Genomic DNA, 56391 nt, shown 5'->3' with positions numbered 1-56391 from the left:
CGCCGCGAGTCTGAACGACGCGTGGCGTGCCGCCGTGGCGGCCCCCTTCCAGTCGTCGTTCGCCTCGCGCTATCCGTTCTCGCCGGCGAGCGCCGACGCGTCCTTTGCCGAGTTTGGGCGCTACGTGCGGCCCGATACGGGGCTCATCAACCGCTTTATCGAGGTCGAGCTCTCTGGCGTACTCAAGCGCCAGGGCGAGCAGTGGGTGCCCAACGAACTCGCGCCCCAGTCGCTGCAGTTCGACCCGAAATTCCTCGCCATGCTGCATCTCGTCGGGCCGATGGGTGCACATCTCTACACGCACGGCGAGGCCGGTTATCACTTCGCGCTCATGCCGCAGCCGACGCCCGGCGTGACGCGCACGGAACTGACAGTCGATGGCCAGCAGGTCGTCTACTTCAACCAGCGCGAAACCTGGACGCCGCTCGCGTGGCCGGGCAACGGCCTGAACGGTCATGCGTCGCTGGACTGGCAGACGCTGAACGGCGGGTTGCGCCTCGCGTTCGATGCCACCGGGGACTGGGCGTTCCTGCGGATGCTGGAGAAAGCCCAGGTAAAACCGCTCGACGATACGCGCTACGAGCTGGTCTGGAATGGCGCGGCGGCCAGCGGCGACGCGCTGGCCGTGTCTGTCGCCAGCGGTAGTACGACGGGCGATGCCGCAGGGGGCGCCACGAACGGCGATGCGGCGGCGCCACTGCGCTACCTGCTGCGCGTGCAGTCGGGAGCCGGGCCGCTGGAGCTGCTCAAGCTGCGCGGCTTGCGCATGCCTGAGCGCATTTTCGTGACGGGCCGTGCCGGCGTGATATCCGGACTGCCTTCCCTGCCACCCTTGCCTGCGGAGTGACAGCCATGACGGCACCATGGAAATCGTTCCAGCACGAAGACGGAAACCCGTTCCTGGGATATTTCGACGCCGAGATGCGCTACCTGCACGAGGCGGGACGCGCGTTCGCTCGCGACCAGCCCGATGCGTCGCATGCCGAGTGGTCGGTACTGGTTCCGAAAGCGCAATGGAAGAAGACCGACCCAGTGAGGCTGGTGGCTGCGGAGCGTAATCTCGACCTCGACAGGGAGCGGCAAAAATGAGAAACCTGTCGTTGCGCATGGCAGCCGTTGCGGGCGACGCAGACGAGAGATCGCGCGCGACGCCAACCGGTCAGTTCTGGCGATAACCGCGCCACGTCGCGCAACGCCGCCTGAACAGAATATTCAATCCGGACACGGCGAACCCGACGATGATCAGCGCGATGCAGAAATAGAGGAGGACCGACAGAACTTCCATATCGTCGGGGTTCGCCATTACGTCTTGACCGAAAATACGCAGCATGGCGCGAAGGAACCTGTCGACAGCGTCCGGAAAAGATCGCCATCGCGTTCGCCCATCCCCACCGCAAAAGGGCTCAAGCCCCGGAAAAATCGGCCGATAACATTACAGATGAGGCCGATGTGCATGCCTCGCCCTGCCCGCCCAACCGATAACGTGACGAATCTCGCCCAAACGCCGCTTTCCGATCGCCTTCGCGCGCTGATCGACACCGTTCAGCACAACGAGCGCACGCTTCGCCGCTTCCAGGACGTGGAGCTGCATCTGATCGGCGCGCAGGACTTCCGGTCTTTCCTCGACACGCTGTTCACCCGTCTGCCGCGCGAATTCACGCTGACAGGCGTCCTGCTCTGGCTCGACGACCGCGCGCCGATGCTGCATGAACTGCTTTCGCCGGAAGCGCCGTACCGTCCTGCCAGCCATCAGCTGAAAACCGCGCGCCATATCGGCGAGGCGGGTGCGCAACTGTGTCAGGGCGGTCGCCCGTGGCTCGGCAAGGCGCGGGAAATGGGCGAAACGGCACGCAACGCGTTCTTCGAGGGCCAGACGTCCGCCGCCAGCGCGATCGTATTGCCGCTCACGACCGCCGGCCGCGCGATGGGCTACCTTTGCCTTGGTAGCGACAACGCAGGGCGCTTTGCGGAAGGCATGGCGACCGACATCCTCGAACGCTTCGCGACGATCGTCAACGCAAGCCTCGATAACGTCGCGCACCGCGAGCGGCTCAAGCAGCTCGGCATGACAGATCCGTTGACGGGTCTCGCGAACCGCCGCTATTTCGACGAGCGCCTGCGCGAGGAAACCACGCGCGCGGCGCGCTATGCGCTGCCGGTCGCGTGTCTTTTCATCGACATCGATGGCTTCAAGCAGATCAACGACGGGCACGGTCATCCGACGGGCGACCGCGCGCTCGTGCTCGTCGCCGCCTGCGTGCGGCAACAGGTGCGGCTCGGCGACACACTCGCGCGTTACGGCGGGGAAGAGTTCGCCGCGTTGCTGCAAGGCGATCTGAAAGATGCGATGGTCGTGGCCGAGCGTGTGCGTCAGGCGGTATCGACGCTCGAACTGCTCGACGACAGCGGCACACGAATCGGACTGACGGTGTCGATCGGCGTGTCGGCGCGCACCAGCAAACGCCGCGACGATCCGTCGACGCTTGGCGTAACGCTGATCGACGAAGCCGACCGCGCGATGTATCTCGCCAAGCGCAATGGGCGCAATCGCGTGCGGGCGCTCCCCGGCAATACGCTGGATGCGCCTGTGCGTTAAGCCAGAGGAACGCGGCACACATTACGCATCAGGCGGCACGCCGAGCAGTTGCAGCGCGCCACCGGTCACCGACGAAAACACCGGACCTGCCACGGTGCCGCCATAAAACGCACGGCCAGCCGGATCGTCGATCATGACGGCGACGATCAGCCGTGGATCGCTCATCGGCGCCATCCCGACAAAGAGCGCGCGATAGCGGTTCTTCGCGTAACTCGCGCCGACCTGCTTGCGCGCCGTGCCGGTCTTGCCGCCCACCCGATAGCCTTCGATTGCCGCCGCGCGGCCGGTGCCGCCAGGCCCCGTCGCCATTTCCAGCATCGAACGGATCGACGCCGCCGTCGCGGGCTTCGTCACGCGATGGCCCGGGCTGCGCGGCGCGGCGTCGATGCCAGGCTGCGCGTGATCGAGCAGCAGCGTGGCCGGATGTAGCGTGCCGTCGCCCGCGTAGGCGGTATAGACCTGCGCGATCTGCAGAAGCGATGCGGAGAGTCCATAGCCGTATGCCATCGTCGCCTGCTCGATGGGCCGCCAGCGTTTGTAGGGCCGCACCTTGCCCGCCGCGACGCCGGGAAACGTCAGTGCGGGCGGCTGGCCAAGCCCGTATTCCTGGTACTTCGTCCAGATCGTTTCCGCCGGCAGGTTCAGCGCGAGTTTCGCGAGCGCGATGTTGCTCGACTTCTGTACCGCCTCGGCAACCGTCATCCGGCCGTGATCGGATGTGTCGTGAATCACGTTCGGCCCGATCCGGTAACTGCCTGGCGCCGTATCGATGAGCGTTTGCGGGCGCACCTTGCCTTCATCGATCGATAACGCGACGACGAGCGGCTTGATCGTCGAACCCGGCTCGAACGTGTCGACGACCGCGCGGTTGCGCAACTGCCGGCCGGTCAGGCGCGTGCGGTCGTTCGGGTCGAACGTGGGCCAGTTCGCGAGCGCGAGCACTTCGCCGTTGCGCGCGTCGAGCACGACGACGCTGCCGGCCTGCGCGCCGTGTTTTTCGACGGCCGCGCGCAACTGCGCGTAGGCGAGTTGCTGGATGCGCCGGTCGATCGTCAGCTGGACTGTCGCGCCGTTCTGCGCCGGTACGAGCGGCCGTGTCTCGGACACCACGCGGCCAAGCCGGTCGCGGATCACTTCGCGCTCGCCCGGTGCGCCGCTCAGCCACGCGTCGGCGGCGAGTTCGATGCCTTCCTGGCCCTTGTCCTCGATGTCCGTGAAGCCCACCACGTGCGCTGCCGATTCGCCTTCGGGATAGAAGCGCTTCGTGTCGGCGATCTGCGTCAGGCCCGCAAGTCCGAGCCGGTCGATCTTTTCGGCGGTATCGACGTCGACCTGGCGCTTGAGCAGCACGAACTGCCGGTCGGCGGTGAGACGTCGCCGCAGCTCGGGAACCGGTATGTCGATCAGCTTCGCGAGCGGCGCGAATGCGGCCTCCTTGATGAGCCGCGGCGTGGCCCAGATCTCGAAGGTCGCGAGACTTACGGCGAGCATCGCGCCATGCCGGTCGACGATACGCCCGCGCGTGGCGTCGAGTTCGATCGTGCGCTGATAGCGCTTTTGCCCCTGCTCGATATAGAAGTCCTGGTTCGCGACCTGAATCCAGAACGCGCGCCCCACCAGCGAGGCAAACGCAACGAAGATGATCAGGAGGACCAGCTTCGAGCGCCACATCGGCAGACGCGAGGCGAGGAGCGGATTCTGCGGTGTGCCCGCATGCGGATCGCGGCGCGGCGGAGTGTGCTTTGAGTTCATCGCACCGATTGTAATGAGATCGTAATATCGATGCCAGCACGATGCGGAAAAGGGTGGGACCGGCGAACGCCGTCCCGGAAGAAGCGGCGCCTGGAAAGCGGCTCCGCAAAAAAGAAAATGCCCGGCCGTAATCTGCTTTAAAAGCCCGGCCGGGCGATTCGTTCTATCACTGCGTCGTCCCCGACGCGGCGTGTTTGCGAGGCGCTGCCGATCTCCGGGCGCCTTCTTTTTTATCCTGCCCTGCGCTCAGGCCGGCAGCGAGAAGCTCGCGATCGCTTCGCGCAACGCGCCGACCTGATCCTTCAACGAATGCGCGGCGGCTGCAGCCTCCTCCACGAGCGCGGCGTTCTGTTGCGTCACCTGATCCATTTCACCCACCGCGCGATTGACCTGCTCGATGCCCGCGCTCTGCTCGCGCGACGCGTTACTGATTTCCTCGAGAATCTCGTTCACGCGACGCACCGACTGCACGATCTCCGTCATCGTCGAACCGGCGTTCGTCACGAGCGACGCGCCTTCTTTCACCGTATCCGTCGACGTTTCGATCAGCGCCTTGATTTCCTTCGCGGCCGTGGCCGAGCGTTGCGCGAGGCTGCGCACTTCGGCGGCCACGACGGCGAAGCCGCGTCCCTGTTCGCCGGCGCGTGCTGCCTCGACGGCTGCGTTCAGCGCGAGGATGTTGGTCTGGAACGCGATGCCGTCGATCACGCCGATGATGTCGCCGATCTGCCGCGAGCTGCTGGTGATCTCGCCCATCGTGCGCACCACATCCTCGACGACCTTGCTGCCGCGCTTCGCGACATCCGCTGCCTGGCCGGCCAGTTCCGCGGCCTGCATCGCGTTGTCGGCGTTGTGCTTCACGTTGGCCGTCATCTCGTCCATGCTCGACGCGGTCTGCACGAGCGCGGCGGCCTGTTCTTCGGTGCGCTGCGAGAGGTCGGTGTTGCCGGCGGCGATTTCCGTTGCGCCGACGTTGATGTTGTCGGTACCGGTGCGCACGCGCGAAACCGTCTCGACGAGACCGTTCTGCATCGTATGCAGCGCGAACAGCAGGCTGCTGTGGTCTTTATGGCTGAGCACCGGCACGGTCGTCGCGAGATCGCCGTGCGCCATGCGCTGCGCGGCTTCGACGGCCACTTCCAGGTCGCCGCCGAGCGTGCGCCGCACGCTGCGCAGCACGAGCATCATCACGATTGTCGCGACACCGCCGAGCACGGCCGTGATCAGCATCCAGCGCAGCAGGTTCACGTAGAACGCGGACTGCACGTCGTCCATATACATGCCGGTCACGATGAACCAGTCCCACGGCGCGAAGCGAAACACGTAGCTTGTCTTCGCGACCGGTGCCTGGCTGCCGGGCTTCGACCACAGATAGTCGACGAAGCCGCCCTGGGCGGAACCGCCGGCCTTGACGATGTCGAGGAACAGATGGTTGCCCGCCGGGTCGGCGAACTGGCCGAGATTCTTGCCGACCAGTTCCGGCTTGATCGGATGCATCAGCATCACGGGCTGCGAATCGTTGATCGACAGATAACCGTCCGTGCCATAACGCATCGCGGCGACGGTGGCGAGCGCCTGCTTTTTGGCTTCGTCTTCGGTGATCGTGTGCTGCTGCGAAAGGGTGTAGTAATGATTGACGATGCTGTTGGCCTGCTGGACGAGAGACGTCAACTGGTCGCGGCGGTCGGTAATCATCGACTCGCGATTCTGGATCGCGCCGAACGCGCCGATCAGGATCAGACCGATCCAGAGTACGGCGATCATCGAGCCGAGCTTTTTATTGAGGGTCATCTTCTGCATGGTGTACGCGTTTTCCGTCGGTCGGAGCAGGCTGGATTGAGAGGCTGGCAAAGCGGACAAAGCGGGCAGAGAGGCGATGCCATGTTCGCGTTTACGGCACCGCGTGTGGTGCGGCGCAGGAAGGGGAAACCCGTAATAAGCAGACAAATATCGAAATTATCCGGCGAGGTGAAATGCAGTTTTGCGCACTACGCGACATTAAACTCTTCGAATACCTGCTGAAGCTGGATAATCGAAATCCGGTTTAATCATGCGCGGTTTTATTCGACTAATATCGCCAGAATATGCCACATGATGCACATAAAAATTACACAATTTTCACCGCAACTCCATCAATTGCCATAAGGCTCGCAGCCGGAAGACAGCGCCGTTTTATTTCGTTTATAGTCGCCACTTTCAGTTCGCGAGACATCGCGTTATATCGTCAGCAGGCGATTGATCGTGGCGAATAAAAAAGCGGATGGGACGCGGGCTTTTTTGCCCATTCTTTTAAACCCGATTTCCTTTCATGCCGGAAAACTCATGCGAGCCATTACTCTTGCCGCGGGGCTCGGCCTGCGCCTCCAGCGGCCGCTCGAACATGCAGCATGAAGAGGCGTTGCACGGTCTGCCGCCCGAAAGCCGTTGTTCAGGCGGTCACCCAGGCCATTCCCCTTCGATATCGCGGACGCCATCTGCGCGCTGTGGATCGAAACCGGTTTTCCCAACGATGTGGCGCGTGCCGGCAATGAAATCCAGCCGCGCCTTCAGAGGACTGTAGGAGTCACACGATGAATGCAAGAGATCCCCAATTCCTGACCGCTTCGCGCAGCGCACGCTTGCGCCAGATGCTGGTGGGCAACGAGCTCGAATTCCTGATGGAAGCCCACAACGGCCTGTCGGCCCGCATCGTGCGTGAAGCGGGCTTTCGCGGCATCTGGGCGTCGGGCCTCGCCATCTCGGCGCAATACGGCGTGCGTGACAACAACGAAGCGAGCTGGACCCAGGTGGTCGACACGCTCGAATTCATGGCCGATGCGAGCGATCTGCCGATCCTGCTCGACGGCGACACTGGCTACGGCAACTTCAACAACGTGCGCCGTCTCGTGCGCAAGCTGGAGCAGCGCGGCGTCGCGGGTGTCTGTATCGAGGACAAGCAGTTTCCGAAGACCAACAGCTTCATCAACGGCGAGCGCCAGCCGCTCGCGGAAATGGATGAGTTCTGCGGCAAGATCAAGGCCGGCAAGGATTCGCAGACCGACGACGATTTCTCGATCGTCGCGCGCGTCGAGGCGCTGATCGCGGGCTGGGGCATGGACGAAGCGCTGCGTCGCGCGGAGGCGTACCGTCAGGCCGGCGCCGACGCGATCCTGATTCACAGCAAGCTGTCGCGCCCCGACGAGATTCTCGAATTCGCGCGCGAATGGGCGGGCCGTGGTCCGCTCGTGATCGTGCCGACGAAGTACTACAGCACGCCGACCGAAGTGTTCCGCAAGGCGGGCATCAGCACGGTGATCTGGGCGAACCACCTGATCCGCTCGGCGACGACGGCGATGCAGGCGGTCGCGAAAGAGATCTACACGCACGAGACGCTCGTCGACGTCGAGGACCGCATCGCGCCGGTCAACGAAATCTTCCGTCTGCAGGACGCCGACGAATACTCGGAAGCCGAAAAGCGCTACCTGTCGGCCTCGCGCGCGTCGGGCGCGGCGGTGGTGCTGGCCGCGAGCCGCGGCGCGGGCCTCGAAGCGGTGACGACCGACCGTCCGAAGGTCATGCTGCCGGTCGCGGGCAAGCCGCTGTTGCGCTGGCTCGTCGACGCGTTCAAGAAGCAGGGCGTGAACGACATCACGGTGGTGGGCGGCTATCGCGCCGACGCCATCGACACGGCAGGCGTGAAGCTCGTCGTCAACGAACGTCATGCGCAAACGGGCGAACTGGCATCGCTCGCCTGCGCGATCGACGGCCTGCAAACCGATACGGTGATTTCGTACGGCGACCTGCTGTTTCGCAGCTACATCCTGCGAGATCTGGTCGAGAGCGAAGCGGACTTCAGCGTGGTGGTCGATTCGTCGCTGACGCAGACCGAAAACAGCAGCGTGCGCGACTTCGCATGGTGCTCGGCGGCCGACGATCGGGGTCTCTTCGGCAACAAGGTGTTGCTGAAGCGCGTATCCAGCGAACAGAAAGATGCGCAAAAACCCGATGGCCGCTGGGTGGGACTGCTGAACGTGCGCGGCGCAGGGCGTGAGCGTCTGAAGGCCGTCGTCGCGAAGCTGCGTGAACAAAAGGATTTCGACACGCTCGACATGCCGGCGCTTTTGAACGCGCTCGTCGAAGCGGGCGAACAGATCGAAGTGCAGTACGTGCACGGCCACTGGCGCGGTGTGAACGATCTCGATGACTTCCGTCGCGCAGGCGATTTCGCGCACGCGCAGACGCCGTTCGCCGTCGGCGGCACGAGCGGCGGGGAGGCGTGATGATCGAAGCCGCGCAATTTGTCGAGGCGGCGCGCGAACGCGGCTTCGACTGGTACGCGGGCGTGCCGTGTTCGTATCTGACGCCGTTCATCAACTACGTGGTGCAGGATCCGTCGCTGCATTACGTGTCGGCGGCCAATGAAGGCGACGCGGTTGCGCTGATCGCGGGCGTGACGCTGGGCGCGAAGAACGGCCGGCGCGGCGTCACGATGATGCAGAACTCCGGTCTTGGTAATGCGGTGAGTCCGCTCACGTCGCTGACGTGGACGTTCCGGCTGCCGCAACTGCTGATCGTGACGTGGCGCGGCCAGCCCGGCGTGCCCGATGAACCGCAGCACGCGCTGATGGGGCCGGTCACGCCGGCCATGCTCGACACGATGGACATTCCGTGGGAGACGTTCCCGACTGAAAGCGACGCCATCGGGCCGGCCCTCGACCGCGCGATCGCCCATATGGACGAAACGGGCCGCCCGTACGCGCTCGTGATGCAAAAGGGCAGCGTCGCGCCTTACGAGCTGAAGCAGAGTGCGGCACCTGCCGCGCGCGCGCCGCGTGCAGCGCGTTCCGTGCCGGCCGGCGTGCAGCGGGACGCGTTGCCGTCGCGCCATGACGCGTTGCAGCGCGTGATCGCGCACACACCGGTCGATTCGACTGTCGTGCTGGCATCGACCGGCTTCTGCGGCCGCGAACTCTACGCCATCGACGACCGCCCGAACCAGCTCTACATGGTCGGCTCGATGGGTTGCCTGACGCCGTTCGCACTGGGTCTCGCGCTCGCGCGTCCGGACCTGAAAGTGGTCGCGCTCGACGGCGACGGTGCCGCGCTGATGCGCATGGGCGTCTTCGCGACGCTCGGCGCGTATGGTCCGTCGAACCTCACGCACGTGCTGCTCGATAACGGCGCGCACGATTCGACCGGCGGTCAGGCGACCGTGTCGCCAGCTGTGTCGTTCGCGGGTGTCGCGGCGGCGTGCGGCTACGCGTCGGCCGTCGAAGGCGACGATCTCGCATTGATCGACGAGGTGCTCGGTTCCGCACCCGCGCAGGACGGCACGCGCTTCGTGCGCGTGTCGATCAGGCGCGGCACGCCCGACGGCCTGCCGCGTCCCACCATCACCCCGCCCGATGTGAAGACGCGCCTGATGCGCCACATCGGCACGGATCAAGGAGTGCATTGATGCTGCTGCTCAATCCCGGCCCTGTCACGCTGACCGAACGCGTGCGCCGGAGCCTGCTGCAAACCGACCTGTGCCATCGCGAGAGCGAATTCTTCGATCTGCAGGAAGAGGCGCGCACGCGTCTCGTGAAGCTGTACGACCTCGACCCGTCGCAATGGCAGGCCGTATTGATGACGGGCTCGGGCACGGCGGCCGTCGAAAGCATGATCGCGGCGCTCGTGCCGGAAAACGGCAAGCTGCTGATCATCGAAAACGGCGTGTACGGCGAGCGCATCACGCAGATCGCGAACCAGTACCGCATCGCGCATGAAGCGTTGAAGCACGACTGGATGGAGGCGCCGGATCTCGGGCGCGTCGCCGCGTGCCTCGACGGCGATCGCGGCTTCACGCACGTCGCCGTGATCCATCACGAAACGACGACGGGCCGCCTGAACGACCTCGCGGCGCTCGGCGCGCTCTGCCAGCAGCGCGGCATCCGTCTGCTGGTCGACGGCGTGAGCAGCTTCGCCGCCGAAGCGATCGACTTCGTCGACGGCGGCATCGACGCCGTCGCGGCCACCGCGAACAAATGCGTGCATGGCGTGCCGGGCGCTTCGTTCGTGATGGTGCGCCGCGCGGCGCTCGCGAACGCGGCAAGCCGCACGTTCTATCTCGACCTCGGGCGTCTCGCGAAACTTCAGGACCAGCGCAACACGCCGTTCACGCCTTCGGTGCATGCGTATTACGCACTCGTCGAGGCGCTGCGCGAACTCGAGGACGAAGGCGGCTGGACCGCGCGTCACGCGCGCTACGCGGCGCTCGCCGAACAGGCGCGCGCGGGGCTCGCCGCGCTCGGGATCGAAAGCGCGGTGCCGCCGGCGCAGTCGTCGGTGGTGTTGCGCGCGTACCGGCTGCCCGCGGGCGTCACGTACCCGCAACTGCACGATGCGCTGAAGGCGCGCGGTTTCGTGATCTACGCGGGGCAGGGCGGCCTGTCGGCGGAACTGTTCCGCATCTCGACGATGGGCAACATCCATCCGGCCGACATCGACCGTCTGTTGCAAGGTTTCGCTGAACTGGCCCGCTGACCGGTTCGTCGAGTCAGTCGTGGCATCCCGGGCTGGCTCAACCTGGACCTGGCCGGCTCAGCGTGGGTCCGTCACCGGATCCTTGCTGGGCGGGCCGTCGGGATGCTGCGGTTCGTCGTTGTGTCCTGGCGAAGGCGGCGCGAGCGGGTCGCCTTCAGGGTCGCGTGTCGGGTCCGCGAGCGGATCGGGAACCGGGTTGGTCTGCATCTGATACGTCATACCTTACCTCGTGTCAGGAAGGCGTCCAACGCTCGCGGTGGCCGTGCCGCCCGCCGATCGCAGGACATCCTGTCTAGCGTAGGCTAAACGCAGGCTGCCTGCAGGCGCTTCTCGTGCGGCGGCACTCATTTCCTCGCATGACGCGCCGGTCTGTGCGTCATGTTCAACTGCCAGTAACGTTCCGGCGCGAATACGTCGTCGCAGCCATGCGGGCCGAACGCCCGCAACTGGCTGGCGTACGCGTTGACCGCGTGGCGCTTGACGATGGCCTGGCGCGCCGGATCGATCGTATGCAGCGTGTCCGGATGCGCGGGCGTCGCGACGATGCCGCGTCGCGCGAGTTCTTCGAGCCGTGCTTCGACGACGCCCGGCTGGCGTCGGTGAATCGCTTCCTCATAAGCGAACCATGCAAGATGCGCGAGCCGCGGCAGCACTTCACAGCATGCGTCCGAGACGAGTTCGTGATCGCTGTGAAAAAGGCCGACCGGCATCAGCAGCGTATTGGCCGTCGAGCCGTAGATGATCTCTTCGAGCGCCGCCGCGAGCGTGCCGACCGACGGCGAATCGAGGTACTGGCCGTCGAGAAACGGCATGCGCACGGGAATCGCTTCGAGCGCGGCGAGCGCGTTGTTGTCCTCGATCGTGCGGGCGTGAATCGCTTCGCGGGCGCTGCCGAAGCCGGACCGGGTGTCCCATTCGGTACGCATCTCGTGCCCGGGCGCCGCGGCGAACACCGTACCGACGGCAGCATCGGGATGTGCCGCCAGGAGCGCGCCGCAACTGAATACGGCGTCGTCGAAATGCGGGGACACAATGAAAAGACGCGGACTGGTTTCGCTCATGGCCTCGTGCGTGATGCGCAGCCAGCGTCGAAGCGGGTTATGCGCGTGCTCGTCAGACGGCTCCGTTCAGCTTAGACCTGATCGGCGAAGCTTGTGTGACCGCGTGAGCGGCGACGGCGCGCGGATCAGGTACGCGCCGGGCCAGTCACACAAGCCTGGATCAGGCATCGATCAAGCCAGCCCCAGCAGATCGTCCGGCGTATCCACGTCGCGCAGAATGCCGGGATCGTCGACGTCCAGCCGCGTGACCTCGTGCCGCCTGAAGAGCTCGCGCGCGCCGGTATCGCCGTCGAGCGCGACGAGCGCATCGAAATGCCCGGCGCCGAATCCCGCGGGATGCCCGCGCTCGCCGTTGTAGAACGGCGCGACGAGCGTGGCGCCTTCATCGAGCTTGCGGGCCACGGCCTCGACGGTCGAGATCGCGATGCGCGGCATGTCGGCGAGCGACACGATCCAGCCCTCGGCATCGCGGCTCGCCTCGACGGCGGCCGCGAGGCTCGCGCCCATGCCGCGTTCGGCGTCGCGCGAGAACACCACTTCGCAGCCCGCGTCGTTCAGCACGCGCGCGAGCGCGTCGGACCCGGGCCGCACGACGGCGAGCACGCGCGGCACGATCATCAGCAGACGGTGCGCGGCCTCGTACGCGACCGGCCGGCCATCGGGCAGACGCGCGAGCAGCTTGTTGCGAATGCCCTCCGGGTCGAAGCGCGACCCATAACCTGCGGCCAGCAGCACGCCAGTGGCGGACGACGCGTAAGCCATGGGAGGCACCGGGGAGAGGAGATGGTCCGATTGTGCGGCGCAACCCGCCATCAGGCAAGCAGGGATGGCGGCGAATGCGTCCGGGACGACGCACGATTCCATGTACCCCAAAAAAAGCGCGGTCATACCTTTCGGACATGACCGCGTGTCAATGCGCTTCAGCGTCGTTTCATGCGCGCTCTGCGCTGCGCATGAAACGACACGTCACGCCTGCGTGGAACCCATGATTACCTTGTCGAGCGTAATGGGCAAATCGCGCACACGCACGCCTGTCGCGTGAAAAACCGCATTCGCGATCGCCGCCGGTACGCCCGTGATGCCGATTTCGCCAATTCCCTTCGTGCCGAGCGAGTTGATGTGCGGATCGACTTCGTCGATAAAGCTGATATCGATCGCATTGATGTCGGCGTTCACCGGCACGTGATATTCCGCGAGATTGGCGTTCACGAAGCGGCCGTGACGGGTGTCCAGATCGGTCTTTTCCTCGAGCGCGGCGCCGATGCCCCAGACGATGCCGCCCATCAGCTGGCTGTGCGCGGTCTTCGCGTTGAGCAGCCGCCCGACGCCATACACCGAGGTGATCCGCGCGACGCGAATCGTCCCGAGGTCGGCATCGACATGGACTTCCGCGAACACCGCGCCGAACGAGTGAAACGAGAACTTCTGCTTTTCGTCGCCGGGTTTGACGCTCGCCTGCGCCTCGATCGGCTGGCCGCCCGCGCGCGCGAGGATCGCGCCGGCCGGGTCGCGCCGCGCCGCGTCCTTCATGCTGATTACCCAGCCATTCTCGACGGTGACTTCGTCGGGCGTCGCGCCGTGCACGGGAGAAGCCGGATCGGCAAGCGCCATCGCGACGAGCTTGCCGCGCACCTGCGTCGCGGCATCGCGCACGGCGGGCGACACGCTCGCGACCGACTGCGAACCGCCCGATACCGGCGCCTGCGGCAGCGAGGAATCGCCGAGCGCGAAGCGGATGGTGCCGGGCGAAAAACCCATCGCGTCGGCGGCGACCTGGGTCATGACGGTGTAGGTGCCGGTGCCGATATCCTGCGTGCCCGAGGCGACCATCGCGGTGCCGTCCGGCAGGATGCGGGCGATCGCCGAGGCCGCGCTGCGATTCGCGGGATACGTGGCGGTCGCCATCCCGAGGCCGATCAGCGTGTTGCCGTCGCGCATCGAACGCGGCGTTGCCGTGCGGCGCGACCAGCCGAACTTCTCCGCGCCGAGGCGGTAGCACTCGCGCAGGCCCTTGCTCGACCACGGCTTGTTTTCCTGCGGATCGACTTCGGCGTAGTTCTTCAGACGCAGCGCGACCGGGTCCATCTTCAGCGCCCATGCGAGCTCGTCCATCGCGGATTCGAGCGCGAACGAACCGGTGGTCTCGCCCGGCGCGCGCATGAAGGTCGGCGTGCCGACGTTCAACGGCACGAGCCGGTGCGTGGTGGACTGGTTGGGCACGGCGTACAGCATGCGCGTGACCATCGCGCAGGTTTCCGTCCAGTCCTCGATAACCGACGTGTTCGCGTACGTGTCGTGACGCATGCCGGTGAGCGTGCCGTCGCTGCGCGCCGCGATGACGAAGTGCTGCTCGGTCATCGGCCGGCCGCCTACCGGGCCGAACATCTGCGGGCGCTCCAGCGCGAGCCGCACCGGCCTTCCGGTCTGCTTCGCCGCCATCGCGCACAGCGTCACGTGCGACCACGACGAACCCTTGCAGCCAAAGCCGCCGCCGATGAACGGCGAGATCACATGCACGTTGTCCGCGCCGATGCCGAACGTCTTCGAGACAGCCGTCTTCGCGCCCGAGACGCCTTGCGTCGAGTCGTACAGCGTGAGGTTCGGGCCGTCCCAGATCGCGAGCGTCGCGTGCGGCTCCATCGGGTTGTGATGCTCCATCGGCGTCGTGTAGACCGCGTCGATGCGCGTTGTGCCGCCGGCGAGGCCCGCGGCGATGTTGCCGCGCAGCGTGTCGGTTTGCCGGCCTTGCGGTTTATCGGGCGCGTGAGCGGTGGACTTCGCGCGTGCGAAGTCGAGCGTCGCCGGCGCGGACTGATAGGTGATGTGCAACTGACGGGCGGCGTCGGTGGCCTGTTCGAGCGTTTCCGCGACGACGACCGCGACCGGCTCGTTGCTGTAGTGAACCTGGTTGTCCTGCAGCAGCGACAGATGACGGCCCGCCGGCGGCGCGAGCGGCGGACGGCCGCCGTTGGGCAGCTTCATCGCGTTCTGGTACGTCATCACGAGGATCACGCCGGGCATCGACTGCACGCGCGCGCTATCGATCGACGTAATGCTGCCGCTCGCGACCGTGCTCGTGACGAGCACCGCGTGCGCGAGTCGCGCGGCGGGGAATTCGGCGGCGTAGCGTGCTTCGCCGGTGACTTTCAGCAGACCGTCGGTGCGGTCGAGCGGAAGACCGATCATGTTCATGCGACACCTCCCGGCTGCTGTGCGGCCAGCCTGAGCGCGCGAACGATGGACCGCTTCGCGAGTTCGATCTTGAATGCGTTGTCGCGTTGCGGCCTGGCGTCACGCAGCGCGGCCGCGGCGGCGGCCCGCAGGTTCGCATCGGTGAGCGGTTGTCCCGCGAGCATCTGCTCCGCCGCGCTCGCGCGCCACGGTTTGTGCGCGACGCCGCCAAGCGCGATGCGCGCGCTCCTCACCGTGTCGCCCTCCATCTGCAACGCCGCCGCGACGGAGACGAGCGCGAACGCGTAGCTCGCCCGGTCGCGCACCTTCAGGTAGTACGCGTGATCGCTGTATACCGGAGGCGGCAGGTCGACGGACGTAATGAGTTCGCCGGGCTGCAATGTCGTGTCGAGATCGGGCCGGTCGCCCGGCAGACGATGAAAATCGCCGAAGGCGATTGTCCGTTCACCGCGCGGACCGTTCACGTGCACCACGGCATCGAGCGCGGCGAGTGCCACGCTCATGTCCGACGGGTTCACCGCGATGCATTGCGGACTGGCGCCGAGAATCGCGTGCATGCGTGTGTGGCCGCCGATCGCGGCGCACCCGCTGCCCGGCTCACGCTTGTTGCATTGAGCGAACGCGGGATCGTAGAAGTAGTAGCAGCGGGTGCGCTGCATCAGATTGCCGCCGACGGTCGCCATATTGCGCAACTGCGCCGATGCACCCGCGACGAGCGCCTGCGTCAGCAGCGGATAGCGCGCTCGCACCGTCGCGTGATTCGCCGCGTCGCTGTTGCGCACGAGCGCGCCGATACGCAGGCCGCCGTTGGGCAATGGATCGACGGTATCGAGCCCGCGGATATGCGTGATGTCGACGAGCCGCACCGGCCGCGCGACGCCGCCTTTCATCAGGTCGAGCAGATTCGTGCCGCCGCCGATGAACGCCGTTCCCGGCTGTTGCGCGGACCGGATGGCGCCGGCGACGTCGCTGGCGCGTTCGTAGGAAATCGCTTCCATGATCGATCTCCTCAGGCCATGCCGTCGTTCACGGCGCGCACCGCCGCGACGATGTTCGGATACGCGCCACAGCGACAGATATTGCCGCTCATGCGCTCGCGGATCTCGTCGTCGGACAGTTGCGGCGGCCGCAGGCGCACGTTCGCGGTGACCGTGCTGGCGGCGCCGGCCCTGAACTCGTCGAGCAGGGCGGTCGCCGAGCACAGTTGCCCCGGCGTGCAGTAGCCGCACTGGAACGCGTCGTGTTTGACGAAGGCCAGCTGGATCGGGCTCAACGCGTTGTTGCGCGCAAGACCTTCGACGGTCGTGATCGCTTCGCCTTCATGCATCACGGCCAGCGTAAGACACGCGTTGATCCGCCGTCCTTCGACGAGCACCGTGCACGCGCCGCACTGACCGCGGTCGCAGCCTTTTTTCGTGCCCATGAGGCCGGCGTATTCGCGCAGCGCGTCGAGCAGCGTGACGCGTGGTTCGACACGCAGCGTGTACGCACGGCCATTGATGTTGAGCGTGACCGGGCGCGCGGGCACGGGCGTGCGGACGGCGGGCGGCGGCGCGGCCGGTTGCTGCTGCGCGCGCACATGTGGCGCGGCGCCAACGGTCGCGGCGGCCGCCGCCGATTGCAGGAAGCGCCGTCGCGACGTGTTCGGATGCGGTGTCGAGTCGGGGCGTGTGGATGAGTCGGTCGATTCCCTGGCGGAATCCGGACGGTCTGGATGGCTGGACATGACGTTCTGCTGGCTCCATGAAAGGTCGATGCAGACTCGCGACACAGCATTGTTTCGTGCATCGGGGGGCGTCGGTTGAGTGAGCAATTTCAGTGCCGCCGGCGATTGGCGCACATGACTCAGGCGCGTGCGTGCGGGGAAGGTGAACGTCGGGGAAAAATGACAACGCGGCGCTCAACGCTGCACGTTGCGCTTAACGAACGACGAAGTAAAGTGCGTCGCAAAACCCCGCCCCGTGTGGCTTTCTGGATGAAAGCGAGGTGTCACACGACGTTTGCGAAGCCTTTCGTTATGGTTGCATCAACATCGACTTTTTCGCTCCGGAATCAGGGGTTCTGGAGCGACGTTCAAGGCACCGGCAAGCGCACGCGAAGGGACCGGTTCGTCGTCGCGTTGTGCGTCCGTGAACCACCCGCGGAGCTGCTTCGCACAGTGAACGGGGTGGCCATGACCGACGCCGGGAAAGGGGTGGGAGGCGTGGAAATTGGATCCCAATACCGTCTCATGTTGTATGACGTCACATAATAAAAGTGACGATCGTGATGCTGAGGAAACGTTGTTTTTTTGCACTTCTGCGAGATAAATAGGGGTAAGTGCCTAATTGAATTTCCGGGATTCCTCATCGATAGTACGTTGTCGTACAACAAGACAGAATTTGAACAAGTGCTTTTCGCACTGACGAAGCCGTCAGTCAATCGCGAAAACCCCGCGCGACTCTGCTTCTCGCACGCGGGCAGCGCCGGCCTCGCGCAGCGTACCGATGTGGGCGCGAAGGTAGCGGCTTCCCGGATGGAAGGAGCGCAAGACGTGCGCGGCAACCGGCGCGCGTCCGCTGACGGGTCCCGCCGGGTGACAGGTAATACGAAGAGACCGGCAATAAGTGTGAAAGGTATGCGCGGGTGGAGGGTCAGCACGAACGAAGCGGCTACCGCCACCGGGATGGACGGCATGAATGAAGCCCAATAACGCGGATCGCGCAGAACGGGATGTTGTGCAGCTGCGGCGGAAAGGCAACAACAATATTTTTACAGAGGAGTCTAAATGAAAAGAGTAATTGCAACCTCGGCCCTGGGTTTGTTCGCGATTGGCGCACAGGCGCAAAGCAGCGTGACGCTGTACGGGATCGTCGATACCGGCATCGGCTATTTGAGCAGCTCGGCGCCGAAGGTCGGTGCGACGAGTGGCGGCCACTCCGTCGTCAAGATGATCAACGGCATATGGGCTGGCAGCCGCTTTGGCTTGAAGGGCAGCGAAGATCTGGGTGGCGGCACGGCAGCGATCTTCACGTTGGAAGAAGGTTTTAACAGCGCAACGGGCGCGCAGTCGACGAGCGGTCTCGCGTTCAACCGCCAGGCCTTCGTTGGCCTGAGCAATGCCATGTACGGTGCGTTCACGGCTGGGCGTCAGTACACGGCGTACTACACGCTCCTCTCGCCGTACAGCCCGACCACGTGGCTGACCGGTGCCTACGGCGCGCATCCGGGCGATCTGGACTCTCTCGATACGACGTACCGCGTGAACAACTCGCTGGTGTATCAGTCGCCGAGTTTCCGCGGCCTGAAGGTGGCCGGTTCGTATTCGGTGGGCGGCGTAGCGGGCAGCCTCGACGCAGGCTCGACGTGGAGCGCCGCTGTCCAGTACCTGAACGGTCCGTTCGGTATCGCGGCTGGCTTCCAGCGTATCAACAACGCGACCAATGGCGGCGGTGCGTGGTCTGCAAATTCCACGACGAACCCGCTTCCCGTGTCGTCGATCAACGCCGGCTACCAGGCGGCGCAGGCGCAACAGCGTGTCGCGGTGACGGGCGGTTACGCGTTCAGCAAGCAATGGGACGTTTCGTTCTCGTACTCGAACGTGCAATACATCCCGGGGACGCAGTCGGGGTTCACCTCTGAAGCGGTCTTCAACACGGCCGGCGCAGTGCTGCACTTCAAGCCGGTTCCGACGCTGGATCTGGCTGCCGGCTACAGCTACACGCGTGCCTCCGAAGCAAACGGCATCACGAGTGCGGCGAGCTACAACCAGTTCAACCTCTCGCAGTACTACAGCCTGTCGAAGCGCACGGGTCTGTACGCGCTTGAGGCTTACCAGCGTGCCAATGGTCAGACGCTGGCCGCAGGTGGTGGTGGCATCATCAACGCGACGGCCAGCATCGGTGACGGCCAGAACGGCACGCCGTCGTCGTCGCGCAGCCAGGTCGGTGTTGGCGTGGGCATCATCACCAAGTTCTAACTGGCTGACGTGCCGGCGGCGATCTCCGGATTGCCGTTACGCGATGAATGGCCCGTCCGCCGTATTCCGGCGGCGGGCATCTGAAGCGGCGTTTCAGCCTGCTTCAGCGATGGAGCGAAGGGGATTCCCTTCGCTCCATTCTTTTTTCTGCCTCCACGTTGGCGCACCAGGGCCACCGCGCATCGTCTGTCTGCAGCGCCTTGCACAGGTCGATGTTCTTCGTGAGCGCCGGTTTGCTCATGGTTATACGTCGTCGTATATCTAGGTTCGACCGATGTAAATTCACCACACTTACGATTTCTTAACGTCGCCGGGAAATAGTGGGAAAGCGGCGACGAAAGTTGCGGCAGTAGGCGGTTATGTTGTAGGATGACCGATATCTAGGGTCTTCATCCAGGGAAAGCGAAATGTCTATTACCGGCGAAATGCTGATTGGCCGCCAAACCGTGCGCGGCAATGAAAAACCTTTGCGTGCATTCAATCCCGCCACGGGCTCCGAGATCGCCGAGCCGGTCTTCGGCACGGGCACGGTTGCGGACGTCGCGCGTGCGTGCGAACTCGCGCAGCAGGCGTTCGATTCTTATCGTCAACTGCCGCTGGCGGTGCGCGCCGAATTTCTCGAACGCATCGCTGATGGCATTACCGAACTCGGCGACGCGCTGATCCAGCGCGCGCATGAAGAATCCGGTCTGCCGAAGGCGCGTCTCGAAGGCGAGCGTGGCCGTACGACCGGCCAGTTGAAGCTGTTCGCACAGGTGGTGCGGGCAGGCCAGTGGCTCGCCGCGACGCTTGATTCGCCGCTGCCGGAGCGCAAGCCGATGCCGCGCCCGGACCTGCGCATGCAGAAGATTCCGCTCGGCCCCGTCGCCGTGTTCGGCGCGAGCAATTTCCCGCTGGCGTTTTCAGTCGCCGGTGGCGATACCGCTGCCGCACTGGCAGCCGGCTGCCCGGTGGTGGTGAAGGCGCATCGCGCCCACCTCGGCACGTCGGAGATGGTCGGTCGCGTGATTCAACGCGTCGCGCAGGAAATGGATTTGCCCGAAGGCGTGTTCTCGATGATCGTCGGCGCCGGCAGTCTGGTCGGCGAAGCGCTCGTCGCGCATCCGGCAATCAAGGCCGTGGGCTTCACCGGTTCGCGTGCGGGCGGCACTTCGCTGATGCGTGTCGCCGCGGCCCGCGCTGAACCGATTCCGGTCTATGCGGAAATGAGCAGCATCAACCCGGTGTTCCTTCTGCCCGCCGCGCTGTCGGCGCGTGGCGAGAGCATCGCGCGCGGTTTCGTCGATTCGCTCGTGCTTGGCGCGGGCCAGTTCTGCACGAACCCGGGGCTCGCGATCGCCGTCGATAGCGACGCGCTCAAGGGCTTCGTGGCAACCGCTTCGCAGGCGCTGAACGCGAAGCCCGCGCAGACGATGCTGACGTCCGGCATCCATGCCGCTTACGAGCAGGGCGAAGGCAAGCTGGCGGCGCTCAAGGGCGTGGAAGCGGTGGCGCACGGCGCCGCAGCGACGGGCCCGACGCAGGCATGTGCCGCGCTGTTCGTGACCGATGCGCAGACGTTCCTCGCCACGCCGGAACTGGAGGACGAAGTCTTCGGTCCCGCCTCGACGATCGTGCGTTGCCGCGACGAGCAGGAAATGCTGGCGGTTGCCGAGCACTTTGCCGGCCAGCTCACGGCGACCGTGCAGATGGACAGCAGTGATCTGGCGGCAGCGAAAAAGCTGGTGCCGGTTCTCGAGCGCAAGGCAGGCCGGATCCTGATCAACGGCTTCCCGACGGGCGTCGAGGTTTCGCACGCGATGGTGCACGGTGGTCCGTTCCCGGCGACGTCGGACAGCCGCGTGACGTCGGTCGGCACGACGTCGATCGAGCGCTTCCTGCGCCCGGTGTGCTATCAGGACTTCCCGGTCGATCTGTTGCCGCAGGCGCTCGCCGATGGCAATCCGCTCGACCTGTGGCGTCGTCGCGACGGCGAAATCACGCGCAGCTAGGCGACTACGCAGTCTGGCTGGCGGTATGAAAAATGGCCGGGAATGAAGCAATTCATTCCCGGCCATCTGCTTTCCGGTTTCTGGATGTTCTGGATGTGTTGCGCCGGTCGCGTGAACCGGCTGTACGGATCAGCCGTTCAGCCGTTCGCTTCGGTCGTTTCGTTCGCGCGCCTCAGGCGTTCGCGGCTGTTCGACAGGTGCATGCGCATCGCGGCGCGTGCGCCTTCGGCGTCGTGACGCGAGATCGCTTCGAGGATGCTTTCGTGTTCGAGGTTCACGAGCGACAGGTAAGCGTCCGGCTCCGCATGCGCGATGCCGGCCGAGTCGAGCCGGTTGCGCGGAATGAGCGCGCTGCCCATCTGCGAGAGGATATCGACGAAGTAACGGTTGCCGGTCGCGCGCGCGACCGAAATATGAAACTGGAGATCCGCGTCGACACTGTCCTGACCGTTCAGGCGCGTTGCCTCGATTGCGTCGAGCGCGGCGCGCATGCGCGCGACGTCGTCGGATTTGGCGCGTTGCGCCGCGAGACCCGCACATTCCGTTTCGAGGCTGATACGCAGTTCGAGGATCGACAACACGTCGCGCAGCGTGGTGGCGGGCACCATGTCGATGCCGAGTTTCTCGCGCGGCGGTTCAAGCACGAAGCTGCCGATGCCGTGCCGCGTTTCGATGATCCGGCCGGCCTGCAGACGCGAAATGGCCTCGCGGATCACGGTGCGGCTCACGCCCAGGGCGACCATCAGTTGCGATTCCGTCGGCAGTTTGTCGCCCGGCTTGAGCGCGCTGGACGCGATCTGCTCCGTCACGTAATTGACCACGTACTCGGCGAGATTGCGGGCGCGTCGTGCCGGCGCCGCGGATGCCAGTGGTGTAGCCATCGTATGCGCCCTCGAATCAGATAGTTGCAGAGATATGCTGCAATTGATTATACCGTCGTCTGATGACTGGCCAGATAAACCGCAACTCACTTGCATGGGGCCGGAGTAAGCGCTGAAGCGCTAACTCCGACCGACACGCGAACTCTGGTCGACCGCAACGAGTTGCATGGGACCAGAGTAACGCGCATGGGGCCGGAGTAAGCGCTGAAGCGCCAACTCCGACCGACACGCGAACTCTGGTCGACAGGTGAGCTTTTCCAGGACCCGCGCACGGCGTCGGGATGACCGCCGCGCGCAGGAAGGTGCGCGCGCCCGTCAATGTGCGCCGATCCGGCGATGCGATTGCCGCGCGCCGGGAACGTCGGTGATTAGCGCGGGCGCAGTTCGACCCGTTTGATGTCCTTCACGATCACGAGATAGCTGAACACGGTGATCAACGCGTTGATGCCGACGAATACCAGCGCGCCGTTGAACGACCCTGTCCGCGCGACGAGATAGCCGATGACGATCGGCGTCACGATGCCGGCCGCGTTGCCGAACATGTTGAAGATCGAGCCCGACAGACCGAGTGCTTCCTTCGGCGACGTATCCGCGACGACCGCCCAGCCGAGCGCGCCAATCCCTTTTCCGAAGAACGCGAGCGACATCAGCGCGACGACGAGCCAGTCGGCCGCGACGTAATTGCAGCCGATGATGGAGACGGACAGCAGCATGCCGCCGACAATCGGGACCTTGCGCGCGAGCGTCAGCGAATGGCCGCGGCGAATCAGCGAGTCCGACAGGAAGCCGCCGAGCACGCCGCCGGAAAAACCGCAGATCGCGGGCAGCGAGGCGACGAGACCGGCATGCAGGATCGTCATGCCGCGCGCCTGGACGAGGTAAATCGGGAACCACGTCAGGAAGAAGTAGGTGAGCACGTTGATGCAGAACTGCGCCAGATAGACGCCGAGCAGCATCCGGTTGCCCAGCAGCTGGCGCACGAGCAGCCAGCCGTCGGTGCGCGCGACGTCTTCGGGCTGGGCTTTCCGGTGGCCGTTCACGACGCCGCCACCCTGCTCGATATAGTCGAGCTCCGCGCGCGAGACGCGTGGGTGGTCGGCGGGGTTTTTCATGACCTTCAGCCAGGTGAAGGCGAGGAGGAGCCCGACGACGCCCATCACCAGATAGACCGCGTGCCAGCCGAACGCGTGCGTGAGCCATGCCATCAGCGGCGTGAATACGACGGCGGCGAAATACTGCGCTGAATTGAAAATGGCCGATGCCGTGCCGCGCTCGGTGGTCGGAAACCAGCTGGCCACGACTTTCGCGTTGGCCGGAAACGCCGGCGATTCGGCGGCACCCATCGCGAAGCGCAGCACGAAGAGCGCCACGACCGCGGCAGCGCCGCTACCGAGCAGGCCGATCGAGCTTTGCAGCAGTGTGAAGAGCGACCAGAAGAAGATGCTCACGGCGTAGACCCGCCGTGCGCCAAACCGGTCGAGGAGCCACCCGGCGGGCAGTTGCGAGAGCACATACGCCCAGCTGAATGCGGAGAAGATGTAGCCCATCCTGATCGCATCGAAGCCGAACTCCGTGCGCATCGCCGAGCCGGTCACCGAGAGCGTCGCACGGTCCGCGTAGTTGAACGTCGTGATGACAAAGATCAGCAGCAGAATCGTATAGCGGACTTTCGTGCGCCTCTCGACGTGTGCGGGGTTCGCTGTGCGGCTCATTTCCATGATGATTTTCCTGACGGTTCAGGCGGGGGCGGGTGCTCCCCAGCTTCGATACGGCGGCAGCCGGCACTGACACGGCCTGCCTTTCGACGCGATCGGCCACGCAGTGCGCGTCAGCCGTGAATCTGGCAAAAACGCCCGGCAACGCATGCGTTGCCGGGCGCTCCTGCTGGCCGCGTGGCGCACGTAACCGTGGACCACGCGGCTGGGCGCTTACTGCGCGCCGAGCTTCTTGATGAGAACGTCGAGCTGGCTCATTTCGTCCTCGGTCAGATCGGTCAGCGGGGCGCGCACCGGCCCTGCGCCGTGGCCGACCAGCTTTGCGCCAGCCTTCACGATGCTGACTGCGTAACCGGCGCGGCGATTGCGGATCGCGAGGTACGGCAGGAAGAATTCGTCGATCAGCTTGCCGACCGTGGCGTGGTCGTTCGCGGTGATCGCGCGATAGAAATCCATCGCCGTCTTCGGGATGAAGTTGAACACGGCCGACGAATACACCGGCACGCCCAGTGCCTTGTAGGCCGCGGCATAGACTTCCGCCGTCGGCAGGCCGCCGAGGTACGAGAAGCGGTCGCCGAGGCGGCGGCGGATCGTCACCATGTTTTCGATCTCGCCCACGCCGTCCTTGAAGCCGATCAGGTTCGGGCAACGGTCGGCCAGACGCTCGAGCATGTCGGCGTTCAGCTTCGAGTTCGCGCGGTTGTAGATGATCACGCCGATATCCGGCACGGACTTGCACACTTCTTCAGCGTGTGCGGCGATGCCTTCCTGGCTCGCTTCCGTCAGATAGTGAGGCATCAGCAGAATGCCGTTCGCGCCCAGACGCTGTGCTTCCTGTGCGTAGGCGATCGCGACGCGCGTCGGGCCGCCAGCGCCGGCCAGAATCGGCACCTTGCCCTTGCAGACTTCCATGGCCGTGCGCACGACGTTCGAGTAGTCGTCATGGGTCAGCGAGAAGAATTCGCCCGTGCCGCCGGCGACGAACAGCGCCGATGCGCCATAGGGCGCGAGCCATTCGAGGCGCGCGGCGTAGGTGTCGGCGCGAAAATCGCCCTGTTCATTGAAGTCGGTAACGGGGAAGGACAGAAGGCCTTGCGAAACGATCTGCTTCAGTTCCTGCGGTGTCGTCATGATTAAGTATCCTGGGCTACGGGGTTCGGTACAGAGATTTCTTATACGTCATCGTACAACAAGAAATTGAGCACGACAACCGGGATTTGGCGGCATAATGGACGACATAGGGTTAATACGGACCGTCCGTGCATCATTTCATGTTGTAGGATGACGTATGAATTGGTTGGCGTAGCAGGCGCAGAGAGCGCCATAAGGATCGATGCAATGGAACTGACTCCGCTCTACATTCGCGTTCACCCCAATGACAATGTCGCGATCGTCGTCAACGACGGCGGCCTGGGTGAGGGCGCGGTGTTTCCCGATGGTCTGGCGCTGCGCGAGCGCGTGCCGCAGGGGCACAAGGTGGCGCTCGCCGATCTCGCGGAAGGCGATGAGGTCATTCGCTATAACGTGGTGATCGGCTATGCGCTCAAGGCATTGCCGAAGGGCAGCTGGATCAACGAACATGTGATCCGGATGCCGAGCCCGCCAGGGCTCGAGGACCTGCCGGTCGCGACCATCAAGGCGCCGGACATGCCGCCGCTCGAAGGCTACACGTTCGAGGGCTACCGCAACGCCGACGGCTCGGTCGGTTCGCGCAACATTCTCGCTATCACCACCACCGTGCAGTGCGTGGCCGACGTCGTCCAGCACGCCGTCACGCGCATCAAGGCCGAGCTGCTGCCGCGCTATCCGAACGTCGACGACGTCGTCGGGCTGGGTCACACGTATGGCTGCGGCGTCGCGATCGATGCGCCCGATGCGATGGTGCCGATCCGCACCGTGCGCAACATCAGCCTGAACCCGAACTTCGGCGGCGAAGTGATGATGGTGAGCCTCGGCTGCGAGAAGCTGCAGCCCGAACGCCTGATGCCGCCGGGCACGATTCCGATCGCGGCGGCGTCCAATACCGCGGAAGTCGCCGACATCGGCGACCTCACGGCCGATTCCAACGGCGACGTGGTCGTGCTTCAGGACGACGCGCACGTCGGCTTCCAGTCGATGATCGACTCGATCATGAAAACGGCCGAAGGCCATCTGAAGCGGCTGAACAATCGCCGTCGCGAGACCTGCCCGGCGTCCGACCTCGTGATCGGCGTGCAGTGCGGCGGCAGCGATGCGTTCTCGGGCCTGACGGCCAATCCCGCGGTGGGCTTCGCGACCGACCTGCTGGTGCGCGCCGGCGCGACGGTCATGTTCTCCGAAGTCACCGAAGTGCGCGACGGCGTCGACCAGCTGACCGCGCGCGCGGCCAACGCGGACGTGGCCGCGGCGATCATCCGCGAGATGCAGTGGTACGACGATTACCTGAAGCGCGGCGGCGCGGACCGCAGCGCGAACACCACACCGGGCAACAAGAAGGGCGGCCTGTCGAACATCGTCGAAAAGGCGATGGGTTCGATCATCAAGTCGGGCAACTCGGCAATCTCGGGCGTGTTGTCACCGGGCGAAAAGGTCCAGCAAAAAGGCCTGATTTACGCGGCGACGCCGGCAAGCGATTTTATCTGCGGCACGCTGCAGCTGGCGGCGGGCATCAACCTGCACGTGTTCACGACCGGCCGCGGCACGCCGTACAGTCTCGCGGAAGTGCCCGTCATCAAGGTGGCGACACGTTCGGATCTCGCGCGCCGCTGGCACGATCTGATGGACATCGATGCGGGCACGATCGCAACGGGCGACGCCACCATCGAAGACGTGGGCTGGGAGCTGTTCCGCCTGATGCTCGACGTGGCGAGCGGCCGCAAGGAAACCTGCGCGGAGAAACTCGGGCTTCATAACGCATTGACGCTGTTCAACCCGGCGCCGGTGACCTGAGCGCCGTGCCGTGCGCGGCTTGACGTAGCTTATGTGGCTCAACGTGGCCTTACCACCAACCAGAAAATAACCAGACCAGATGTCCATCAACCCATTCATGACCAGAAAAACAATCCTGAGCGCGATCGCAGGCACGCTGATCGGCCTTACCGCTTCAGGCGCGAGCCACGCGGCCACCTATGCGTATGTATCGAACGCCGACAGCCAGGATATTTCGGTGTTCAGCCTGAACCCGTCGACCGGGGCGCTCGCCGCGGTGCAGACAGTCGCCGTCGGCGGCACCGCGATGCCGATGGCGCTTTCACCGGATCATCACCATCTGTATGCCGGGTTGCGTTCGAAGCCGTATCGGGTCGTGAGCTTTGCGATCAATCCGCTCGATGGCCATCTGATCCAGCTGGGCACGGCACCGCTCGCTGAGAGCATGGCGTATCTGTCGACCGACGCGACCGGCCGCTATCTGTTTTCCGCGTCGTATGGCGGCAACCTGCTCGCGGTCAACCCGATCGGCGCCAATGGCGTGGCGGGCGATGTGCAGCAGACCATCCCCACCGGCCCGATGGCGCACGCGATCCGCAATGCGCCGGATAACCGCTATGTGTTCGCGTCGGTGCTCGGTTCGGATGCGTGGCTTCGTCTGAAGTTCGACGCGTCGAACGGCCATCTCACGCCGGATGCCGCGTCTGCGTATGCGCTGCCGGAAAAGTCGGGCCCACGCCACTTCGTGTTCTCGGCGGATCATCGCTTTACGTATCTGATCGACGAGCTCGACGGCAAGCTGCATACGCTCGCCTTCGACGCAACCCGCGACACCGTCAAGCCGATCCAGACCATCTCGATCCTGCCGGAAGACTTCAAGGGCGACAAACCGTGGGGCGCGGATCTTCATCTGACGCCGGACGGCCGCTTCCTGTACGCATCGGAACGCACGTCGAGCACGCTCGCGGTATATCGCGTCAATCAGGCCACCGGCAAGCTCACGCGGATCGGCACGTATCCGACCGAGAAGCAGCCGCGCGGATTCAATATCGATCCGTCGGGCAACTATCTGCTGGCAGTGGGACAGCTGTCGACGCAGATGCGCGCATACCGGATCGACCGTAAAACGGGTGCGTTGCGTGCAATCGGCGAGTACCCGGTGGGCAAGAATCCAAACTGGATCGAGATCGTGCAGTTCGACGGCTCGAACTGATCCCGGGAGGCGCATCACGCTGGTACATTCGCGCGCCTGAATGCGCGCGAATGCGTCGAAAGCGATCGTGAATGGCCCGTGCTTCTGACGCACGGGCCATTTTATTTGGCGTCCGAAATATATTCTGGTCAACGACGGCTACAAGGATTCCACCCGCACGCGTGCCGCGTTGACGCGCGCGTACTCTGCACTCAGGGAGCGCAACGATCTCGCGACGCGCGATTCGGCGCTGAAAAGCGCGGCGACCACCTTCAGGCGTGCCGCCGACGAAACAGAATCGTTTCGCAACGCGTCGCAATTCACCGGTCTCGATGAGGACCTGAAGCAGCATCTGGTCGAATCGTCGATGCATCTCGCGTCGATCCTGAAGCAGGCCGGTGACGCGCTGCGTTCGGGCGACACCAACGCCTACGTGCAGATCAACGATCACGACATCACGCTGGCGGGTCAGGCGTATACCGCCGACGTCGAAAAATTTCAGGCGCTGGCGGACTAGCTCTCGAACGATGCCGCCGCGCAGGTCGACACCGAATATGCGCGCGTCGTCACGATGGTCATCGTGGGCGTCTGCGCGTATGATTGGCACCCGCTCCGCGACTGTCGATTTTTCAGGCTTGACCATCCCCGAGATTCACGCGCAATGCTCGATGATCATCGACGCGATGCAGCGGCGCTTACCGCCTCCCGAATATTGCGTGATGGTCGGGCGCTTCGCATCGACGGAAGCGGTGAAGGCAATAGGCGTCGAAGGTTTCATGATGTGGCTGTCGCCTGCTGCGCCGATCAGCAATCACGCCGCGCTGTCGTCGCTGATCTGGCGGCGCTATGTGTCGAGGAAGTACCGCAACGGCTATTCCCTGCGCGCCATCGCAAAGGCGACAGGCTCAAGCAAGTCCGCGCTCGGACGTGTCGCGCAATGGCTCGATGGCGAGTCATCCGGCCTTGAATTGCGCGCGCTGCGCCGCCTTGAACAATCTTTCGTACCGCATGGTGTCTGCGAAGCCATGCGGATGCAGGCATGAAAGAGCGGCATTGTTACGTGCGTCGCTTTCGGATGGATGCAACTGCGAACCATGCAACTCCCAAGACGAGCGCGACGGTTAGCCACGATGCAATGGTGAGAGCAAAGATGCACAGCATTTCAATGTCATCTTCATCGCGTAGCGCCTCGATGCCGCTCGCGCGAACTGCGTCGCGTATCGCATTCCATAACCATTCTGGAATCCATCGCGACGTGTGAGAGATAAACGCGCCAAGGAACCAGCCGCCGATAAGCGATGCTGCGACATACGCAAGCACGCTTGCTATGCGCTGAAGCCGTCTCTTCATCGAACGTCCACCGTACCGTAGGCGCGCATGTCGCTGCCGGGAACCTGCAAAGTAGGCTTGCGGGAGCGAATGAACCGATTAAGCTGATCGAATTCAAGGTGACTGACCACGGTAATACAACCTTCGCTTAGACGTCGCGGTCCCTCCGGGTGCAAACGGAAATTGCCGCGACGGATGCCATTGACCATTGTCGTATCACCAGTCGTCGGATTCCATAGCGCAAACCATGTTGTCCGGTCGGTTGTCCCGTAGCCATACTCCGACCACAGATCACGCGCCCAACCGAGCATTCCGCCTGATTGCCGGTCAACGATATAGTACGTGCCTGGCGGGAGCGGTCCTACGTCTTGTGCGGCTATCGCTTTCGGGTTATCACGTCCCCACTTCTGACCGGAATAGGCGGTGACTGTACCGAAGCCAGAGCAGTGCAACGCAGACGTGGTTTTGCTGTTCAGTCCAAAGGTGCAGCGTATCGGCATCGCGATCCCTTAGATGTAGTTCCAACCATCTTTGAAAACCATGTTGCCGTCCGCATAGGTCCACGTGACTTCCTCGTACATCAGTTCGACAATTTCAAAGTGATTGCGGTGCGCGCTCGCCGTTTCCTTGATGTTCGGAACACGCGGTGACATGCCGACGACTTTGATGTTCTTCATCGACATCGTGAAGTACGCTTCCTCCCTGCCTGCTTCGTTGGTGCGATAGAACTTTAGTTCGCCAGCCTGAAGCGTCAGACCGCACACAACCGCGCGATATAGCAGAGCGGATGAGCGGTCAATTTCCTTTTCGATAGTTATCGGACGATGAGAACGTGTACCCATTAGCTTCCCGGTGTTTCCGTCCGTGGGTGTATGAATGCCATGCGTGAGGCTCAGAACTTCAATGCTCCCCTCGCGGCCTGCTACCGAGCTTGATCCTCGAATGTCTGCACCGCCTTCGTCTTTCAGCCATAAATGCAAAGGGACCGCCATCGAATCTCCGTTCAAAAAAGGTTCCGGCCATGCTGGGGAATCCTCCTTTTAGCACAATGGAAAACGGGAACAGTGAACCATTGTCAAAGGATTCGCGGTATCTTCGCGGCAGGATTTGCAACCGAATCAGGGCGGGCGGCCTCAACTCTGTTTCCTGCCGGCGGCGAGCAACGATGCGCTGAAACGGATGAGGCAAACGGTACGGAGTGGCAGATACATCGTCGGACTCCAGCCACGCTTGAAGACTTTGCGCAGCAATGCAATCCAGCGATACAAGGTGGTGGAACTACTATGGGGCGTTCTATCGAACGGCGATGTCTGCGATCTTCCAATATGTCGATCGGAAGCTCGAGCGCTGGGCCAGACGGAAGTACAAGACACTGTCGCGACACAAACGACGTAGCGCTGAATGGCTACGCAAGATGGCAGCTGTCTGCCCACGGTTGTTCGTTCACTGGCGGGTCGCTGAGGCAACGGTTGGCTGACGGGAGCCGTATGAGGCGAGAGTCTCACGTACGGTTCTGCGAGAGGCTTGAGGTGCAACCCCTCTGGCCTGCTTACCACCCACACAGTCCATGGCAACGCGGCACTTGTGAAAACACCAACCTCTCAGGGGGTGTCTGTTTTTCCCTCCATTTTTCCCACCACCAGGCGGCGGCAGGGATTGGAAGAAAATGGAACAAAATGCAATGCAAGTCTATGATTATATAGCGGTTTTCCGTTGATCCCTGGAGCAGCGTGAAATCGCTATAGAGTTCCAGACCAACATCCTTGCGCTCAATGCCGCGGTCGAAGCCGCGCGCGCCGGCGAGCAGGGACGCGGTTTCGCGGTCGTCGCAAGCGAAGTGCGCAGCCTCGCGCTGCGCAGCGCGGACGCGGCGAGGGAAATCAAGGCGCTGATCGGCGCGTCGGTGCAGGACGTCGAAACCGGCAACGCGCTCGTGACGCGTGCGGGAGAATCGATGCGCGAGATCGTCGGTGCCGTGCGCAACGTCGCGACCATCATGAGCGAGATCAAGTCGGCGACGATCGAGCAGGGCACGGGCATCGAACAGGTCGGGCAGGCCGTGAGCCAGATGGATCAGGTCACGCAGCAGAACGCCGCGCTCGTCGAAGAGGCGGCGGCTGCGGCGAGCGCACTGGAGGATCAGGCGCAGTCGATGACGGAAGCGGTCGCCGAATTTCGCCTGAGGGCGGTTGCGTGATCGTGGAGGATTGAAGTTGCGGCGAACTGTGACCGGGCGACAGGCCTGTCACAGCTCGCCGGCCATTCAGTCGATGCCGTGAAACACGGCGTCATCCGGGCCGAGATACGCGGGCGGACGCCACGCCGCATCGCGCATCGAATGTTGCACGAGCTTTTCGACGCCGAGCAGCACCGCGAAAATCGCCATCCGCACGGGAATGCCGTTGTCCGTCTGGCGGAAAATCGCGAGCCGCGAATCGTGATTCAGGTCGACGCTCAGATCGTTCGCGCCAGGGCGGCTGTCGCGCGGCAGCGGGTGCATGATCAGCGTGTCGCTGCCGCACACGGCATCCACGAGCGCCTCGTTGATCTGGAAGTCCGGCGTGTAGCCTTCGAACGATTCGTCCTTGAAACGCTCTTTCTGGATACGCGTCGCGTAGACCACATCCGCGCCGCGCAGGCCAGCCGTCAGGTCGTGCGTCTGTTCGATCACGTGCCCGTTGCGCGAGATCTGTTCGAGGATATACGACGGCATTTCGAGCATCGGCGGCGAGACCAGCGTGAACTTGATGCCGCGATAGAGCGCAAGCAGCTTCACGAGCGAGTGCACCGTACGGCCGTATTTCAGGTCGCCGACGAGTGCGATATGCGCGCCATCGACGATCTTGCCTAGCCGCGAGAACTCGCGCTGGATCGTGTACAGATCGAGCAGTGCCTGGCTTGGGTGCTCGCCGGGGCCGTCGCCGCCGTTGATCACCGGAATGTTCGTCGCGCGCGCGAATTCGGCCACCGAACCCTGGTCGGGGTGGCGGATCACCAGCGCGTCGACGTAGCCGCTCATCACGCGGCTCGTGTCGTAGATCGATTCGCCCTTGGCCATCGACGAAAACGTGAAGCCGGTCGTATCGCACACCGAGCCGCCGAGGCGGCAGAACGCGGCGCCGAAGCTCACGCGGGTGCGCGTGCTGGCCTCGAAGAACAGATTGCCGAGCACCGCGCCTTCGAGGACGCGCGAGATTTTCCGGCGGCGCGCGATCGGCTGCATGATGTCGGCCACGCGAAAGAGCGCTTCGACGGAATCGCGCGAGAACTGGTCGACGGACAGCAGCTGCGGCCGCCCCTCAAAGAGCATCTGGCTCGCCAGCGATTGTGAGTCTACGCTTTGCGTATAGCTTTCAGTCGGCGCGCCGTTGACCACGATTTCCGACACGAAGCGCTCGACGATCTCCGGCATCGCGCGCGATTCCTGCGAATCGTCGGGCAGGAGCCACGTATCGAGTGCCCGGCGCGATACGCCGATGCGGTTCGCGAAGCTCTCGCGGGTCATGTTCATGCGACGCATCGCGTCGCGCAGGAAGGCTTGCTGTGGAACGCTCATGCGGATCACCCGTCGGTGGTGAGAAAAGCTGGTTATATACGCGGTGCGTATATTAGTTCGACGGCAGGAGAAGTCAAGCTATTTTGCGATGACGACTCACGAAGGCGCCCGCCTTTGCGAGATAGCGCGGTTGCCGGTTACACTGGCGCTCATGCAAATCCGTCCCATCCGCCGCCTGCGTCCTGCCGCCGTCGCTCCTGCGAGCGTCGTCGTGCGCGCCTGCGCGATGGTTTCGGCACTGGCTCAAGCGATCGCGCAAGCCAAAGCAAAAAAACAGCTGCTCATCTGACCGGAGCCTGCTGTTCCGTCAGATGTGTGACGGAACAGCGAGCCCAGGTCCAGCCTCGACGTCCCTTTCCCGCACTGCCTGACGGAATCGATACGGTCACGTTTCGAGGATTAGTCATGTCGATTTTTTCGGGTATCTGGATTCCGCTCATCACGCCGTTCGCCGGTGGCGCGGTCGATCACGACGCGTTGCGCGCGCTCGTCGGTGGTTATGTGAAGGCGGGTGTGTCGGGGTTCGTCGCGCTGGGCACAACCGGCGAACCCGCCGCGCTCGACGACGCCGAGCAGGCCGCCGTGCTCGCAACCGTGCTTGCGGCGGCGGGCGACGTGCCGGTGATCGCGGGCGTGTCCGGCAATCATGCGGCGACGCTGCGCGAGCGCGTCGCGCGGCTCAACGACGAGCCGGTCGCCGGCATGCTGATCTGCGCGCCGTACTACATCCGGCCTTCGCAGACGGGGCTGGTCGATCACTTTGCGTCGCTCGCGGACATCAGCCGCAAGCCGGTCGTGATCTACGACATTCCGGCGCGCACCGGCGTGCGCATCGAGACAGAGACGCTGCTGACGCTGGCCGCGCATCCACGCATCGAAGCCGTGAAGGATTGCGCGGGCTTGCAGGACACCACGCTCACGCTGATTCTCGACGGCCGTTTGCGGGTATTGGCCGGCGACGATGCGAATCTCTTCACGACGCTATGCATGGGCGGCGCGGGCGCGATCGCCGCGTCGGCGCATGTACGTACTGAGCGTTTTGTCGCGCTCTATCGTGCGCTGGCGGCGGGGCGGCTCGACGAAGGGCGCGCGATCTGGCATTCGCTTGCGCCGCTCGTGCGCGCGATGTTCGACGAACCGAACCCGGGGCCGGTGAAGTCCGCGCTGGCGGCGCAGGGCGTCATCGGCGGCGGACTGCGCGCGCCGATGACGCGTGCATCCGCCGCGCTGCAGCAGCGGTTGCGGGAACTGGTCGCCATGTGAGCGCGCGCACTTACATCATTCCGCCCGAGTTCGCGCTTCCCGCGTTGCCGGTTCCGCCGCCCGCCGTTGTGCCCGGCGAGGTGGCGGGCAGCGGCTGCGCGGCGCCGGCTGCCGTGACGAAGGACAGCGTGGCGCTCTGCGCTCCGCCGTCGTCGATCGCGCCGGCTGCCTGCAGCGCGTCGAGATCGTGGTCGAGGCCCTCGTTGTCCGGAACGAACGGGGTGGTCAGAAAGTCAGGCACGGACAGTGTCAGTGCAAAGCGCTGCTGGAGACTGCTGACGACGGCGGTCTGCGCATCCAGCACGTCGGTCTGGTTGCCGAGCACCTGCTGGAACCGCGCGTTGCCCGCGAAGCCGGTGAGCAGCCCCATCTCGTTCGTGCCGAGCTGGCCGCCGAGGTATCCGAGCAGCAGATCCGTCTCGGGCGTGACGTTGAACGTGCCGCCCGCGAACGCGACGGAATGGAACGGGGTGCCGCCGGCCGTGGCCGTGATGAGGCAGGGCGGCACCGCGCTCAGCGTGAGACTGAACTGACCGTTGGCGTCGGCGCTCGCGCTCGCCGATCCGCGCACGCAACTCGCGCTGATTGTGGCGCCCGCCAGCGGCTTGCCGCTCGCGGCCGTGCCCGACACCGTCATGTTTACGGGTGTCGCAGCGGCCGTGCCGGCGCTGACGCCCCCGTCTCCACCCCCGCCGCACGCCGTCAGTGTCGCAAGCAGGGCTGCGCACGATGAAGCCAGCGCGGGGCGTGAAAAGCGCGTGATCTGAATGTTCATGACAACCTGCCACCGGTCGATGAGACGAACGCATCCGCGCGCTGCGGTAGCGGCTACGCCGCCTGCGCGTGGTGGACTATCCGACGTAAACGGCAGGGACGGTGCGCGTATTCCGCATGCGTGCGATTTCTACGTTTCGCTGGTGAGCGGCGTAGCGGGGCTGCTGTTTGCATTGCTGCTCATCGGTCGCCTGGTCGAGAAGCCGTTGCATCGGTTCTGGATGCAACGGCCAGAACGCGAACGCAACGAAATCACAGCCACCGACGACTGATACGCGACGCCTCACGCCGCGTATTCATCGATGCCATTCGACACAAGCCGACACAAGCCGACACAAGCCGCACGCGTTATTCGAATGCCTTGTCGTTCGGATTCGCGTAGAGCTTCTGGAGCGAATCGCTCATCGGGAAATCGAAATTGATGTTCTTCGGCGGCACGGGTTTCATGAACCATTTGTCGTACATCGCCGTGAAATCCGGTTCTTTCATGACTTCGGCCAGCGTGTCATCCACCAGTTTCCTGAACTCGGGGTCGTCCTTGCGCAGCATGAATCCATATGCTTCCGATGACTGCGGCGTGCCGGTGATCACCCAGTCGGAGGGCTTCGCGGTCAGCGTGCGCGTGCCCGCGAGCAGCACATCATCCATCATGTAGGCCACCGCGCGGCCGGTCTCGAGTGTGAGCCGACCCTCGCCATAGTCCTTGGCGCTGATGATCTGCATGTTCATCTTCTTCTCTTCATTCATCTTGCGCAGGATGCGCTCCGACGTCGTGCCCTGATTCGTCACGACGGTCTTGCCGGCGAGATCGGGGAAGTCCTTGATGCCGCTGTCCTTGCGCGTCAAAAGACGCGTGGTGGCCACGAAAAACGTGTAGGAGAACGCGACCTGATTCTGGCGCGACGTCAGGTTCGTCGTCACGCCGCACTCCAGATCGACTGTGCCGTTCTGCACGAGCGGAATGCGGTTTTGCGACGTCACCGGCACGAAGCGCACCTTCAGGTCCGGATGCCTTGTCTTCGCCTTGACGGCCGAAATCACGCGGTTGCACAGATCCTGCGAAAAACCGACCACCTGGTTGTTCGTGTCGACATACGAAAACGGCACCGACGTTTCGCGGTGCCCGATCACGATCAGGCCACTGCTCTGGATTTTCGCGAGCGTGGAAGGTGTGTCCTGCGCGAAAGCGCCCGGCGTAGCGGCGAGACCAGCAACGAAACAGGCGGTGAGAGCGGGCAGTATCGAAGTTTTCATGGCAATTGACGGTCGGTTCTGGATTGAACTGGATGTGCACGGGGCTGAGGGCCAGGTGCCGCGTTTCTCTACATATGTTGCCATGAAAAAATAAAACGCAACATATGTTAAATACCAGGTTGCGTCGATCGAGTCCGGGCTGACGCGTGAGCGGGCCCGCCCGCGCGGGGGAAAAGGAAATCGATTCAGTGAGGGAAACCGCCGCCATGTCGTAAACTGTCGACCAGTCGGGTAGACGAGGCGGCGCCGGGGAGACAGGCCGTCACATCAACGGACATGCCTGTCAAATTCAGACCCGTATTCAGGTTCAGACTTACGTTCAGATCGAGGCGATGTTGAATCCGGTGAGTATTCTTGGCGTGACAGTGTTGTCGGGCGTCATGGCGATGGCCGTGCTCGGTTCGCTGCTGCGTGCCGCGATTCCCGGTGTGGGATGCTGGGTGGTCGCAAACGCGCTTTCCATCGTGGCGCTGATCTGTTTCGCGTCGCAGGGCCATGTACATGCGCTGCTGTCGATTCTTGCGGCGAACGTGCTGCTGGCGGCAACCGCGTTGACTGGACTCGAAGGGTTCCGGCGGTTCCTTGGCCGTACCGGGTTACCGGTAGCGGGTCTCGTGGGTCTTGTGGCGGTGGGCGCGGGCATTGCGTACTGGACGTGGGTGACACCGAACTTCAACGCGCGCGTGGCGCTCGTCTCGGCGTTTCATGCCGGGATCAACGCGACGATCGCCGTCATCGTGCTGCGCAAGCGGCCGCCCGAGCGCGCGAAATACAGCTATTACTTCGTCGCGGTGACGGCTTCGCTGTTCTCTGCCGGGCACGCCGTGCGCGGCATGACCTATGGACTGGGGCTGTTGTCGCAGGCGAGGCTGCTGGAGTCGTCGGCGATCAATATCGCTTTTCTCGCGCTCGGCATTCTTGCGCTGCCGACGTTGTCGATCGGCATGGTGATGCTGGCTCACGACCGCATGGCGGACCGTCTGCGAAAGCTGGCCAGCATCGACGATCTCACGGGCGCCTTCGCGCGCCGCGAATTTCTCGCGAGAGCGGACGCGTTGCTCAGGAGCGCGGCGCGCACGGGTACACCTGTTACGTTCGCGGCTATCGATATCGATCATTTCAAGTCGATCAACGACCGGTGCGGCCACGCAGCGGGTGACAAGGTGCTGATGCACTTCGTGTCGATCGTGATGGAGGTCGTTCGAACCGGCGATGTGTTCGGCCGGCTCGGCGGCGAGGAATTCGGCGTGGTGTGTCCAGCGACGAGTGCAGGAGAAGCAGTGGTCCTGCTGAACCGGTTGCGCGACCGGCTGGCCGCGTCGGGGTATCAATCGGGCTCGGGCGCGGTGCTGCACTATACGTTCAGCGTGGGCGTCGACCAGTATCGCGCGGGCGAGCCGCTATCCGCACTGATGGCGCGCGCCGACGCCGCGCTGTATCTCGCGAAGGCGTCGGGACGCAACCGCGTCGTCGAGGCGCTTCAGGCGGGAGTCGGATGAGCGTGCATCGAGTGCAGGTCAGGCACGGTTTGAGCAGACGCTACGCGCCAAGCAGCACGCCCGTGCGCAGCGCGCGTGTCCCTGTCACACGTCCGAGCGGCGCGCCCGCGGTCGCGAAGCGGATCGCGCGCCGCATATAGAAAACGCCGTCCGTATTGCTGCTGATCGTGGTCGTTTCATCGGTTAGCGGATCGACGATGTCGAAGAGCGCATCGCCTGCACGAATGGTGTCGCCGATCTTCGCGCGATGCACGACGATGCCGCTTACCGGCGCATAAAACTGTTCGCTGCCGGCGAGCGGCGTGGCAGGCGAGCGCAGCGGCGGCAACGCCTTCGGCTCACCGCGAATCGCGCCGCGCGAAACGAGGTAATCGACGATCGCGTCGGCATCCTGTTGCGCGATGGCGTAAGACACATCGCGTTGCCCCCGGCATTCCACCGTGACCGCAAGCGTGCCGTTCGGCACCGGCCTGTCCGCCGGCATCTGTTGCTGCAGATTCCACCAGATGAGGCTGTGCGCCTCGTCGAAGGCCTGGGCGCCGGAGTTCGTCGCGAGCAGCGATGCTTCGGCGCCGAGATAACGGGCAAACGGTTCGATCGACGGCCACGCGGCTTCGGTGGTGTACACGTGCATCACGGCTTCGAGCGAACAATGCAGATCGATGACGAGATCCGCATCGAACGAATGTTTGAAGAGCGCGAGCTGCAACGATTCGAATTCCGTCAGCGGCTTTTGCCGCGCCAGTTCTTCGCGCAGCAGATCACGGATGATGTCGCGATTGCGGATCGCGTCGGCGCCCAGCAGATCTTTCGCGCGTTCAGCGAGCGTCGGGAACTGCAGGAAATGCCGGTTGAAGTTCCTGCCGCTCGCGAGATCGAAACGGCCGATGAACTGCCCCATCACGTACTGCCCGAGCCCAACCGGATTCGCGACGGGCACCAGCACGATTTCGGCGCTCAGCGCGCCGCGCGCTTCAAGTTCGAGCAGGCGGCGTTTCAGCAGGACCGCCGTGAGCATCGCGGGCGTTTCGTCCGCGTGCAGTGAAGACTGGATGTAGATCTTCCGGTCGCTGGCCGGTGAACCGGATCGCGCCGAAGCTGACGCGGACGCCGGTGCAAAGTGAAAACTCACCAGCTCGCGTTGCGTGCCGACGGCGGGTGAAAGAAGGGACGTGGTCTGTTTTTGCATGCGTGTTCCGGTCAGGAGAGGAGGGCGCTCATTCGCCGTACGGGTCGAAGTCGAAATAGCGGTGGGCGATCTGCGTGTACGTGCCGCCCTTGCGCATCGATGCGATCGCGCCATCCACGGCTGCTTTCAGCGCCGTATCCTCCTTGCGCATGCCGATGCCCACGCCATGATCGCCCATCGAGAGCGGCTCGCCGACAAACGCGAAGCCCTTGCCGGCAGGCGTGCGCAGAAATCCGAAATCGGCTTCGACGGTGCCGAGCAGCGCGGCGTCGAGCCTGCCGTTGACCAGATCCTGAAACACTTCATCCTGGCTCTTGTAGGCGGTCACGCGCACGCCTTGGGTGGCCCAGTGCGCAAGCGCGTAAGTCTCGAACTGCGTGCCCGACTGCACGCCGATCTGCTTGCCCGCAAGGCTCGCGGGCGTGCCGTTGAACGGCGCACCCTGACGCGCGATGAGACGCGACCTGAACTGGAACAGCTTCGACGAAAACGCGATCTGCTGCGAGCGCTTTTCGGTAATCGCCATCGACGAAAGGATCGCGTCGATCTTGCGCGCCTGCAATGCGGGAATCATGCCCGAGAACTCCAGTTCAACCCACTGGCAGTGCGCGTGGATACGCCGGCAGATTTCGTTGCCGAGATCGACGTCGAAGCCCTTGACGCTTCCGTCGGGCGCTTTGGCGTCCATCGGCGGATAGCTCGGGTCGATGCCGAGGCGAATCGAATCGTTATCGCGTGCATGCGCGCTGCCGACGAGCGTCAGCGCGGCGACGAGGATCGCGAGGGATGTCTTCTTCATGGCGGCCTTGTTCACGATGCGCCGCGGTACGTCACGGTACGCGCGGTGTTGTGTGATGTGGTGTGGGTTCCCGGGGAGATGTGAGCGCATCCTAAGACGCGCCGATGAATCATGAAAGACCACTCCGGGCTATCATGATCACTTTATGTGATCACGGACTGGCAAGCCATGGCGCTGACACTTTCGCAGTTACGTGTGTTTTCGGCGGTGGCGCGGCATGGCAGCATCCGTGCGGCGTCGCGCGCGCTGGGCATTGCGCAAAGCGGGGTGACACATCAGGTGCAGAACCTCGAACTGATGCTCGGCGCGACGCTCTTCACGCGGACCAATCGCGGCATCGCGCTGACGGCGCTCGGTCAGCGTCTGTTGCAGCGTGCCGCGACGATTCTCGGCGAATGCGAGCGGGCCGAGCAGGAGATGCAGCAGCTGAGCGGCGATTACAGCGGCGACGTGTCGTTCGGCATGTCCACCGAACCGCTGATCGATGCGCTCGCGCCCGTGCTCGCCGAATACCACGCGCGTTTCGACAAGGTCGCGTTGCGTCTGCGGACCGGTACTTCGCGGATGATGATTTCACGCATTCGCGACGGCACGCTCGACTTCGCCGTCGCGCTGGTGACGAAACAGAGCGACACGGCCGATCTTTCCGTGACGACGCTGTATCCGTCCGATCCGGTGATCGTCTGCCGGCGCGGTCATCCGAAAGCGTCGGCGACCTCGCTGACGGAACTCGCCGGCTGCACATGGGTGGCGACGCCCTCGCCCGGGCAAGCAGGCGATGCGCCTTCGAACCGGCTCGCGGATCTGTTCATCGAACGCGGCCTTGCGCCGCCGAAGGTCATCGCCACTGTCGAAGGTCTGTTCGAGGCGCTGCATCTCGTCACGCAGACCGACTGCCTTTCGCTGGAGCCGTCGATCCTGACGCAACGCGGGCTGTTCGCGCACGCGCTGGTCACCATTCCGGTGCGCGAGCGCGCGATGCCGCAGGACGTTTGCCTGCTGCAGCGCGCGTCGATGCCGTTGACGCCGGCGGCGCAGCAACTCGCGACGATGCTCGTTTCCTGGACGCGCACGCTGCATGCACCGCGCGATTCCAGCACTTCAGAGGGTTTGTCGCTGGCTTGAAGCTTGCCGCGCGGCGTCACGACTACGCCACGCACTTCACGCGCGTGCCGTGGATGCGTGTGCGCCGGACTTTGAATTGAACGTACCGTGTTCGCCCGCGACGACCACGCAGTCACGGCCTTTTGCTTTTGCAGCGTAAAGGCAGTGGTCGGTCTCCATCATCCATGCCGTGAAGTCCGCCATGCCGGGCCGGTAGCACGTGAGGCCCGCGCTTGCCGTGCAACGCAGCGCGCGATCGGGGTTGCCGGTGCGCAAACGCAGGTCGAGCAGCAGCAGTTCGACCATCGGGTGTGCATCGACCAGCTTCAGTCCCGGCAGGATCACCGCGAATTCTTCACCGCCATAACGCCCGACGATATCGCCGGGCCGCAACGTCATCTGCAGGAAGTGAGCGAAGCTGCGCAGCGCGGCATCGCCGGCGGCGTGACCCTCGGTGTCGTTGACGCGCTTGAAGTGATCGAGATCGAGCAGCACCAGACAGCACGGCGCGCCTTCCGCGCGACAGCGTTCGAACTCGATGGCGAGCAGGTCTTCCCAATGGCGCCGATTCCACAGGCCCGTGAGCCCGTCGGTGCGGCTCAGGCGCTCCGATTCGCGCGCGTGCAGGGCGAGTTTCTGCGCCATACGGTAGGTCGCCCAGCCAAGCGCAAGCGGATACAGCACGAGAAACGGCATGCATGCGATGAGGGTCGGCATCTGCGATTGCGGCTCGAACGTGAGGCCGAGCGTCAGCGCGCCGATCGCAAAACCGAGAAGATGCGCAACGAGGCCGCGCAAAAAGAGCCGCATGCCGCCGGCAGCGATGTTGTCCATGCTGAGCATCGCGAGAATCAGCACGCAGGGCAGCAGATTGAAGTGCATCGCGACGACCCACAGGCCGCCGAACACCGAATCGACCATCAGATTGCAGCGTTCGCCGCGATACGGCACCTGCCAGGCGAGTGCCGCGCGATACGCGAGATGGGGCCAGAAAAAACCGTGAAAGACCAGCAGCGCCCACAGCCAGAGGCTCGCATGCAGTTGATGGAAAACCGACGCGACGCAGAAAAAGCCGAAGCCAAGGCCGATCACGCGAAGGCGATAGACGCGCCCGGCGAAACGTTTTCCTTTGCCTGCATATCGATTGGTGCTCAACACTGTCCCCGATGTCGGCGGTAGGCTGGGTGTCGCCTGAATGTCGCTGTGGCGAACCTCGATGATTGTATCTGATGCAAGTTTTGCCGGGCGACGATGTTGTGATGTCCGGAACGGCTTTGTTTTACGCCCCTGGCGGGCGCGGGTGTGCCGAAACGCCCGTATCCGGCGGACAGGCGCGCTGCATGCCGCCACGCTACACCGCGCGATGACGCTACCGACGCATCATAGGTTCGCGAGAACCTCGACGGTCATGTCGACGAGCGCGCGAAGCCGTGCCACACGGCGCAGGTCGCGGTGATAGCCGAACCACACATCGCGCCCGGGTGGCGCCTCGCCAGGATCGATGCGCGCGAGTCCCGGCGTCGTATCGCCGAGCGGGCACGGCAGCACGGCAAAGCCGCCGCCTTCCGCGCACATGCGCGCCTGCGCGCCGCGGTTGTTGCTGCCGAACGCGACAGTCGCATTCGGCAGCAGGCGTTTGATCCACACCACGTCCGGTAGCGCGTCGAACGCGCTGTCCATGCTGATGAGCGTCTGGCCTGCGCCATCGCCGGCACTGGGCGGCACGAGATCGCTGCGTCCGTATAACGCGTAATCCATGTGCATCAGCTTGCGCTGGATGACGTCGGGTTCCTCGAACGGCGTGATGCGAAACGCGAGATCGGCTTCGCGTCGCGCAAGGTTGTATGGACGCGCGTCCGTCACGAGTTCCAGCGACACGCCCGTGTGACGGGCCAGAAACCGCGCGAACACGGGCGTCAGCACGTGAACCCCGAACCAGTCCGACGACGCGACCCGCAGCGAGCCCGTCAGGCGGGCGTCGTTGCCAGCCAGCGCGCGGGTGAAGCCGAGCGCTTCTTCTTCCATTCGCTCCGCGTAGGCGAGCACGGCCGCGCCCTCGTCGGTCAGCACGAAACCGTCGCGGGTGCGCTGAAACAGCGTCTGCCCGAGCACCGTTTCCAGCGCGCGCAGCCGCCGGCCCATGGTCGGCTGCGTCTGGCCCGTCTGCTTCGCCGCGGCACCGAGCGTGCCGGTACGCGCGATCGCGAGGAAGATACGTACGTCACTCCATTCCGGATAGCGTTCAGTCATTTATGTATGGAAGACGTGCAAAATCGTTGATTTACATGCCGTTACGCATGAACCAGTATGGAGACATCTTCTTCGCCCTTCAACAGGAAAGAAATCATGTTCATGCAGGCGCTGGTACTCAATCGCTACAACGGTCCGCTCGAAATGACGGCGCTTTCCTGGCCCGAACCCGCGCGCGGCCAGGTGCTCGTGCGCATCGCGGCGAGCGGCCTGAACCCGCTCGACACGAAGATCCGCGCCGGCAGCGCCGCGCACGCAAACCATCCGTTGCCGCTGGTGCTGGGCATCGACCTGGCCGGCACCGTGGAGGCAGTGGGCGAAGGCGTCAGCGCGTTCAAGCCGGGCGACGAGGTGTACGGCATGACGGGCGGCGTCGGCGGTATTCAGGGATCGCTCGCGCAATACGCGGCAGTCGACGCGGACCTGCTGGCGCTCAAGCCGGCCACGCTGGACATGCGCGAAGCCGCGGCGTTGCCGCTCGTGTTCATCACGGCGTATTCGGGCATCGTCGACCGTGCCCGTGTTCAGGCAGGCCAGACGGTACTGGTGCAGGGTGGCGCGGGCGGTGTCGGGCACGTTTGCGTGCAGCTCGCGGCTGCGCTGGGCGCGAAGGTATATGCCACCGCGAGTTCGCGCGACCTCGATCTGGTCGCGCGCCTGGGCGCCACGCCGATCGATTATCGCGAGCAGACGGTCGAGCAATACGTTGCGTCGCTCACGCAGGGCGCCGGCTTCGATGTCGTGGCCGATACCGTCGGCGGTGCGACGCTCGATGCGTCGTTCGCGGCGGTGAAGCATTTTGGGCACGTGGTGAGCGCGCTTGGCTGGGGCTCGCATGCACTCGCGCCGCTGTCCTTTCGTGAAGCGAGCTATTCGGGCGTGTTCACGTTGTATCCGCTGCTAAGCGGCCTTCATCGCGCGCATCACGGCGAGATGCTGCGCGAAGCCACGCGGCTCGTGGAAGCGGGCAAGCTCACGCCGCGTCTCGATCCGCGACGCTTCGACATGGCTTCGGCGGAACACGCGTACGAAGCCATCACGAGCGGCACGGCACGCGGCAAGATCGTGGTGGATATAGCGTGATGTCCGCGGCGCAGCGCGCTGACATCACGCGATGCGTGAAGCTGTGCACGGACCGATGCTCGACGTGTGCCTGCATTCGTCGACGTTTATCTCAAAATTGGATAGTGCTTATCCCTGATATCGCGTTGCGCGATATGAGCCGTGTTCGTCACACTGGGTGCAAATCAATGCCGCATTCAGGAGACACACATGCGCACTCAGGTTGGCATCATCGGTGCCGGGCCGGCAGGCCTTCTTCTTTCCCATCTTCTTCATCTTCGCGGCATCGAGTCGGTTGTGCTCGAAACACGCAGCCGCGAGCAGATCGAATCGACGATCCGCGCTGGCGTGCTCGAACAGGGCACCATGGACCTGCTCATCGAAGCGGGTGTGGGTGCGCGCATGCAGGCTGAAGGCGCGCTGCATCATGGCTTCGAACTCGCGTTCGAAGGCAAACGGCGCCGCATCGATCTCACTGGGCTGACCGGGCATTCGATCACCGTCTATGCGCAGCACGAAGTCATCAAGGACCTTGTCGCGGCGCGCGTGGCGGCGGGTGGCGAGCTGCGCTTCAATGTGTCCGATACGTCGCTGCACGATCTCGACACCGCGACGCCGTCGATCCGCTATCGCCACGAAGGCGAGGCATGCGAGCTGCGCTGCGATTTCGTGATTGGCTGCGACGGTTCGCAGGGCGTATCGCGTGCGGCGATTCCGCAGGCCTCGCGCAAGGACTACGAACGCGTGTATCCGTTCGGCTGGTTCGGCATTCTATGCGAGGGCAAACCTTCTTCGGACGAGTTGATCTACGCGCGCCACGATCGCGGTTTCGCGCTGGTGAGCACGCGCTCGGCCAACGTGCAGCGGATGTACTTTCAGTGTGATCCGAACGATTCGGTCGACAACTGGTCGGATGACCGCATCTGGGCCGAACTGCACGCACGGGTCGATTCGGAAGACGGCAGGAAAGTGGTGGACGGCAGGATCTTCCAGAAGAACATCGTGGGCATGCGCAGCTTCGTATCGACAACGATGCAGCACGGCCGTCTTTTCCTTGCGGGCGACGCCGCGCACATCGTGCCGCCGACTGGCGCGAAGGGCATGAACCTCGCCGTCGCCGACGTGCGGGTGCTGACGAACGCGCTGCGCGCGTACTACGAGGAGGATCGCGGCGACCTGCTCGCGAGCTACAGCGAGACGGCGTTAAAGCGTATCTGGCGCGCGGAACATTTCTCGTACTGGATGACGCGCATGATGCATCGTCTCGACGATGCTTCGCCGTTCGAGCAGCGTCTGCAGGTGGCGGAACTCGAATACGTGACCACGTCGCGCGTCGCGGCGACCGCGATGGCGGAGAACTATACAGGCGTCGCGCCGGTGTAAATGCAGCGGCACGTCGCAACGCCTTTCGAAATCGTATGCATGAGCGACGTGAGTCAGATTTCTGTAAGCACGACATTATTTTTAACGCGCCGGAATAATTCGCGGCACCGCGACGTTTGCCAACCAGATGTATCGGGTTGAATCCTCCCGGTACTGTTCTCGTGCGCAGACACCGCCGGGATGTATGGGCACTGCCGGCCGCGATACCCGCCGTCGACAGGCAACATACGATCCTGGCGAGCGCGCGCCTTCGTGTTTTCCGGAGACACCCATGTCCATCCGCATGAAACTCGGCGTCACGCTTGTGACGCTATCTTTTGCCGGTACCGCATTTGCACAGGCGCCGGCTAAACCCTCACGTATTCGTGGTGAAATCGTCTCACTCAACGGCGACGTGATGAAAGTTCATCGTCGCAGCGGTGATATGGTTTCCATTGAAGTCAAACCCGACATGAGCGTATCCGCCGTGAAACCGATGCAGCTCTCCGACATCAAACCGGGCTCGTACGTGGGCACTGCCGCCACGACCGGAACGGATGGAAAGCTGACCGCCACGGAGGTTCTCGTGTTTCCCGAGTCGGCGCGTGGCACAGGCGAAGGGCACTACGCGTGGGATCTGAGCCCGAACAGCTCGATGACGAATGCAAACGTCGATACGGTTGTCGAAGGCACCAGCGGGCGCGATCTGAAGCTGTCGTACAAAGGCGGCACGAATGTCGTGACCGTGCCGCCCAACGTACCCGTCGTCACGCTCACGTCAGCGGCTCGCGTCGATCTGATGCCGGGCAGGAAAGTCTTCGTCGTGGCGACGCCTGCTGCGCAGGGCACGTTTGTGGCTCAACGTGTGGTGGTCGAAAAGAACGGCGTCGCGCCGCCGATGTAATCAACTCGTGATCGCATGGCCGGCCGGGCTGAACAGGTGGCCCGGCCGGCCATGCATTCCAGAGCCTTTTTCCGCACGCTTTCAATCCCTCCGCATCGTCGTATTCAGGCTTCGTTCCCGTGCCCGCATCCGTCGCATTGATCACCGCGCACCTCTGTGGGCGCGCCGGTGGTCGTTCCTTTGTCGCTGCCGGGTCTTTGCTATTGTCTTGAAAGAGGAAACCGAAACCAGGCAAATGGTTTCTGGCGACAGCAGGCCATTTTCTGGCCTCCGCGCTGGCTGACAGTCTGGCGGCGGCGCGCGGGATATACGCGGTTTCCCGATGCTCACCCTAACCTTGATACGCATGATTCACAGGACGCACATCGCGATGACAACCCGGGCGCCACGTGTGAAGCATCGCGTTGAAACCGCACAGGCGGCGGCAGGCCAGCCGCCGCTCGCGCTGCCTCATGTCGATTTCGATGCGGGGCCGTCTGGACGCATCCTGGCCGCCGCGCGCGAAATCCTGCTGCGTGACGGCTATAGCGGGCTCACGATGGACGGTCTTACGGCTGCGCCCGGTATGAGCAAGAAAACGCTGTACGTCCATTTCTCGTCGAGTACTGGCTTGCCGTCGCGAGAGGCCTGCACGATCCGGCCATGCTGGCACGTACGCAGTTGACGCCGCAGAAAGCATTCAACAAGGCGCTCGACCTGTTTTTCCTGGGAACGTTGACCACTTCGGGGCGTGCGCGAGTCAAGGGGCGGGCCGGCTAACGGCACGCCCCGACACGCCCCGATGCACCGCACGAACGCGCATCGCCTGCCGCCCGTCTGTTCACGTGAGCCCTTATTTCAGGGCATATTCCAGTTTCGGATACCAGTCGATGCCGCGCCCGCCAGGCGTCATGTCCAGCACGGTCCATAACGGCATGGCGTCCGGTGCGCCGCGCGGGTCCTGGCCCGGGTCCGCCGTAAGCGGTCCCATTTCGTCGCCCCAGAAGTGGCGCACGGTGTCGCCGGAACGGACAAACACGTTGAACGTCGCGTTGTCGTCGCCTTCCGGGTTCTCGTCGGCGTAATCGCGGTTGAAGCTGTTGCCGCCCGACGAATACAGGCGCAGATGCCGCCAGCCCCGTTCTTTCCTGAATGCGCCCAGACGCTCGACCGGCGATCTGGCGATCACCGCGAACGCCACGCGCTGCAGGATGTCGGCCATCTCGCCGTCCAGCGCGGTGAGCATCGAGGTGCACATGGGACATGGCCGTGCCCGCTTCGGGCCGAACATCCAGTTGTAGGTGACGAGTGTGTCGTGCTCGCCGAACATTTGCCGCAACGTCGTGGCCCCATGCTCGCCTTCAAAGCGGTAATTCTCCGGCACCTCGCCGCCGGGCGGCAGCGCGCGGCGCTGCGCGGCAACCCGTTCGATATGGCGTCGCAACTCGATTTCTTCCGCCAGCAGTGCGTTGCGTGCGCTCCGGTATAGCGCGTTTTCACCGGGAAACCGGCGCGTTGACTGTGCCAGCTCCACGGCTGGTCTCAACGCCTGTGCAGAAGCCTCTACTGAAGTCATGAACGACCCCCTCGTCGGTTAAAGGAAACGGGGGTGCGAGACTGCGAAGTATTCCGCCTGTCTGCGACCCCTGTCTTCTCTCACGACGAGCGGGACTTCAGGAAATCGACAACCGGTTTGCGGATTCCGTAATACGGATTAATCGGCGATCCGTTTGTCCGCGAGGGCGCGCTGGCAGTCGGCAAGCACATTGCGGACCAGCCGGGACTGGAAATCGAGGTCGTCGGTATTGAGGATTTCCTCGACGGCGTCGCGTGCCCATTCGGTGTCGACAAACGATGCGTGCTGACGGGCAATATCGACCGCCAGCGCCGACAATCTGGCGATGCAGAGCCAGTCGGCGGTGCGCATATGCCGGTCGAGCCACTTGTGCGCCGCCTGGACCTGGAACGACGGTTCAGGCCACGCCTCGTTGAGATACCACGCGCCGAGATTCCCGCAGGTGAGCCAGCAGAGCAACTCGACGCGATCGCGTGGGCTTAACTGGTGACGTACATCACTCATGGCGACGCTCGCGAATCTGGATAAATGCGGTTCGCGGGTGCGCGAACCCTTGGTAAAACAATAACACGGCGCAATTGGGTTATGGATACGCTTTTCCATCATATCGTCGGCGGAAACCCGCTTCCTGAATGTGTGCTTGCCGACGTTAGTGCGCGCGTTTTAGCCCGGGCCGCCGCTCTCCAGGGGCATTCCCGATGCTATTGCCGCTGCAGGGTCAAGCGTGCCTCAAGACCGCCGCCCGCACGGTTTTGAAGCGACAGGCTCGCGTTCATGGCGAGTGCCAGCTGACGCGCGATGGCAAGCCCCAGACCGGTTCCGCCGGAATCGCGATTGCGCGAAGCTTCGACGCGATAAAAGGGCTGAAATACCGCTTCGATTTCATCGTCCGGTATGCCCGGCCCGCGATCCAGAACCGAGATCGTGACTTCGTCTGGCTGCGACGCGTCGATCACGATATCGCTTGCGCCGGAATATTTCAGCGCGTTGTCGACCAGGTTGCCAAGGATGCGGTGCAGTGCCTGCGGTCGGGCGAGCAGCGATGTGCCGATCCTGCCTTGCAACGTCACCGCCTGACCGGCATCCAGATAGTCGGACGCCAGACTTTCCAGCAGGGCGTCGGGATCGATGCGGCGCGGTGCTTCAGCGGCGCCATGCAATGTCCGCGCGTAGGTGACGCCTTCGCGAACGAGCGCTTCCATCTCTTTCAGGTCCTGCTGGAATTTCACCTGTTGTTCAGTGTCGTCCATCAGATCGGCACGCAGACGCATGCGGGTAATCGGCGTTTGCAGATCGTGCGAAATAGCGGCCAGTATCTGGATACGCTCGGTCATATAGGTCGAAATGCGATCCTGCATCGCGTTAAAGGCTTTAGCAGCGTGCGCGACTTCGGCAGGGCCGGTTTCCGCGAGGCGGGTCGTTTTCATATCGGGCCCAAGCGTGTCCGCCGCCTCCGCCAGTTCCTTGAGCGGAGCCGTCGCGATGCGCACGGCGAACCAGGCGCATACGCCGAGAACGATCCACTGGCCCAGCATCATCAACGGCAGCCAGGGCGAAAGCGGTATGGCGGGTTGCGGCCGGACGTCGATGGTCAACGGCGAACCGTCGCTCAAACGCAGATGCACCTGCAGATGTTCCTGACGGTCGGGCACGGCATTGACGGTCAATGCATAGTGTCGATCCAGACCTCGCGTGAACGCCGCCGCGGCGGCCGTGGACAGCCGCGATTCAGGCGGTGATCCGGTGACACCGGGCCCGAGGATAAAACTATAGGAGCGGCGCGCGAGCCGGGGTAACCATTGTGCCCGTTCGCCGGCAGGCAGGTGATCCAGAAAGGCGACGGAAATGGAGACTTCGCGATCGACGTATCCCGTCATCATCGTGGAAAATGCGTCGTCCCGTTCGTGAAGCGTTAGCGAAAAAGACAGTGTCTGCGCGAGCAGCAGGCCCAGAAAAAGGATCAGGGTCAGCCGTGCAAAGAGGGTGCGCGGCCATCGGATCCAGCGTGCGGACATCATTCAGCCGCCCCCTGGGATGTCACGGCAACCGACAGCACGTAGCCTTCACTGCGCAGTGTCTTGATGTAGCGCGGTTCACGCGCGCCATCGCCCAGGCGTTGACGCAGCCGGCTGACGAGCAGATCGATGGACCGGTCGAATGGATCGGGGCGGCGCCCCTGGGTGAGGTTGAGCAGCTGATCGCGCGTGAGCACCCTTTGCGGATGATCGAGGAACACGCGCAGCAGGCGGTATTCACCGCCGCTTAGCGCCACCATCGTGCCGCTCGCATCGAGCAGATGGCGCGCGGTGGTATCCAGCCGCCATTCTCCGAAGTGCAGGAACTGCGCCGGCTCGCTGCCCTGCATATTGGACGGCAACATACGCGCGCGCCGCAATACTGCCCGCACGCGTGCGAGAAGCTCACGTGCGGCGAACGGCTTGACGAGGTAATCGTCCGCGCCCATCTCAAGCCCTACGATGCGATCGGCTTCCTCGCCTAGCGCGGTCAGCATCAGGATGGGCACCGAACGCCACGGTCCGGCGCGCAGTTCACGACATATCACAAGACCGTCTTCGCCCGGCAACATCAGATCGAGCACGATCAGATCAGGCGTTTCTTCCTCTAGCAGCGCACGCATCTGCCGGCCACTGGGTGCAAGCGACGCGCGCAGGCCGTTCTTCGTGAGGTAGGTGCCGAGCAGTTCGCGAATCTCGCGGTCGTCGTCGACAATCAGGATATGGTCGGGCTTTTCCATCGTCTGCATCAGAAGGTCCGGCGTTTTTCAGGTGCCCGGCTAGTGTGGATCAATGAGCAGCTAAAGGGCGTGCTTATTTCGAACCCGATGCCGCCGGTCAGAAATACGAGCATTGCGATGATCCGTTTCATGCGGCCTCCACGACGGAGAGGCTCGCTCCATCGCCGACGGACGATTCGAGCGCATACACATCGACACCCTCGAGGCAGCCGAGATTCACTCTCCACAGCGCAGGGTTCGTACGGGTCTGGTGAAACGTGTAGATGCCACAGTGTTTGCAGAAGTAATGCTTCGCCACTTTCGTGTTGAATTGATAGAGCGTTAGCGCTTCCTTGCCGCTGACGATTTCGAGTGCATCCGCGGCGAAAGAGGGCGACATCAGCGCGCCCTTGCGACGACACAGGCTGCAGTTGCAACGCATGGCTGGTGCCACCGGCGTACGCATTTCGAATTGCACTGTGCCGCAATGGCACGATCCCTTCAGCTTTTCAAATGACATGAGACGCTCCTCGACGGTTGGAGCCTGCTTTATAGCCCGAAAAAGGGCGACGTTTGTATCGCAATGTATCCGCGGTTGCAGGCGATACACAACATTGCAAATCCCGCGTTTCGAGACACAGGTGGGATACATCCGCACGTTTTAATGCATCAACGCCGGATCGAACCCGCACCGCTTACGAGATGTTTGATACCGGATGTTCCTTCTCAGTCATCCAGTTTCAGGAGAGCACCATGAAGACCTTGATCATCGCAGTCACCCTCGCTGTTTCCGCTACGACAGGTATTGCTTACGCTGCCGGTGCCACCGCTACCGGCGTCGAAAATGCGGCCGCCACGCATCTGGATCAGACCGCACCAGGCGCCAGCGCACAACCGCGCACGCGTGCCCAGGTCAGAGCCGAACTCGTGCAGGCAGAGAAGAGCGGTCAACTCGCGAACCTGAACCGCATGTTTTATCAAGGCGGAAACTGACCGGCTGCCGGTTTCCACGAATTTCCAATACGTTGCAACGCTGTACCAAAGTTGAATACAGAACCGAACTGAAAAAAGGATTTCATCATGACCCGAATCGAAAAAGTGCTGTACACCGGCAAGACGCATACTTCTGGCGGCCGGGACGGCCAGTCCCGCAGTTCCGACGGCCGCCTCGATATCAAGCTGACGTCGCCTGGCAAGGCAGGGGACGGCACGAATCCGGAGCAGCTCTTCGCGGCTGGCTGGTCGGCCTGCTTTATCGGCGCGATGGGGCACGCGGCCCGCCGGATGAACGTCACGCTGCCGGCGGATCTGGCTGTCGACGCTGAAGTGGATCTGGGCACGGCCGGCGATGGCTACTTCCTGCAGGCGCGCCTGAATGTGAGCCTGCCCGGCCTCACGCGTGAAGTGGCGCAGGCGCTGACGCAAGCCGCGCATCAGACGTGCCCGTATTCGAAAGCCACGCGCGGCAACATCGACGTCGTGATCAACGTGGTCTGAACGCAAAAGTCATGACATCGGCAGCGGCGGGCGCAGGCTTTATACGTGCCCGACCCTGCCTGAAAATAGCGGGAGTGTAGTTCGCAGCACGACTGCATCGCACGTTGAATTCATCCGGTTGTTTAACTAGTCTGTGAAATATATAAATCACGGAGACTGTCATGGATGATCCGTTTCGCCGTCCTTCGCTGGGTGCCGCGCTGTTCTACAAAGACCCTTTAGCCGCGCTCGACTGGCTGGAGAAAGCTTTTGGCTTTGAGCGCACGATGGTCATAACAGATAGCGAAGGGCGTCTCGGCCACTCCGAAATGCACTTTGGCGACAGCTATCTGATGATCGGCAGCGAATGGGCTGATCACACTTCAAGCCCTGCATCGGTTGGCGGCAAGAACACGCAATGCGTGCATGTGCATCTCGAATCCGGCCTCGACGCGCATTGCGAACATGCACGTTCAGCCGGCGCGGTGATCGTGCGCGAACCGGAGGACCAGTTTTACGGCGACCGCGTGTATGCCGCGCGCGATCCGGAAGGGCACGTATGGAGCTTTGGGCAGACCGTACGCAAGGTCACGCGCGAAGAAGCGGAGCAGGCGAGCGGGCTGAAGATCGAAGGCTGGGTGTGACGTATGGGCATGCCCGCTGTGGCGGCGAATCGTCTATACGCGTTGTCGCTTACCGTTCGCAAGCCGCCACAGCGCACCCACTAGCAGCGATCCTGTACCAAGGCCCACGCCAAGCAGGACGATCGAACTCATATGATCGCGCACGAGCGGCACATTTCCAAACACGTAACCGGCAGCGACGAGCGAGACGATCCAGATAGCCGCGCCTGGCACGACGAACGCGACGAACCGCGCGAACGTCATGCGTGCGACGCCACCGACGAACGGCGCGAACGTGCGTACCACTGCGATATACGGCGACAGCAGAAACGTGATCCCGCCGCGCGCTTCATAGAACGCGTGCGCCTTGCGCAGTGCGTTCCGGTCGATCCAGCGAATGTTCGCGGTATAGACCTTCTCGCCGATCGCGCGGCCCGTTGCGTAGTTGACGATGCTGCCGGCGACCGCCGCCGCAAACAGCACCGGCATCACAATCCATACGTTCAGGGCGTGCGTTGCCGCGAACGCGCCACAGATAAAGATCAACGGATCGCCTGGCAGAAAGAAGAGCGGCAAAAAACCGATCTCGACGAAGATAATCGCAAACAGCATCGAGTACACAGCGGTGCCGTACTGCTCGATCAAACCGCCCAGGTGCTGGTCGAAGTGCAACGCGAGCTGTAACAGGTGCATCAGGTCCATATCGTGTCGGGCAGAATTCAGGTTTCAGCAGTGTAGTCCTGCGTGCGGTGCGCGTACGGTTTTTCGGATCCGTCACGATGATCAGGAGGCAGGTCATACGAGGGACGACAAAAAAGCGCGGGATACGCGTCCGTGTCATGCCGGCCGCGCATCCCGCGCCTGTTACTGCGAACCTGCGTTGAAACTTGCCGGTTATCCGTTCACGGCTTCGAGTGCCGGATAGTCGGTGTAGCCGGCTTCGCCCTCAGCGTAGAAGGTTTCCGGAACCGGTGTGTTCAGCGGTGCATCGAGCGCAAAACGGCGCGGCAGATCCGGATTCGCGATGAAGAGCTGTCCCCATGCCACCGCATCGGCTTCGCCTGCGTCGATCACCTGCTGCGCGCTTTCCTTCGTGAACCGTTCGTTCGCGATGTACGGGCCGCCGAATGCCTGTTTCAGTTGCGGTCCGAGACGGTCGTCGCCCAGTGCTTCGCGCGCGGCGATAAACGCGATCTTGCGCTTGCCGAGTTCGCGTGCCACGTAGCCGAACGTGCCCGCAGGGTCGGAGTCGCCCATCGAGTGTGAATCGCGCCGCGGCGCCAGGTGAACGCCGACGCGGTTCGCGCCCCACACAGCGATACATGCGTCCGTCACTTCGAGCAGCAGCCGTGCGCGGTTTTCGATCGAGCCACCGTAGGCATCCGTGCGATGGTTCGTGCTGTCCTGCAGGAACTGGTCGAGCAGATAGCCGTTTGCGCCGTGTATTTCGACGCCGTCAAAACCGGCGGCTTTCGCGTTCTCCGCACCCTTGCGATACGCTTCGACGATGCCCGGAATTTCCGCGAGATCGAGCGCGCGCGGTGTCACGTATTCGCGCTTCGGACGCACGAGGCTCACGTGGCCCTTCGCGGCGATCGCGCTCGGCGCAACGGGAAGGTCGCCGTTCAGGAACACGGGGTCGGATACACGCCCAACGTGCCACAGTTGCAGGAAGATCTTGCCGCCAGCCTGATGGACCGCTTCGGTGACGAGCTTCCAGCCCTCGACCTGCTCCTGCGACCAGATGCCCGGTGTCGCGGCGTAACCGAGACCTTGCGGCGTGACAGACGTCGCTTCGCTCAGGATCAGGCCAGCCGACGCGCGCTCGGCGTAGTACTTTGCCATCAGTGCGTTTGGAACGCGGACGTCACCTGCGCGGGAACGCGTCAGCGGTGCCATGAAAATGCGGTTGCGTAACGTGATATCGCCAATCTGGACCGGATCGAAAAGAGTCGGCATAAGTGTTCACCTTTCCTGGCGGGCAAGGGCCCGCCGCTATGAAACAGCGTGAATAAAAGAAACGAGGCGATGCGAATGCGTTGCGTCAGAGGTCTGCGTTCATGTGTTCGATAAACGCCTGAATGACTGCTTCATTGCGTTTGAAGAACACCCATTGACCCACGCGCTTCGACGTGACGAGCCCCGCGCGCTGCAACGCGGCGAGGTGCACGGACACAGTCGACTGCGACAGGCCGCAGTGGCCTTCGAACTTGCCGGCGCAGACGCCATGATCGAGCGGAATCTCCTGATCTGAAAAATGCTCGGACGGGTTCTTTAGCCAGCCGAGAATCTCGCGGCGCACGGGATTGGCGAGCGCCTTGTGGATTGCATCGACATCGATCGGTTGCGGAGCAGTGTGGGCTTTCATGAACGTTTATTCCGACGCGGCATGCGAACATGCCGGCAATTGCATCGCTACGGGACGAATCATATATCGTGATTATGCGATATTCGAAAAGGCCTTGCTGTCTATGGGGGTGATAATTGCTGGCGCATAAAAAGATTCGCACTTTGCCAAAGCAAGTGGAAACAGATGAGCGGCGAAGTCATTGCTCGCATTCAGGTGTGCGTGGGCTCGCTCGATAGACCCAGTGTCGCGCTGTCATGTCTCGAACAGACCGGGGCGCCTTCGCGAGTGGCCGCGCAGGAAATTCGAATCGCGGACCTTGCATTGCTTCGAGGACGAACTGGAGGCGTAGCGCTGTCAGCATGCAATCGACGCAGGCGTGCCAACCATCCCGCCCGGAGCGAGGTTCGCGGTTTGACTGACAAAACCTGCCACTCGACGAGCCGCTTCGCCATCTTTCGACCCATCGGGGCGGGTTGGTAAAAAACGGCAGGTTCTGTCAATCAAAGGGCAGCTTTTGCCATTGGATGACGCGAACGGGACCGCTAGGATGTGGGCATCTGGTGCGTAGCGTGTGGAAGCAGTCCTCCACGCGGCGCATTTTCCGCTCAAACATACAGGAAGGAGACGCGCGATGAGTTATAACGCCCCCCTCAAGGACATGCTTTTCGTGATGAAGGAGCTGGCCGGTCTGGACAGCATCGCCACATTGCCGGGTTTCGAGGATGCCGGTCTGGAGACCGCGCAGGCGGTGCTCGAGGAATCGGCGAAGCTGTGCGGCGAGGTGCTCGCGCCGCTGAACGTCGAAGGCGACCGCAACCCGAGCACGTGGAAAGACGGCCATGTCACCGCGACGCCCGGGTTCAGGGAAGCTTTCCGGCAGTTTTCAGAAGGCGGCTGGCAGGGCGTGCAGCATCCGCCCGAATATGAGGGCCAGGGTCTGCCGAAGCTGATCGCGACGCCGTGCATGGAGATGCTCAACGCGTCGAACCTGTCGTTCGCGCTGTGTCCGCTCTTGACCGACGGGGCGATCGAGGCGCTCCTCACCGCCGGCACCGAAGCGCAGAAGCAGACCTACGTTCCGAAGCTCATCTCGGGCGAATGGACCGGCACGATGAACCTGACCGAGCCGCAGGCGGGCTCGGACCTCGCGCTCGTGCGCACGCGCGCCGAGCCGCAGGGCGACGGCTCGTTCAGGGTGTTCGGCACGAAGATCTTCATCACGTGGGGCGAGCACGACATGGCGAAGAACATCGCGCATCTCGTGCTCGCACGTACGCCTGACGCGCCCGAAGGTGTAAAGGGCATTTCGCTGTTCATCGTGCCGAAGTTCCTCGTCAATGAAGACGGCTCGCTGGGTGAGCGTAACGACGTGCACTGCGTGTCGATCGAGCACAAGCTGGGCATCAAGGCGAGCCCGACGGCGGTGCTGCAGTTCGGCGACCACGGCGGCGCGACCGGGCACCTGATCGGCGAAGAGAATCGCGGCCTCGAGTACATGTTCATCATGATGAACGCGGCGCGCTTCGCGGTCGGCATGCAGGGCGTCGGGGTGTCGGAGC

General features: G+C 63.5%; 56 protein-coding genes and 1 pseudogene (1 of these 57 only partly in view). 28 read left to right on the top strand and 29 right to left on the bottom strand.

Annotated elements, in window-relative coordinates:
- Both LPA37_RS08345 and LPA37_RS08340 read left to right on the top strand, forming a co-directional pair.
- Positions 1-847: the final stretch of an ImcF-related family protein gene (locus LPA37_RS08345; protein WP_229012243.1), read on the top strand. The gene continues 2804 nt to the left of window position 1, outside the view; only the last 847 of its 3651 coding nucleotides appear in the window; its start codon lies off the left edge, out of view; its stop codon occupies positions 845-847.
- A 5-nt stretch (positions 848-852) separates the two neighbouring features.
- Positions 853-1089, top strand: coding sequence for a type VI secretion system baseplate subunit TssF (locus LPA37_RS08340; RefSeq protein WP_229012242.1), 237 nt, complete (start codon positions 853-855; stop codon positions 1087-1089).
- Between the two features lie 70 nt (positions 1090-1159).
- Here the strand turns inward: LPA37_RS08340 and LPA37_RS08335 are convergent, their stop codons facing one another.
- Positions 1160-1330 carry a hypothetical protein gene (locus tag LPA37_RS08335; protein ID WP_229012241.1) on the bottom strand — a complete coding sequence of 57 codons (171 nt, stop codon included), beginning with the start codon at positions 1328-1330 and terminating at the stop codon, positions 1160-1162.
- A gap of 153 nt (positions 1331-1483) precedes the next feature.
- Between LPA37_RS08335 and LPA37_RS08330 the strand changes: the two genes are divergently transcribed.
- Entirely contained in the window at positions 1484-2596 is a 1113-nt protein-coding gene (locus LPA37_RS08330; RefSeq protein ID WP_229012240.1) for a GGDEF domain-containing protein, read from the top strand.
- A 21-nt stretch (positions 2597-2617) separates the two neighbouring features.
- On the opposite strand, the gene LPA37_RS08325 is transcribed toward LPA37_RS08330, so the two are convergent.
- The gene (locus LPA37_RS08325) at positions 2618-4348 is read right to left on the bottom strand and encodes a peptidoglycan D,D-transpeptidase FtsI family protein (RefSeq protein WP_229012239.1); all 1731 of its coding nucleotides are present in this window, start codon (positions 4346-4348) and stop codon (positions 2618-2620) included.
- A gap of 246 nt (positions 4349-4594) precedes the next feature.
- On the bottom strand, positions 4595-6139 hold the full coding sequence (locus LPA37_RS08320) for a methyl-accepting chemotaxis protein (RefSeq protein ID WP_228981175.1): 1545 nt from the start codon (positions 6137-6139) through the stop codon (positions 4595-4597).
- Between the two features lie 450 nt (positions 6140-6589).
- Between LPA37_RS08320 and LPA37_RS08315 the strand changes: the two genes are divergently transcribed.
- The 4 genes from LPA37_RS08315 (at position 6590) to LPA37_RS08300 (ending at position 10852) form a co-directional block, all read left to right on the top strand.
- Positions 6590-6739 (top strand): hypothetical protein, encoded by a 150-nt coding sequence (locus LPA37_RS08315; protein WP_229012238.1) that lies wholly within the window; start codon positions 6590-6592, stop codon positions 6737-6739.
- A gap of 179 nt (positions 6740-6918) precedes the next feature.
- On the top strand, positions 6919-8607 hold the full coding sequence (gene aepX, locus LPA37_RS08310) for a phosphoenolpyruvate mutase (RefSeq protein ID WP_229012237.1): 1689 nt from the start codon (positions 6919-6921) through the stop codon (positions 8605-8607).
- The gene (aepY, locus tag LPA37_RS08305) at positions 8607-9785 is read left to right on the top strand and encodes a phosphonopyruvate decarboxylase (protein ID WP_229012236.1); all 1179 of its coding nucleotides are present in this window, start codon (positions 8607-8609) and stop codon (positions 9783-9785) included. The genes aepX and aepY overlap by 1 nt, the downstream gene beginning before the upstream one ends.
- A complete protein-coding gene (locus LPA37_RS08300; protein ID WP_229012235.1) occupies positions 9785-10852 on the top strand; it encodes a 2-aminoethylphosphonate aminotransferase in 1068 nt (355 codons plus the stop codon). Before aepY ends, LPA37_RS08300 begins: the two co-directional genes overlap by 1 nt.
- A 57-nt stretch (positions 10853-10909) precedes the next feature.
- On the opposite strand, the gene LPA37_RS08295 is transcribed toward LPA37_RS08300, so the two are convergent.
- The 6 genes from LPA37_RS08295 to LPA37_RS08270 form a co-directional block, all read right to left on the bottom strand.
- Complete coding sequence (locus LPA37_RS08295) at positions 10910-11071, bottom strand: hypothetical protein (RefSeq protein WP_228981087.1); 162 nt, start codon at positions 11069-11071, stop codon at positions 10910-10912.
- 125 nt (positions 11072-11196) lie between these two features.
- Entirely contained in the window at positions 11197-11913 is a 717-nt protein-coding gene (locus LPA37_RS08290) for a PIG-L family deacetylase (protein WP_228981089.1), read from the bottom strand.
- 171 nt (positions 11914-12084) lie between these two features.
- Positions 12085-12675, bottom strand: a complete 591-nt coding sequence (locus LPA37_RS08285; RefSeq protein WP_228981091.1) for a nucleotidyltransferase family protein — start codon at positions 12673-12675, stop codon at positions 12085-12087.
- 204 nt (positions 12676-12879) lie between these two features.
- The gene (locus LPA37_RS08280; RefSeq protein ID WP_229012234.1) at positions 12880-15105 is read right to left on the bottom strand and encodes a xanthine dehydrogenase family protein molybdopterin-binding subunit; all 2226 of its coding nucleotides are present in this window, start codon (positions 15103-15105) and stop codon (positions 12880-12882) included.
- Positions 15102-16103 carry an FAD binding domain-containing protein gene (locus LPA37_RS08275; RefSeq protein WP_228981095.1) on the bottom strand — a complete coding sequence of 334 codons (1002 nt, stop codon included), beginning with the start codon at positions 16101-16103 and terminating at the stop codon, positions 15102-15104. The genes LPA37_RS08280 and LPA37_RS08275 overlap by 4 nt, the downstream gene beginning before the upstream one ends.
- An 11-nt stretch (positions 16104-16114) precedes the next feature.
- Positions 16115-16831: a (2Fe-2S)-binding protein gene (locus tag LPA37_RS08270; protein ID WP_229012233.1), complete on the bottom strand. Its 717-nt coding sequence runs from the start codon at positions 16829-16831 to the stop codon at positions 16115-16117.
- A gap of 1041 nt (positions 16832-17872) precedes the next feature.
- Here LPA37_RS08270 and LPA37_RS08265 point away from each other — a divergent pair.
- Complete coding sequence (locus LPA37_RS08265) at positions 17873-19063, top strand: porin (protein WP_229012232.1); 1191 nt, start codon at positions 17873-17875, stop codon at positions 19061-19063.
- A gap of 407 nt (positions 19064-19470) precedes the next feature.
- Entirely contained in the window at positions 19471-21054 is a 1584-nt protein-coding gene (locus LPA37_RS08260; RefSeq protein ID WP_229012231.1) for an aldehyde dehydrogenase (NADP(+)), read from the top strand.
- 137 nt (positions 21055-21191) lie between these two features.
- Here the strand turns inward: LPA37_RS08260 and LPA37_RS08255 are convergent, their stop codons facing one another.
- From LPA37_RS08255 to kdgD, 3 genes are all read right to left on the bottom strand, one after another.
- Complete coding sequence (locus LPA37_RS08255) at positions 21192-21935, bottom strand: FadR/GntR family transcriptional regulator (protein ID WP_229012230.1); 744 nt, start codon at positions 21933-21935, stop codon at positions 21192-21194.
- Between the two features lie 368 nt (positions 21936-22303).
- Positions 22304-23653 carry an MFS transporter gene (locus LPA37_RS08250; RefSeq protein WP_229012229.1) on the bottom strand — a complete coding sequence of 450 codons (1350 nt, stop codon included), beginning with the start codon at positions 23651-23653 and terminating at the stop codon, positions 22304-22306.
- 210 nt (positions 23654-23863) lie between these two features.
- Positions 23864-24781: a 5-dehydro-4-deoxyglucarate dehydratase gene (kdgD, locus tag LPA37_RS08245; RefSeq protein ID WP_228981111.1), complete on the bottom strand. Its 918-nt coding sequence runs from the start codon at positions 24779-24781 to the stop codon at positions 23864-23866.
- Positions 24782-24988: 207 nt separating this feature from the next.
- Here kdgD and garD point away from each other — a divergent pair, with 207 nt between their 5' ends.
- The 4 genes from garD to LPA37_RS08225 all read left to right on the top strand — a co-directional run bounded on the left by garD (position 24989) and on the right by LPA37_RS08225 (position 28792).
- Complete coding sequence (garD, locus tag LPA37_RS08240) at positions 24989-26578, top strand: galactarate dehydratase (protein WP_228981113.1); 1590 nt, start codon at positions 24989-24991, stop codon at positions 26576-26578.
- Between the two features lie 97 nt (positions 26579-26675).
- Positions 26676-27770 carry a lactonase family protein gene (locus LPA37_RS08235; protein WP_229012228.1) on the top strand — a complete coding sequence of 365 codons (1095 nt, stop codon included), beginning with the start codon at positions 26676-26678 and terminating at the stop codon, positions 27768-27770.
- A gap of 169 nt (positions 27771-27939) precedes the next feature.
- The gene (locus LPA37_RS08230; RefSeq protein WP_324251872.1) at positions 27940-28266 is read left to right on the top strand and encodes a hypothetical protein; all 327 of its coding nucleotides are present in this window, start codon (positions 27940-27942) and stop codon (positions 28264-28266) included.
- A gap of 79 nt (positions 28267-28345) precedes the next feature.
- A complete protein-coding gene (locus LPA37_RS08225; protein WP_229012227.1) occupies positions 28346-28792 on the top strand; it encodes a hypothetical protein in 447 nt (148 codons plus the stop codon).
- 303 nt (positions 28793-29095) lie between these two features.
- Here LPA37_RS08225 and LPA37_RS08220 read toward each other — a convergent pair whose 3' ends face one another.
- A complete protein-coding gene (locus LPA37_RS08220) occupies positions 29096-29578 on the bottom strand; it encodes a DUF2778 domain-containing protein (RefSeq protein ID WP_229012226.1) in 483 nt (160 codons plus the stop codon).
- Between the two features lie 9 nt (positions 29579-29587).
- On the bottom strand, positions 29588-30070 hold the full coding sequence (gene tssD / locus LPA37_RS08215) for a type VI secretion system tube protein TssD (protein ID WP_228883665.1): 483 nt from the start codon (positions 30068-30070) through the stop codon (positions 29588-29590).
- A gap of 257 nt (positions 30071-30327) precedes the next feature.
- Between tssD and LPA37_RS27870 the strand changes: the two genes are divergently transcribed.
- Together LPA37_RS27870 and LPA37_RS08210 are read left to right on the top strand one after the other, a co-directional pair.
- Positions 30328-30555, top strand: a complete 228-nt coding sequence (locus tag LPA37_RS27870) for a group II intron maturase-specific domain-containing protein (protein WP_407672501.1) — start codon at positions 30328-30330, stop codon at positions 30553-30555.
- A 261-nt stretch (positions 30556-30816) separates the two neighbouring features.
- A pseudogene (locus LPA37_RS08210) lies at positions 30817-31275 on the top strand (methyl-accepting chemotaxis protein); the annotation flags it as partial.
- A gap of 66 nt (positions 31276-31341) precedes the next feature.
- Here the strand turns inward: LPA37_RS08210 and LPA37_RS08205 are convergent.
- A complete protein-coding gene (locus LPA37_RS08205; RefSeq protein WP_228981120.1) occupies positions 31342-32634 on the bottom strand; it encodes an aspartate carbamoyltransferase in 1293 nt (430 codons plus the stop codon).
- A gap of 88 nt (positions 32635-32722) precedes the next feature.
- Between LPA37_RS08205 and LPA37_RS08200 the strand changes: the two genes are divergently transcribed.
- Complete coding sequence (locus LPA37_RS08200) at positions 32723-32923, top strand: hypothetical protein (RefSeq protein WP_228981123.1); 201 nt, start codon at positions 32723-32725, stop codon at positions 32921-32923.
- Between the two features lie 116 nt (positions 32924-33039).
- On the top strand, positions 33040-33897 hold the full coding sequence (gene dapA / locus LPA37_RS08195) for a 4-hydroxy-tetrahydrodipicolinate synthase (RefSeq protein WP_229012225.1): 858 nt from the start codon (positions 33040-33042) through the stop codon (positions 33895-33897).
- A gap of 10 nt (positions 33898-33907) precedes the next feature.
- Here dapA and LPA37_RS08190 read toward each other — a convergent pair whose 3' ends face one another.
- Positions 33908-34672 (bottom strand): carboxypeptidase-like regulatory domain-containing protein, encoded by a 765-nt coding sequence (locus LPA37_RS08190; protein ID WP_229012224.1) that lies wholly within the window; start codon positions 34670-34672, stop codon positions 33908-33910.
- Positions 34673-34691: 19 nt separating this feature from the next.
- Here LPA37_RS08190 and LPA37_RS08185 point away from each other — a divergent pair, with 19 nt between their 5' ends.
- Positions 34692-34943, top strand: coding sequence for a hypothetical protein (locus LPA37_RS08185; RefSeq protein WP_229012223.1), 252 nt, complete (start codon positions 34692-34694; stop codon positions 34941-34943).
- A 76-nt stretch (positions 34944-35019) separates the two neighbouring features.
- On the opposite strand, the gene LPA37_RS08180 is transcribed toward LPA37_RS08185, so the two are convergent.
- Positions 35020-35925, bottom strand: coding sequence for a glutamate/aspartate ABC transporter substrate-binding protein (locus LPA37_RS08180; protein ID WP_229012222.1), 906 nt, complete (start codon positions 35923-35925; stop codon positions 35020-35022).
- 332 nt (positions 35926-36257) lie between these two features.
- Here LPA37_RS08180 and LPA37_RS08175 point away from each other — a divergent pair, with 332 nt between their 5' ends.
- Complete coding sequence (locus LPA37_RS08175) at positions 36258-37424, top strand: GGDEF domain-containing protein (RefSeq protein WP_229012221.1); 1167 nt, start codon at positions 36258-36260, stop codon at positions 37422-37424.
- A gap of 40 nt (positions 37425-37464) precedes the next feature.
- On the opposite strand, the gene LPA37_RS08170 is transcribed toward LPA37_RS08175, so the two are convergent.
- Both LPA37_RS08170 and LPA37_RS08165 read right to left on the bottom strand, forming a co-directional pair.
- Positions 37465-38613 carry a succinylglutamate desuccinylase/aspartoacylase family protein gene (locus LPA37_RS08170; RefSeq protein WP_229012220.1) on the bottom strand — a complete coding sequence of 383 codons (1149 nt, stop codon included), beginning with the start codon at positions 38611-38613 and terminating at the stop codon, positions 37465-37467.
- Between the two features lie 28 nt (positions 38614-38641).
- Positions 38642-39412, bottom strand: coding sequence for a transporter substrate-binding domain-containing protein (locus tag LPA37_RS08165; protein ID WP_229012219.1), 771 nt, complete (start codon positions 39410-39412; stop codon positions 38642-38644).
- A 168-nt stretch (positions 39413-39580) separates the two neighbouring features.
- Between LPA37_RS08165 and LPA37_RS08160 the strand changes: the two genes are divergently transcribed.
- On the top strand, positions 39581-40537 hold the full coding sequence (locus tag LPA37_RS08160) for a LysR substrate-binding domain-containing protein (protein WP_228981137.1): 957 nt from the start codon (positions 39581-39583) through the stop codon (positions 40535-40537).
- A gap of 36 nt (positions 40538-40573) precedes the next feature.
- Here the strand turns inward: LPA37_RS08160 and LPA37_RS08155 are convergent, their stop codons facing one another.
- Both LPA37_RS08155 and LPA37_RS08150 read right to left on the bottom strand, forming a co-directional pair.
- Entirely contained in the window at positions 40574-41671 is a 1098-nt protein-coding gene (locus tag LPA37_RS08155) for a diguanylate cyclase (protein WP_228981139.1), read from the bottom strand.
- A gap of 225 nt (positions 41672-41896) precedes the next feature.
- Positions 41897-42766 carry a LysR family transcriptional regulator gene (locus LPA37_RS08150; RefSeq protein ID WP_228981141.1) on the bottom strand — a complete coding sequence of 290 codons (870 nt, stop codon included), beginning with the start codon at positions 42764-42766 and terminating at the stop codon, positions 41897-41899.
- Between the two features lie 96 nt (positions 42767-42862).
- On the opposite strand from LPA37_RS08150, the gene LPA37_RS08145 reads away from it, so the two are divergent.
- The 4 genes from LPA37_RS08145 to LPA37_RS08130 all read left to right on the top strand — a co-directional run bounded on the left by LPA37_RS08145 (position 42863) and on the right by LPA37_RS08130 (position 46758).
- On the top strand, positions 42863-43849 hold the full coding sequence (locus LPA37_RS08145; RefSeq protein WP_229012218.1) for a zinc-dependent alcohol dehydrogenase family protein: 987 nt from the start codon (positions 42863-42865) through the stop codon (positions 43847-43849).
- 189 nt (positions 43850-44038) lie between these two features.
- Positions 44039-45211: a 4-hydroxybenzoate 3-monooxygenase gene (locus tag LPA37_RS08140; protein WP_229012217.1), complete on the top strand. Its 1173-nt coding sequence runs from the start codon at positions 44039-44041 to the stop codon at positions 45209-45211.
- 271 nt (positions 45212-45482) lie between these two features.
- Complete coding sequence (locus LPA37_RS08135; protein WP_228981147.1) at positions 45483-46094, top strand: hypothetical protein; 612 nt, start codon at positions 45483-45485, stop codon at positions 46092-46094.
- A gap of 391 nt (positions 46095-46485) precedes the next feature.
- Positions 46486-46758 (top strand): TetR/AcrR family transcriptional regulator, encoded by a 273-nt coding sequence (locus tag LPA37_RS08130; RefSeq protein ID WP_229012216.1) that lies wholly within the window; start codon positions 46486-46488, stop codon positions 46756-46758.
- Positions 46759-46926: 168 nt separating this feature from the next.
- On the opposite strand, the gene LPA37_RS08125 is transcribed toward LPA37_RS08130, so the two are convergent.
- The 5 genes from LPA37_RS08125 to LPA37_RS08105 form a co-directional block, all read right to left on the bottom strand.
- Positions 46927-47649: a DUF899 family protein gene (locus LPA37_RS08125; protein ID WP_229012215.1), complete on the bottom strand. Its 723-nt coding sequence runs from the start codon at positions 47647-47649 to the stop codon at positions 46927-46929.
- 138 nt (positions 47650-47787) lie between these two features.
- Entirely contained in the window at positions 47788-48153 is a 366-nt protein-coding gene (locus tag LPA37_RS08120) for a hypothetical protein (protein WP_229012214.1), read from the bottom strand.
- Positions 48154-48350: 197 nt separating this feature from the next.
- Positions 48351-49667 (bottom strand): sensor histidine kinase, encoded by a 1317-nt coding sequence (locus tag LPA37_RS08115; protein WP_229012213.1) that lies wholly within the window; start codon positions 49665-49667, stop codon positions 48351-48353.
- On the bottom strand, positions 49664-50404 hold the full coding sequence (locus LPA37_RS08110; RefSeq protein WP_229012297.1) for a response regulator: 741 nt from the start codon (positions 50402-50404) through the stop codon (positions 49664-49666). The genes LPA37_RS08115 and LPA37_RS08110 overlap by 4 nt, the downstream gene beginning before the upstream one ends.
- Positions 50405-50531: 127 nt before the next feature.
- Positions 50532-50903 (bottom strand): GFA family protein, encoded by a 372-nt coding sequence (locus LPA37_RS08105; RefSeq protein ID WP_229012212.1) that lies wholly within the window; start codon positions 50901-50903, stop codon positions 50532-50534.
- A gap of 233 nt (positions 50904-51136) precedes the next feature.
- Here LPA37_RS08105 and LPA37_RS08100 point away from each other — a divergent pair, with 233 nt between their 5' ends.
- The 3 genes from LPA37_RS08100 (at position 51137) to LPA37_RS08090 (ending at position 52503) form a co-directional block, all read left to right on the top strand.
- Positions 51137-51376: a DUF4148 domain-containing protein gene (locus LPA37_RS08100; RefSeq protein ID WP_228981162.1), complete on the top strand. Its 240-nt coding sequence runs from the start codon at positions 51137-51139 to the stop codon at positions 51374-51376.
- 87 nt (positions 51377-51463) lie between these two features.
- The gene (locus tag LPA37_RS08095; RefSeq protein WP_228981163.1) at positions 51464-51880 is read left to right on the top strand and encodes an organic hydroperoxide resistance protein; all 417 of its coding nucleotides are present in this window, start codon (positions 51464-51466) and stop codon (positions 51878-51880) included.
- Positions 51881-52041: 161 nt separating this feature from the next.
- The gene (locus LPA37_RS08090) at positions 52042-52503 is read left to right on the top strand and encodes a VOC family protein (protein ID WP_229012211.1); all 462 of its coding nucleotides are present in this window, start codon (positions 52042-52044) and stop codon (positions 52501-52503) included.
- Between the two features lie 33 nt (positions 52504-52536).
- On the opposite strand, the gene LPA37_RS08085 is transcribed toward LPA37_RS08090, so the two are convergent.
- From LPA37_RS08085 to LPA37_RS08075, 3 genes are all read right to left on the bottom strand, one after another.
- Complete coding sequence (locus tag LPA37_RS08085) at positions 52537-53184, bottom strand: VTT domain-containing protein (RefSeq protein ID WP_228981170.1); 648 nt, start codon at positions 53182-53184, stop codon at positions 52537-52539.
- Positions 53185-53376: 192 nt separating this feature from the next.
- Positions 53377-54441: an alkene reductase gene (locus tag LPA37_RS08080; protein WP_228981171.1), complete on the bottom strand. Its 1065-nt coding sequence runs from the start codon at positions 54439-54441 to the stop codon at positions 53377-53379.
- Between the two features lie 85 nt (positions 54442-54526).
- The gene (locus LPA37_RS08075; RefSeq protein ID WP_229012210.1) at positions 54527-54850 is read right to left on the bottom strand and encodes an ArsR/SmtB family transcription factor; all 324 of its coding nucleotides are present in this window, start codon (positions 54848-54850) and stop codon (positions 54527-54529) included.
- Between the two features lie 613 nt (positions 54851-55463).
- On the opposite strand from LPA37_RS08075, the gene LPA37_RS08070 reads away from it, so the two are divergent.
- Positions 55464-56391 (top strand): acyl-CoA dehydrogenase family protein (locus LPA37_RS08070; RefSeq protein WP_229012209.1); only part of this gene is annotated, 928 nt, incomplete at its 3' end.

The sequence above is a fragment of the Paraburkholderia gardini genome, assembly GCF_907164545.1.
In the GTDB taxonomy this organism is placed as follows: domain Bacteria; phylum Pseudomonadota; class Gammaproteobacteria; order Burkholderiales; family Burkholderiaceae; genus Paraburkholderia; species Paraburkholderia gardini.
Note: the sequence above shows the minus strand (reverse complement) of the source record. Positions and strands in the feature narration are given on the sequence as shown.

Coding starts and splice junctions, on each gene's coding strand:
- kdgD (WP_228981111.1), bottom strand. CDS start 24,781: ATGACGACACCGCAGGAACTGAAGCAGATCGTTTCGCAAGGCCTTCTG.
- LPA37_RS08120 (WP_229012214.1), bottom strand. CDS start 48,153: ATGAGTGATGTACGTCACCAGTTAAGCCCACGCGATCGCGTCGAGTTG.
- LPA37_RS08340 (WP_229012242.1), top strand. CDS start 853: ATGACGGCACCATGGAAATCGTTCCAGCACGAAGACGGAAACCCGTTC.
- LPA37_RS08150 (WP_228981141.1), bottom strand. CDS start 42,766: ATGACTGAACGCTATCCGGAATGGAGTGACGTACGTATCTTCCTCGCG.
- LPA37_RS08285 (WP_228981091.1), bottom strand. CDS start 12,675: ATGGCTTACGCGTCGTCCGCCACTGGCGTGCTGCTGGCCGCAGGTTAT.
- LPA37_RS08140 (WP_229012217.1), top strand. CDS start 44,039: ATGCGCACTCAGGTTGGCATCATCGGTGCCGGGCCGGCAGGCCTTCTT.
- LPA37_RS08095 (WP_228981163.1), top strand. CDS start 51,464: ATGACCCGAATCGAAAAAGTGCTGTACACCGGCAAGACGCATACTTCT.
- LPA37_RS08255 (WP_229012230.1), bottom strand. CDS start 21,935: ATGGCTACACCACTGGCATCCGCGGCGCCGGCACGACGCGCCCGCAAT.
- LPA37_RS08090 (WP_229012211.1), top strand. CDS start 52,042: ATGGATGATCCGTTTCGCCGTCCTTCGCTGGGTGCCGCGCTGTTCTAC.
- LPA37_RS08190 (WP_229012224.1), bottom strand. CDS start 34,672: ATGAACATTCAGATCACGCGCTTTTCACGCCCCGCGCTGGCTTCATCG.
- aepY (WP_229012236.1), top strand. CDS start 8,607: ATGATCGAAGCCGCGCAATTTGTCGAGGCGGCGCGCGAACGCGGCTTC.
- LPA37_RS08220 (WP_229012226.1), bottom strand. CDS start 29,578: ATGCCGATACGCTGCACCTTTGGACTGAACAGCAAAACCACGTCTGCG.
- LPA37_RS08320 (WP_228981175.1), bottom strand. CDS start 6,139: ATGACCCTCAATAAAAAGCTCGGCTCGATGATCGCCGTACTCTGGATC.
- LPA37_RS08160 (WP_228981137.1), top strand. CDS start 39,581: ATGGCGCTGACACTTTCGCAGTTACGTGTGTTTTCGGCGGTGGCGCGG.
- LPA37_RS08270 (WP_229012233.1), bottom strand. CDS start 16,831: ATGTCCAGCCATCCAGACCGTCCGGATTCCGCCAGGGAATCGACCGAC.
- LPA37_RS08105 (WP_229012212.1), bottom strand. CDS start 50,903: ATGTCATTTGAAAAGCTGAAGGGATCGTGCCATTGCGGCACAGTGCAA.
- LPA37_RS08265 (WP_229012232.1), top strand. CDS start 17,873: ATGAAAAGAGTAATTGCAACCTCGGCCCTGGGTTTGTTCGCGATTGGC.
- LPA37_RS08275 (WP_228981095.1), bottom strand. CDS start 16,103: ATGGAAGCGATTTCCTACGAACGCGCCAGCGACGTCGCCGGCGCCATC.
- LPA37_RS08110 (WP_229012297.1), bottom strand. CDS start 50,404: ATGGAAAAGCCCGACCATATCCTGATTGTCGACGACGACCGCGAGATT.
- LPA37_RS08205 (WP_228981120.1), bottom strand. CDS start 32,634: ATGAGCGTTCCACAGCAAGCCTTCCTGCGCGACGCGATGCGTCGCATG.
- LPA37_RS08250 (WP_229012229.1), bottom strand. CDS start 23,653: ATGGAAATGAGCCGCACAGCGAACCCCGCACACGTCGAGAGGCGCACG.
- LPA37_RS08145 (WP_229012218.1), top strand. CDS start 42,863: ATGTTCATGCAGGCGCTGGTACTCAATCGCTACAACGGTCCGCTCGAA.
- tssD (WP_228883665.1), bottom strand. CDS start 30,070: ATGGCGGTCCCTTTGCATTTATGGCTGAAAGACGAAGGCGGTGCAGAC.
- LPA37_RS08185 (WP_229012223.1), top strand. CDS start 34,692: ATGAGACGAACGCATCCGCGCGCTGCGGTAGCGGCTACGCCGCCTGCG.
- LPA37_RS08235 (WP_229012228.1), top strand. CDS start 26,676: ATGACCAGAAAAACAATCCTGAGCGCGATCGCAGGCACGCTGATCGGC.
- LPA37_RS08165 (WP_229012219.1), bottom strand. CDS start 39,412: ATGAAGAAGACATCCCTCGCGATCCTCGTCGCCGCGCTGACGCTCGTC.
- LPA37_RS08175 (WP_229012221.1), top strand. CDS start 36,258: ATGTTGAATCCGGTGAGTATTCTTGGCGTGACAGTGTTGTCGGGCGTC.
- LPA37_RS08180 (WP_229012222.1), bottom strand. CDS start 35,925: ATGAAAACTTCGATACTGCCCGCTCTCACCGCCTGTTTCGTTGCTGGT.
- LPA37_RS08290 (WP_228981089.1), bottom strand. CDS start 11,913: ATGAGCGAAACCAGTCCGCGTCTTTTCATTGTGTCCCCGCATTTCGAC.
- LPA37_RS08225 (WP_229012227.1), top strand. CDS start 28,346: ATGATTGGCACCCGCTCCGCGACTGTCGATTTTTCAGGCTTGACCATC.
- LPA37_RS08170 (WP_229012220.1), bottom strand. CDS start 38,613: ATGCAAAAACAGACCACGTCCCTTCTTTCACCCGCCGTCGGCACGCAA.
- LPA37_RS08260 (WP_229012231.1), top strand. CDS start 19,471: ATGTCTATTACCGGCGAAATGCTGATTGGCCGCCAAACCGTGCGCGGC.
- LPA37_RS27870 (WP_407672501.1), top strand. CDS start 30,328: ATGCAATCCAGCGATACAAGGTGGTGGAACTACTATGGGGCGTTCTAT.
- LPA37_RS08085 (WP_228981170.1), bottom strand. CDS start 53,184: ATGGACCTGATGCACCTGTTACAGCTCGCGTTGCACTTCGACCAGCAC.
- LPA37_RS08080 (WP_228981171.1), bottom strand. CDS start 54,441: ATGCCGACTCTTTTCGATCCGGTCCAGATTGGCGATATCACGTTACGC.
- dapA (WP_229012225.1), top strand. CDS start 33,040: ATGTCGATTTTTTCGGGTATCTGGATTCCGCTCATCACGCCGTTCGCC.
- LPA37_RS08075 (WP_229012210.1), bottom strand. CDS start 54,850: ATGAAAGCCCACACTGCTCCGCAACCGATCGATGTCGATGCAATCCAC.
- LPA37_RS08115 (WP_229012213.1), bottom strand. CDS start 49,667: ATGATGTCCGCACGCTGGATCCGATGGCCGCGCACCCTCTTTGCACGG.
- aepX (WP_229012237.1), top strand. CDS start 6,919: ATGAATGCAAGAGATCCCCAATTCCTGACCGCTTCGCGCAGCGCACGC.
- garD (WP_228981113.1), top strand. CDS start 24,989: ATGGAACTGACTCCGCTCTACATTCGCGTTCACCCCAATGACAATGTC.
- LPA37_RS08335 (WP_229012241.1), bottom strand. CDS start 1,330: ATGCTGCGTATTTTCGGTCAAGACGTAATGGCGAACCCCGACGATATG.
- LPA37_RS08100 (WP_228981162.1), top strand. CDS start 51,137: ATGAAGACCTTGATCATCGCAGTCACCCTCGCTGTTTCCGCTACGACA.
- LPA37_RS08300 (WP_229012235.1), top strand. CDS start 9,785: ATGCTGCTGCTCAATCCCGGCCCTGTCACGCTGACCGAACGCGTGCGC.
- LPA37_RS08200 (WP_228981123.1), top strand. CDS start 32,723: ATGACGACTCACGAAGGCGCCCGCCTTTGCGAGATAGCGCGGTTGCCG.
- LPA37_RS08135 (WP_228981147.1), top strand. CDS start 45,483: ATGTCCATCCGCATGAAACTCGGCGTCACGCTTGTGACGCTATCTTTT.
- LPA37_RS08325 (WP_229012239.1), bottom strand. CDS start 4,348: ATGAACTCAAAGCACACTCCGCCGCGCCGCGATCCGCATGCGGGCACA.
- LPA37_RS08280 (WP_229012234.1), bottom strand. CDS start 15,105: ATGAACATGATCGGTCTTCCGCTCGACCGCACCGACGGTCTGCTGAAA.
- LPA37_RS08295 (WP_228981087.1), bottom strand. CDS start 11,071: ATGACGTATCAGATGCAGACCAACCCGGTTCCCGATCCGCTCGCGGAC.
- LPA37_RS08125 (WP_229012215.1), bottom strand. CDS start 47,649: ATGACTTCAGTAGAGGCTTCTGCACAGGCGTTGAGACCAGCCGTGGAG.